Genomic DNA, 54653 nt, shown 5'->3' with positions numbered 1-54653 from the left:
GCACGGATCAGCTCGGCCGCCGAGCCCTGGGCGGAGGCGGCCGCCCGCTCCCAGTCCGCCGCGGAGCCGTCCTGCTTGGGCGGGGAGTTGACCAGCCGGGCCAGTCCGTCGGCGAGGCTCTCCTCGGCGAGCGCGTACCGTTCGAGACCGACCAGCACCCGGACCGGGCGCTCCCCGCCCGCCTCGCCTTCCTCGTCCCGCTCGCCCTCCGGGCGGGCGCCGGGCCCCTCCAGGGCGTCCTGGAAGGCGAGTGCCTCGCCCTCGGCGAGCGTGCTCTGCACGGCCGCGTCGGGGTCCGGAACGCCCCGCTGGGCCAGCGTGGCGGTGAGCCGCGGCAGCTCCAGCGCCGTGTGCCCGGCCAGTGCCGCCTGCTCCAGCAGCCACCCGGTGACCGCACGGCCGCGCCGCTCGTCGTCCGGGCCGCACTCCGCGCCGAGCAGGGCCCGGGCGAACCCGTCGGCCTGCTCCGGCCGCACTCCGCCGACCCGGAGCAGCTGCCAGGGGTCGGCGCGCAGGGCGTCCTCCGCGCCGTCACCGAGGAGCGCGGCGGTCTGCGGTGCGAGCGCTTCGGGAGCGCCGCCCTCGGCCAGCACGCGCGCCACCGACCGCACCGTCTCCGGCGCCGGAGCCGCGGGCCCGGCGGATGCGGCGGCCGGCTCGGCGGGCTCCGGCCGAGGCCGGCGTACCGGCTCCGGCGCGGGCCGGCGCGCGGGCTCGGGGGCGCCGAAGACCGTGGCCGCCGGCTTCTCACCGCTCTCCACGGCCCGCACCGCGGCGAGCAGGTCGGCCGCCGTGCCGCTCAGCTTTCCCCCGGCCTCGATCGGCCCCCGCTTCTCGGCCTTGCGCCGCTCGATCCGCTCCCGCTCGACCCGCTGCGCCGCCAGCTCCGCCTCGACCTCGGACACCTGCGGCGCCGCCTCGTCCCCGTCCCCGGCGGGCTCGCCCGGCCCCGGTTCGGAGCCGGACCCGGCATCGTCCGCGGCGTCCGGCTCGCGGGCTTCCGGAGCGGACGCCTCCGCCGTGCCCGGGGTCTCCGGCCCGGCGTCCACGGCGTCCGTGGTGTCCTCGGTGACGGGCTCGGGCTCCGTGCTCACAGCGTGCTCCAGTCGTGATCGGGATAGCGGTGCACGGGCGCCGACACGTCGTCGAGCGCCCGGCAGATCTCGTCAGGAAGACTAAGGCTCTCCACTGACAACGCCGCCGTGAGCTGCTGCGCGGTGCGCGGACCGATGATCGGCGCGACCACCCCGGGCCGGTCGCGGACCCAGGCCAGCGCCACCTGGAGCGGGGTCACCGCGAGCCCGTCCGCCGCCGTCGCCACCGCGTCCACGATGTGCCCGGCCGTGTCGTCGAGGTAGGGCTCGACGAACGGGGCCAGATGGTCCGAGGCACCCCGCGAGTCCGGGGGAGTGGCGTCCTTGCGGTACTTGCCCGTGAGCACCCCGCGGCCCAGCGGGGACGAGGGCAGCAGCCCGATCCCCAGGTCGAGCGCGGCCGGCAGCACCTCCCGCTCGACGCCCCGCTGGAGCAGCGAGTACTCCATCTGGGTGCTCGCCACCCGGTTGCGCACGCCGGGCGCCGCCAGCTGCCAGGTCGCCGCCTTGGCCAGCTGCCAGCCGCAGAAGTTGGAGACCCCCGCATAGCGCGCCCGGCCGCTGCTGACCGCCACGTCGAGGGCGTGCAGCGTCTCCTCCAGCGGGGTGTGCGGGTCGTAGGCGTGCAGGTGCCACACGTCGACGTGGTCCGTGCCCAGGCGGGCCAGCGAGGCGTCGAGCGCGGAGAGCAGGTGGGCGCGCGAACCGTCGAACCGGCGGTCGGGATCCGGAACGCTGCCGGCCTTCGTCGAGATCACCAGGTCCCGGCGCGGCACCAGGCCCTCCATGATCCGGCCGAGCAGATACTCCGACTCGCCGTCGCCGTATACGTCCGCGGTGTCGACGAGCGTCCCGCCCGCCTCCCAGAAGGTCTTCAAGAGGTCCGCGGCGTCATGCTCGTCCGTGTCCCGGCCCCAGGTCAGGGTGCCTAGACCGATGCGGGACACGCGAAGGCCGGTGCGGCCGAGATGCCTCTGCTCCATGAACGCCGACACTACTGGCCACGGCTTGCCCTGTGGGGGCCTGTGGACAACCGATTTCCGCGCGCTAAGGTCGGGGCACCAGCCACGTTACTGATCGGTAAGGGGAATCGGCCATGCAGCTCGGGATCAACCTCGGCTACTGGGGTGCCGGAATGGACGCGGACAACCTGGCCGTCGCCCAGGAGGCCGACCGGCTCGGATACGCCGTGTGCTGGGCCGCCGAGGCCTACGGCTCCGACGCGGCCACCGTGCTGACCTGGGTCGCCGCCCAGACCGAGCGCATCGACGTGGGCTCGGCCATCTTCCAGATCCCGGCCCGCCAGCCCGCCATGACCGCGATGACCGCCGCCACCCTGGACTCCCTCTCCCAGGGCCGCTTCCGCCTCGGCCTCGGCGTGTCGGGACCGCAGGTCTCCGAGGGCTGGTACGGCGTCAAGTTCGACAAGCCGCTCGCCCGCACCCGCGAGTACGTCGAGATCGTCCGCAAGGCGATGACCCGGGAACGGCTCTCCTACGAGGGACAGCACTGGACGCTGCCGCTGCCCGGCGGCCCCGGCAAGCCGATCAAGCTCACCGTGCACCCGCAGCGCGAGCACATCCCGCTGTACATCGCCGCGATCGGCCCGAAGAACCTGGAGCAGACCGGCGAGATCGCCGACGGCGCCCTGCTCATCTTCCCCTCCGCCGACCACCTGGAGGAGACCGCCGTCAGGCACCTGCGCGCCGGACGCGAGAAGGCCGGCCTGACCCTCGACGGCTTCGACGTCTGCCCGACCCTGCCGCTCGCCCTCGGCGACGACAAGGACGTCACCACCCTCGCCGACACCTTCCGCCCCTACACCGCCCTCTACGTCGGCGGCATGGGCAGCCGCAAGCAGAACTTCTACAACCAGCTCGCCCAGCGCATGGGCTACGAGCGGGAGGCCGCCGAGATCCAGGACAAGTACCTGTCCGGCGACAAGCAGGGCGCCGCCGCGGCCGTACCGCACGAGCTGATCGACCAGACCACCCTGCTCGGCTCCGTCGACCGCATCGCCGACCGGATGAAGGCCTACGCCGGGGCCGGCGTCACCACCCTCACCCTCGCGCCCGCGGGCTTCACCCTGGACGAGCGGCTCGCCGCCCTCCGCGTGGGCACCGAGGCACTGGAGCGCGCCGGACTGGCGTAGTGCCGCGGAGAAAGTTTCTGCGGCCGTGGTGGGGGCTCGGGGGGTCTTCCCCGCCACGGCCGTCACGGGGAACAACGCGCCCACGCGCGCGGGGTTACGCCCGGGCGCGTCCCCGGCCGTCCTTCTTTCGGCGGAGTTGTCCGCCGCACCTGTTGCCGTGCCCCCTCGCCCGCACTTGACTCGGTCACGCGGAGTGTGCGGAACCTGCGATCACGCAGCGGCAGAGAGGTGCCCACCGATGCTTTCGGCCAAGAGTCTTTTCCAGGAGATCCTCGACAACGACGAGTCGTTCCGTCTCTTCTGCTCCATCGCGGCCAGCGGCGAGTCCCAGGGCGGCTGGGAGAACGCGCGCATCGCGGCGCTGGTGCCGGAGAGCGAACGCGCCCTCGCCCCCAAGATCACCCGGCACGGCGCGGACGAGGACAAGCACGGCCGGATCTTCAACGCCCTGCTGAAGAAGCGCGGCCTCGAACCCGTCGAGGTACCGCCCGAGACCGACTACACGATGCTCCTGGAGCGGCACGGCATCGGCCTCGCCCACGAGAAGCTCAAGGCCGACCAGCCGCTCACGGTGCGGGACATCATCACCTACCTCGCCCACAGCAGGGTCACCGAGCAGCGCGCGGCCGAGCAGATGGCGATGCTCCTCAAGTACTTCGCGGACCACCCCGACCTGGGCCGCGCGGTCCGGATGATCTCGGCCGACGAGGACAACCACCTCGCCTACTCCCACGAGGAACTGCTCCGCTACGCCGCCGCCGGGCACGGCCCGTACATCCGGCGGACGCTGCGCGAGTGCGCACACGCCGAGATCCGCGTCCACCGCGACGTCAGCCTCGCCGTGATGGCCCGCATGGGACGCATCCTCGGCTGGTCCCGCGCCAGGTCGGCGCTGCTCGCGGCCGGCATCCACGCCATGTACGCCGCCGAGCGGCTGGCCGGCTGGCGCCGCATGGTGACGCTGCGGGCGCCCGAACGGCGCGACGCGCTCGGCGGACCCGCCGCCGCGGCCCCCGAGGTCGCCTGAGGCGGGCCCCGGCCCTACAGCCAGCCCCGGCGCTTGAACTGGCGGTACAGCAGCACCTCCAGGACGGCCATCAGCGCGATCACCGCCGGATAGCCCCACAGCCAGTGCAGTTCCGGCATGTGGTCGAAGTTCATGCCGTAGATCCCCGCGATCATCGTGGGGACCGCGGCCATGGCCGCCCACGCGGAGATCTTCCGCATGTCGTCGTTCTGCCGGACGCTCGTCTGCGCCAGGTGCGCCGACAGGATGTCCGACACCAGCCGGTCCAGGCTCTCCACCGACTCGTTCACGCGCGTGAGGTGGTCGCTCACGTCCCGGAAGAACGGCCGCGCCCGGTCGTTCACGAACGGCACGCCGCCGCCGTACGCCCCCGTGCCCGCCAGCCGGGCCAGCGGCGGCGCGAGCGGACCGGTCGCCCGGCGGAACTCCAGCACCTGCCGCTTGAAGGTGTAGATCCGCGACGCCGTGTGCCGGGAGCCGCCGCCGTCCGGCGAGAACACCTCCGCCTCCAGCTCCTCCAGGTCCGTCTGCAGCTCGACCGCCACGTCCAGGTAGTGGTCGACGGTGGCGTCCGCGATCGCGTACAGCACCGCGGTGGGGCCCTTGCCGAGCAGCTCCGGCTCGTGCTCCAGACGCCGCCGTACGGCCTTCAGCGGCGAGCCCTCGCCGTGCCGGACGACGACCGCGAAGGAGTCGCCCAGGAAGATCATCAGCTCGCCGGTGGAGACGGCGTCGCTGTCCGGCTCGTACACCACCGGCTTGAGGACGGCGAAGAGCGAGTCGTCGTACACCTCCAGCTTGGGCCGCTGATGCGCCTTGAGCGCGTCCTCCACCGCCAGCGGATGAAGCCCGAACTCCTGGCTGACCAGGTCGAACTCCTCCGCCGTCGGCTCGTGCAGCCCGATCCAGACGAAGCCGCCCGCGCCGCGCGCCGCACCGAGCGCGTCGGAGAAGTCCTCGGGCCCGTCCGTGCGGTGCCCGTCCCGGTAGATGGCGCAGTCGACGATCACCGAACCCATTCTCCCCTCGCCCCGGCGCCCCTGCGCCGCGCCGTACGCCTACCCTGGCCGCATGCCCACGCTGATCCTGGTTAGGCACGGACGTTCCACCGCCAACACCGAGGGGCTGCTCGCCGGCTGGACGCCCGGCGTCGCCCTCGACGAACGCGGCGCCGCGCAGGCCGCCGCGCTGCCCGGGCGGCTCGCCGGCCTGCCGCTCTCCGAGATCGTCACCAGCCCGCTGCAGCGCTGCCAGGAGACGATCCGGCCGCTGCTCGACGCCCGGCCCGGACTGCGGCCGCACACCGACGAACGGATCGGGGAGTGCCACTACGGCGACTGGTCCGGCCGCAAGCTCGCCGAACTCAAGGACGAACCCCTCATGGAGGTGGTGCAGGCCCACCCCTCCGCCGCGGCCTTCCCCGGCGGCGAGTCGATGCGCGCCATGCAGACCCGCGCCGCCGAGGCGGTACGCGAGTGGAACGCGCGCGTGGAGCGCGACCACGGCCCCGACGCCGTCTACCTCATGTGCTCCCACGGCGACATCATCAAGTCCCTCGTCGCCGAGGCGCTCGGCCTCCACCTCGATCTCTTCCAGCGGATCTCCGTCGAACCCTGCTCCGTGACCGCGATCCGCTACACCCGGCTGCGCCCCTTCCTGGTCCGCCTCGGCGACACCGGTGACTTCGCCTCCCTGGCCCCGCGCGAGGAGCCGTCCGGTGACGAGGCCCCGGTCGGGGGTGGTGCGGGCGCACCGTGATCGTCCGCCGCAGTAGGGTGAACCGGTCGCGGCAGTGACCGCGATTCCGATCTTCCCGATCTTCCGCTTTCCCGACTTCCATGGAGACAGGACGTGTCCCGTCAGGTGTTCCTCTACGACCAACCGGAACGTTTCGTGGCCGGTACGGTCGGGCTGCCCGGGCGCCGTACGTTCTTCCTCCAGGCCTCCGCCGGCTCCCGGGTGACCAGCGTGGCCCTGGAGAAGACCCAGGTCGCCGCCCTCGCCGAGCGCATGGACGAGCTTCTGGACGAAGTCGTACGGCGCAGCGGCGGCAGCACCGTCGTCCCCGCCACCGCGCCCGCCGGGCCCGCCGACACGGCACCGCTGGACACCCCCGTCGAGGAGGAATTCCGGGTCGGCACGATGGCGCTGGCCTGGGACGGCGAGGACCAGCGCATGATCGTCGAGGCTCAGGCCCTGGTGGAGCTGGACGCCGAGTCCGAGGAGGACCTGGCCGAGGCCGAGGAGCGGCTCCTCCAGGACGAGGAGAACGGCCCGCCGATGCTCCGGGTCCGCCTCACCGGCGCGCAGGCCAGGGCCTTCGCCAAGCGCGCCCTCGACGTCGTCAACGCCGGGCGGCCGCCGTGCCCGCTGTGCAGCCTCCCGCTCGACCCGGAAGGACACGTATGTCCGCGCCAGAACGGATACCGCCGCGGAGCGTGACCACCGACGCGGCGACGGCCGAACTGCTCGCCCTCGGCGAACTGACCGTGCGCGGACGCATCCGTGACGCGTCCAACGCGGCGCTGTACTGCACGGTGACGCACGAGGGACACGAGGCGGCCTGCGTCTACAAGCCGGTCGCCGGGGAGCGCCCGCTGTGGGACTTCCCCGACGGCACCCTCGCCCAGCGCGAGGTCGCCGCCTACGAGGTCTCCGAGGCCACCGGCTGGGGCCTGGTCCCGCCCACCGTGCTGCGCGACGGCCCGTACGGCGAGGGCATGGTGCAGCTGTGGATCGAGACCGTGCCGGGCACGGAGCTGCTCGCCCTCGTCGACGAGGAGGAACCCGGCCCCGGCTGGAAGGGGATCGCCCTCGCGGACGTCGGCGAGGGCCGCACCGCGCTGCTGGTCCACGCCGACGACGAGCGCCTGCGCCGGCTCGCCGTGCTCGACGCCGTGATCAACAACGCCGACCGCAAGGGCGGCCACCTGCTGCCCGCGGCGGACGAGCGGCTGTACGGCATCGACCACGGGGTCACCTTCCACGCCGAGAACAAGCTCCGCACCCTCCTGTGGGGCTGGGCGGGCGACCCGCTCACCGAGGAGGCCCTGGCGGCGCTCGACGCGCTCAGGCAGGCGCTGAAGGACGGCGGCACCCTCGCGATCCGGCTCGCCGCGCTCATCACCCCGGCCGAACTCGACGCCACGCGCGCGCGGGTCGACGCCCTGCTGGCCGCCGGGAAGCACCCCGAACCGGGCGGCGAGTGGCCGGCCATCCCCTGGCCGCCGGTGTAGGCACCCCGCCCGCACAGCGGCCGGTGTCGCGCAAGAGCGCCTTACCGGCCATCCGGCCCGGTCCGGTTCGTGTACGGAACATCCGTCCGGTTAGGCTCATGACATGCATGCCTGGCCCGCTTCCGAGGTCCCCGCCCTGCCTGGTCAGGGCCGCGACCTGAGGATCCACGACACCGCGACCGGCGGCCCCGTCACCCTCGACCCCGGTCCCGTCGCCCGTATCTACGTCTGCGGCATCACGCCGTACGACGCCACCCACATGGGGCACGCGGCGACCTACAACGCGTTCGACCTCGTGCAGCGCGTGTGGCTCGACACCAAGCGGCAGGTCCACTACGTCCAGAACGTCACCGACGTGGACGACCCGCTCCTGGAGCGGGCCGTGCGCGACGGGGTCGACTGGACCGCCCTCGCCGAGCAGGAGACCGCCCTCTTCCGCGAGGACATGACGGCGCTGCGGATGCTCCCGCCGCGGCACTACATAGGCGCCGTCGAGGCCATACCGGGCATCGTCCCGCTCGTCGAGCGGCTGCGTGACGCCGGCGCGGCCTACGAGCTGGAGGGCGACATCTACTTCTCCGTCGAGGCCGACCCGCACTTCGGCAGCGTCTCCCACCTCGACGCCGCCGCCATGCGGCTGCTCTCCGCCGAGCGGGGCGGCGACCCCGACCGGCCCGGCAAGAAGAACCCGCTCGACCCGATGCTGTGGATGACCGCCCGCGAGGGCGAACCCAGCTGGGACGGCGGCACGCTCGGCCGAGGCCGCCCCGGCTGGCACATCGAGTGCGTCGCCATCGCCCTCGACCACCTCGGCATGGGCTTCGACGTCCAGGGCGGCGGCTCCGACCTCGCCTTCCCGCACCACGAGATGGGCGCCTCGCACGCCCAGGCCCTGACCGGCGAGTTCCCGATGGCCAAGGCGTACGTGCACGCCGGCATGGTCGGGCTCGACGGCGAGAAGATGTCCAAGTCCAAGGGCAACCTGGTCTTCGTCTCGCAGCTGCGCCGCGAGGGCGTCGACCCGGCCGCGATCCGGCTCTCGCTGCTCGCCCACCACTACCGCTCCGACTGGGAGTGGACCGACCAGGTGCTGCAGGACGCCGTCGCCCGGCTGGAGCGCTGGCGCGCCGCCGTCTCCCGCCCCGACGGCCCGCCCGCCGAGGCCCTCGTCGAGCAGATCCGCGAGGCCCTCGCCGACGACCTGGACTCCCCGGCCGCCCTCGACGCGGTCGACCGCTGGGCCGCCCTCCAGCAGCAGTCCGGCGGCACGGACCCGGGCGCCCCGGGCGTGGTCTCCCGAGCGGTGGACGCGCTGCTGGGCGTGGCGCTGTAAACAGGCGTACGGACGAAAGAACCACAGACGAAAGAACCAGGGCCGCTTCTCCGGAAGCGGCCCTGGTTCCCTTACTCAGTCCTCCGAGGACTCCTCGTCGTCCCCGCTCGCCTTCGGCGGCTTCGGCGGCCGGGTCCGCCCACTCGGGTTGTCCCGCAGGAACGGCGCCCCGGACGGCCCGTCGCCGCCGTCCGCCGTGGCATGACCACCGGGGCTCCCAGGCCCCGGCCCGGCCCCGTCCCGCCGCCGCAGATACCGCTCGAACTCCCGCGCGATCGCCTCGCCCGACGCCTCCGGCAGCTCCGCCGTGTCCCGGGCCTCCTCCAGCGACTGCACGTACTCGGCGACCTCGCTGTCCTCGGCGGCCAGCTGGTCCACGCCCACCTGCCAGGCCCGCGCGTCCTCGGGCAGCTCGCCCAGCGGGACCCGCACGCCGATCAGGTCCTCCAGCCGGTTCAGCAGGGCCAGCGTGGCCTTCGGGTTGGGCGGCTGCGACACGTAGTGCGGCACCGCAGCCCACAGCGACACGGCCGGCACGCCCGCGTGGGTGCACGCCTCCTGGAGGATGCCGACGATGCCCGTGGGCCCCTCGTACTTGGTCTCCTCCAGGTCCATGCGCCGCGCCAGGTCGGCGTCCGACGTGGTCCCGCTGATCGGCACCGGACGGGTGTGCGGCGTGTCGCCCAGCAGGGCGCCCAGCACGACCACCAGCTCGACGCCCAGCTCATGGGCGAAACCGAGCAGCTCGTTGCAGAACGAACGCCAGCGCATGGACGGTTCGATGCCCCGGACGAGCACGAGGTCGCGCGGTTTGTCGCCGCCGACCCGGACCACCGAGAGCCTGGTCGTCGGCCAGGTGATCTTGCGGACGCCGTCCTCCATGAACACCGTGGGACGGTTGACCTGGAAGTCGTAGTAGTCCTCGGCGTCCAGCGCCGCGAAGACCTCGCCCTTCCACTCCCTGTCGAGATGCGCGACCGCGGTGGAGGCGGCGTCACCGGCATCGTTCCAGCCCTCGAACGCGGCCACCATGACCGGGTCGACCAGCTCGGGAACCCCCTCGAGCTCGATCACCCAGCGCCTCCTTCCGACGTGCCCTCGCGTACCCCCCAACCTTACGGCGTGTCGAGGGGCCGCCCGCAGCCCCCATGCACGGGGCAGTGAACGGATCACTGCCCCGTGCATGCGGTCCGGACACCCTCCGGCCGGCGCCGGAGGGCGGCCGCTACTTCTGGTCGAGCACCTGCTGGACCTGCGCGCGGACGTCGTCCGTCGCCAGGCCGCGGATGGTCAGCGTCGTACGGCGGCGCAGCACGTCGTCCGCCGTCTCGGCCCACTCGTTGTCCCGGGCCCACACGACCTGCGCCCAGATCTCGGGGGCGTCCGGGTGGACGCGCCGGCCCAGCTCGGGGCTCTCGTTGGCGAGCCGGGCGATGTCGAAGGCGAGCGAGCCGTAGTGCGTGGCCAGGTGCCTGGCCGTGTCCGCCGCCATGCGCGGGCCGGGCGCCGAGCCGTCCACCAGCAGCCGGTGGGCGACCGCGCGCGGGTTGGCGACACCGGGCAGCGGCAGCTTCTTCGGCAGCGACGCGATCGGCTCGAAGTCGTCGCCCAGCGGGTGGCCCGGCAGCGCCTCCAGCTTCTTCATCACCGTGCGGCCGATGTGGCGGAAGGTGGTCCACTTGCCGCCCGCCACGGACAGCATGCCGCCCCGGCCCTCGGTGACGACCGTCTCGCGCTTGGCCTTCGCGGTGTCGCCGGGACCGCCCGGCAGCACGCGCAGGCCCGCGAAGGAGTACGTGATGAGGTCCCGGTCGAGCTGCTGGTCCCGGATGGAGAACGCGGCCTCGTCGAGGATCTGGGCTATGTCCTTGTCGTTGACCGCGACGTCCGCGGGGTCGCCCTCGAACTCCTCGTCGGTGGTGCCGAGCAGCAGCATGTCCTCCCAGGGGAGGGCGAAGGTGATCCGGTACTTGTCGATCGGGGTGGCCAGCGCCGCCTTCCACGGCGCGGTGCGCTTGAGCACCAGGTGCGCGCCCTTGGACAGGCGGATGGACGGCGCCGCGTTCGGGTCCTCCATGCGGCGCAGGTGGTCGACCCAGGGGCCGGTGGCGTTGAGCACCAGGCGGGCGTTCACCCCGAACTCGTCGCCCGACAGCCGGTCCTTCAGCTCGGCGCCGGTCACCCGGCCGCCCGTGAAGCGCAGTCCGGTGACCTCGGCGTGATTGAGGACCACCGCGCCGGACTCGACCGCCGCGCGGACGGTCATCAGGGCCATGCGGGCGTCGTTCATCTGGTCGTCGCCGTAGACGGCCACGGCCTTCAGGTTGTCGGTGCGCAGCTCCGGCACGTCCTGCGCCGCCTTGGCCGGGGAGAGCAGGTGGCCGACGCCGTCGCCGAACGCGGACAGCGCCGAGTACGCGAAGACACCCGCGCCCAGCTTCGCCGCGCCGTGCGGCCCGCCCTTGTACACGGGGAGGTAGAAGGTGAGCGGGTTCGCCAGGTGGGGGGCCACCTGGCGGGAGACCGCACGGCGTTCGAAGTGGTTCTCCGCCACCAGCTTCACCGCGCCGGTCTGCAGGTAGCGCAGACCGCCGTGGAGCAGCTTGGAGGAGGCGGAGGAGGTGGCGCCGGCGAAGTCGCCGGCGTCGACCACGGCCACCCTGAGGCCGGACTGCGCGGCGTGCCAGGCGGTGGAGATGCCCAGGATGCCCCCGCCGATCACGAGAAGGTCGTACGACGCCTTGGAGAGCTGCTCCCGGGTCTCGGCCCGGCTCGGGTTCGAGCCGGAGGCCGGGTGCGTCCCCAGGGCAGGCACGGACTGCAGGGTGGACTGAGTGGTCATTGCGGTTCTTACTCCTCGTCCTCGAGCCAGCCCATGGTCCGCTTCACGGCCTTGAGCCAGCTCTTGTACTCACGGTCGCGGGTCTCCGCGTCCATGCGGGGGGTCCACTCGGCGGCCCGCCGCCAGTTGGCGCGCAGGTCGTCGGTGCTGTTCCAGAAGCCGACGGCGAGCCCGGCGGCGTAGGCGGCGCCGAGGCAGGTGGTCTCGGCGACCATCGGGCGCACCACGGGGGCGTCCACGAAGTCGGCGAGGGTCTGCATCAGCAGGTTGTTGGAGGTCATGCCGCCGTCGACCTTGAGGGCGGTCAGCTCCACGCCGGAGTCCTTCGTCATGGCGTCCGCGATCTCGCGGGTCTGCCAGGCGGTGGCCTCCAGCACGGCGCGCGCGAGGTGCGCCTTGGTCACGTACCGGGTGAGGCCGGCGATCACACCGCGGGCGTCGGAACGCCAGTACGGGGCGAACAGGCCGGAGAAGGCCGGTACGAAGTAGGCGCCGCCGTTGTCCTCGACCGTCAGGGCGAGGGTCTCGATCTCGGCGGCGGTGGAGATCAGGCCCATCTGGTCGCGCATCCACTGCACCAGCGAACCGGTGACGGCGATCGAGCCCTCCAGGGCGTAGACCGTGTCCTGGTCGCCGATCTTGTAGCCGACCGTGGTCAGCAGGCCCGAGTAGGAGTTGATGAGCTTGTCACCGGTGTTCATCACCATGAAGGTGCCGGTGCCGTACGTCGACTTGGTCTCGCCCTCGGAGAAACAGGTCTGGCCGAACAGGGCCGCCTGCTGGTCGCCGAGCGCGGAGGCCACCGGGATGCCGCCGAGCAGTTCGCCGAGGCGGCCGCCCTTGATCTCGCCGTACACCTCGGCGGAGGAGCGGATCTCCGGGAGCATCTGCATCGGCACGCCGATCGACTCGGCGATCTTCTCGTCCCACGCCATGGTGTGCAGGTTCATCAGCATGGTGCGGGAGGCGTTGGTGACGTCGGTGACGTGCCGGCCGCCGTTCACCCCGCCGGTGAGGTTCCAGATGACCCAGGTGTCCATGGTGCCGAAGAGCAGGTCGCCCGCCTCGGCGCGCTCGCGCAGGCCGTCGACGTTGTCGAGCAGCCAGCGGGCCTTGGGACCGGCGAAGTAGGAGGCGAGGGGGAGGCCGGTCTCGCGGCGGAAGCGGTCCTGGCCGACGTTGCGGCCGAGTTCCTTGCACAGGGCGTCGGTGCGGGTGTCCTGCCAGACGATGGCGTTGTGGACGGGCTCACCGGTGTTCTTGTCCCAGACGAGGGTGGTCTCGCGCTGGTTGGTGATGCCGATGGCCTTGATGTCGTCGCGAGTGATGCCGGCCTTCTCGACGGCTCCGGCGACGACCTCCTGGACGTTGGTCCAGATCTCGGCGGCGTCGTGCTCGACCCAGCCCGGCTTGGGGAAGATCTGCTCATGCTCCTTCTGGTCGACGGAGACGATGCGCCCGTCGCGGTCGAAGACGATGCAGCGCGAGGAGGTCGTGCCCTGATCGATCGCGGCGATGAAGGGTCCGGCGGTGTGGGCGTCGGTCACTGTGTGCTCCTGGGGTTCCGTGGTGGGTGGCCGGTGCGTACGGCGCGTGGTCTGCGGCTCGATGATCGCCGAGCGGGGGCCCGCTCAGGCGAACGCGACGTTGTAGACACCTCCGGCGATCGCACCGCCGATCAGCGGACCGACGACCGGGATCCAGGCGTAGGACCAGTCGGAGCCGCCCTTGTTGGGCAGCGGCAGCAGGGCGTGCACGATGCGCGGGCCGAGGTCGCGGACCGGGTTGATCGCGTATCCGGTCGGGCCGCCGAGCGACAGGCCGATGGACACCACCACGAAGCCGGTGATCAGGGCGCCCAGGATGCCGAGGCCGTTGCCCTCGTCGTTCAGGCCCTGGGTGAGGATGGCGAGGAGCAGGACGAAGGTGCCGATGATCTCGGTGGCGAGGTTCTGGACCGTGTGCCGGATCTCGGGGCCGGTGGAGAAGACGCCCAGGACCGGGCCGGCGCCCTTCTCCTGCGCCTCGACGGACTTGGCCTTCGTGTCCTGCGCGCCGGGACCGCCGACGATCTCCCGGTCGGTGAGGTGGGCCTGGAACTGGCCGTAGTAGGCGATCCAGACCAGGACCGCGCCGATCATGGCGCCGAGGATCTGGCCGGCGAAGTAGGTCGGCGTGTTGCTCCAGTCGCCGTCCTTGATCGCGATGCCGATGGTCACGGCCGGGTTCAGGTGGGCTCCGGAGAGCGGACCCGATATGTAGGCCGCCGTCATGACCGCGAAGCCCCACCCGAGGGCGATGGCGACCCAGCCGGCGTTGCGTGCCTTGGAGGCCTTGAGCGTCACGGCGGCACACACGCCGCCGCCGAGCAGGATGAGTATGGCGGTACCGATGGTCTCGCCGATGAAGATGTCGGAGCTGGACACCCGCGACTCCTTTGTCCTTCGTCCAGGGGAAGCCGAACCCCCGGGTCCCTCCGGGTGTTCAGGCGCCCTCGGTGTGAGAGCGATGGCGGCCCTTGGCACTGTCACACTCTAACGCGTATTGCCGGTAGGTGTTCGACAATGCCGACCGATGGACGCGAGTCTCGTTCGGCGTCACGCGCGCGTCAAGAGCTGTGTAATCGAAAGCACGATCGTTATTGATCGCCGGGCCCTATCGATCCGCGGCGCGGCCGGTGGCGCGAGAACGCGCGCGGGAACACGCGCGGGAACAACAAGGGCCGGAACACCCTCGGTGTCCCGGCCCGTACCCCGGCCCGTCCTGGCGTCCCGGCCCCTGGCGGGCGTGCGCCTAGAAGCGTCCGGCGCCCAGGTCCCGCGAGACCGCGCGGGCGCAGTCCCGTACCGCCGCGACCAGCTCGGGCCGCAGCTCGCCCTCCCGGCACAGCCGTTCCACGGCCCCGGTGATGCCGACCGCGCCGACCGGCATGCGCCTGCGGTCGTGGATGGGAGCGGCGATGGAGGCGATGCCCTCCCAGGTCTCCTCGACGTCGGCCGCGTACCCGCGCGCGCGGGTGATGTCCAGGATGTGCTCGAAGCCGTCCGGTTCGCACACGGTCCGGTCCGTGTACGCCTTGCGGTCGGCCTCCAGCGCCTCGCTGTGCGCCACCGGGTCGTACGCCGACAGCACCTTGCCCAGCGCCGTGGAGTGCAGCGGCTGCATGGCCCCGATCTCCAGGACCTGCCGGCTGTCGTCGGGCCGGAAGACGTGGTGCACGATCAGGACGCCCTGCTGGTGCAGGACCCCGAGGTGGACGCTCTCGCCGCTGGAGCGGGCCAGGTCGTCCGTCCACACCAGGGCACGCGCCCGCAACTCGTGCACGTCCAGGTACGTCGTGCCCAGGCGCAGCAGCTCGGCACCCAGCTGGTAGCGCCCGGAGGCGTCGTCCTGCTCGACGAAGCCCTCCTGCTGGAGGGTGCGCAGGATGCCGTGCGCGGTGCCCTTGGCCAGACCCAGCGACGAGGCGATGTCCGACAGGCCGAGCCGCCGCTCGCCGCCCGCGAGCAGGCGCAGCATCGCGGCCGCCCGTTCGAGCGACTGGATGTTCCGTGCCATCGACGTACTGCCTCCGTCCCCTTCGACTGCCGACCTCGGCGTCGCTGACGTCGTTCGGCAATGCCGAACACTACCGGTCCATGCCGACCTCCCGCTAATGGTCGGCGGGCAACTGTTGCACTTCGGCCATCTCCCGGCGGCCCCGGACGTCCGCACCGGCTCGACGTTCCGGGAGGGGAAGCTCATCCGTTCGGCGGCTCTTCGACCCGCCATCCTCGTCCGTCTCGTGGACGCCCTGACCACCGGCCCCCGGTCCCGGCTACCCTGGCGGCGTGCGTTCTCCCCGGGGACGTCCACGACGGACGGCACCGGGCAGAGGCAAAGCCGACAGCCGTCGCATCCTAGGGAGCCCTTTCATGGCCTCGTCGCCATCCACCCCGACCGCCGACACCCGCACCCGTGTGTCCGCCCTCCGAGAGGCCCTCGCCACCCGTGTGGTGGTCGCCGACGGCGCCATGGGCACCATGCTCCAGGCACAGAACCCCTCGCTGGACGACTTCCAGCAGCTGGAGGGGTGCAACGAGATCCTGAACCTCACCCGGCCCGACATCGTCCGCTCGGTGCACGAGGAGTACTTCGCGGCGGGCGTCGACTGCGTCGAGACCAACACCTTCGGCGCCAACCACTCCGCCCTGGGCGAGTACGACATCCCCGAGCGGGTCCACGAGCTGTCCGAGGCCGGCGCCCGCGTCGCCCGCGAGGTCGCCGACGACTTCGCCGCCCGGGACGGCCGGCAGCGCTGGGTGCTGGGCTCCATGGGCCCCGGCACCAAGCTCCCCACCCTCGGCCACGCCCCGTACACCGTCCTGCGCGACGCCTACCAGCGCAACGCCGAGGGCCTGGTCACCGGCGGCGCCGACGCACTGCTGGTGGAGACCACGCAGGACCTGCTCCAGACCAAGGCCTCCGTACTCGGCGCCCGGCGCGCCCTGGACGCCCTCGGCCTCGACCTGCCGGTCATCGTCTCCGTCACCGTCGAGACCACCGGCACCATGCTGCTCGGCTCGGAGATCGGCGCCGCGCTCACCGCGCTGGAGCCGCTCGGCATCGACATGATCGGCCTGAACTGCGCCACCGGCCCGGCCGAGATGAGCGAGCACCTGCGCTACCTCGCGCGGCACTCCCGCATCCCGCTGACCTGCATGCCCAACGCCGGTCTGCCCGTCCTGGGCAAGGACGGCGCCCACTACCCGCTGACCGCGCCCGAGCTGGCCGACGCGCACGAGACCTTCGTCCGCGAGTACGGCCTGTCCCTGATCGGCGGCTGCTGCGGCACCACCCCCGAGCACCTGCGGCAGGTCGTCGAGCGGGTCCGCGGCACCGCCCCCACCGCGCGCGATCCGCGGCCCGAGCCCGGCGCCGCCTCGCTGTACCAGACCGTGCCCTTCCGCCAGGACACCTCCTACCTGGCCATCGGCGAGCGCACCAACGCCAACGGCTCCAAGAAGTTCCGCGAGGCCATGCTGGAGGGCCGCTGGGACGACTGCGTCGAGATGGCCCGGGACCAGATCCGCGAGGGCGCGCACATGCTCGACCTCTGCGTGGACTACGTCGGCCGGGACGGCGTCGCCGACATGGAGGAGCTGGCCGGGCGGTTCGCCACCGCATCCACGCTGCCGATCGTGCTCGACTCCACCGAGGTCGACGTGATCCGGGCCGGTCTGGAGAAGCTCGGCGGCCGCGCGGTGATCAACTCGGTGAACTACGAGGACGGCGCCGGCCCCGAGTCCCGTTTCGCGCGGGTCACGACGCTGGCGCGGGAGCACGGCGCCGCGTTGATCGCGCTGACGATCGACGAGGAGGGGCAGGCCCGCACAGCCGAGAAGAAGGTCGAGATCGCCGAACGGCTGATCGACGACCTCACCGGCAACTGGGGCATCCACGAGTCCGACATCCTCGTCGACTGCCTGACCTTCACCATCTGCACCGGCCAGGAGGAGTCCCGCAAGGACGGACTCGCCACCATCGAGGGCATCCGGGAGCTGAAGCGGCGCCACCCGGACGTGCAGACCACGCTCGGCCTGTCGAACATCTCCTTCGGTCTCAACCCGGCCGCCCGCATCCTGCTCAACTCGGTCTTCCTGGACGAGTGCGTCAAGGCCGGACTGGACTCGGCGATCGTGCACGCGTCGAAGATCCTGCCGATCGCCCGGTTCGACGAGGAGCAGGTCACCACGGCCCTGGACCTGATCTACGACCGCCGCCGCGAGGGCTACGACCCGCTGCAGAAGCTGATGGAGCTGTTCGAGGGCGCCACGGCCAAGTCGCTGAAGGCGTCCAAGGCCGAGGAGCTGGCGGCGCTGCCGCTGGAGGAGCGGCTCAAGCGCCGCATCATCGACGGCGAGAAGAACGGCCTGGAGCAGGACCTGGACGAGGCCCTGACCGAGCGTCCGGCGCTGGACATCGTCAACGAGACGCTGCTGGACGGCATGAAGGTCGTCGGTGAGCTGTTCGGCTCCGGGCAGATGCAGCTGCCGTTCGTGCTGCAGTCCGCCGAGGTCATGAAGAGCGCGGTGGCCCACCTGGAACCGCACATGGAGAAGACCGACGACGAGGGCAAGGGCACCATCGTGCTGGCCACCGTCCGCGGCGACGTCCACGACATCGGCAAGAACCTCGTCGACATCATCCTGTCCAACAACGGCTACACCGTCGTCAACCTCGGCATCAAGCAGCCGGTCTCCGCGATCCTGGAAGCGGCCGACGAGCACCGCGCGGACGTCATCGGCATGTCCGGCCTGCTGGTCAAGTCCACGGTGATCATGAAGGAGAACCTGGAGGAGCTCAACCAGCGGGGCCTGGCCGCCGACTACCCCGTCATCCTCGGCGGCGCGGCCCTGACCAGGGCGTATGTCGAGCAGGACCTGCACGAGGTCTACGACGGCGAGGTCCGCTACGCCCGCGACGCCTTCGAGGGCCTGCGCCTGATGGACGCGCTGATCGGCATCAAGCGCGGGGTGCCGGGTGCCAAGCTGCCCGAGCTGAAGCAGCGCCGCGTGCGGGCCGCCACCGTCGAGATCGAGGACCGTCCGGAAGAGGGCAGCGTCCGTTCCGACGTCGCCACCGACAACCCCGTGCCCGAGCCCCCCTTCCGCGGCACCCGCGTCGTCAAGGGCATCCAGCTCAAGGAGTACGCGTCCTGGCTCGACGAGGGTGCCCTCTTCAAGGGCCAGTGGGGCCTCAAGCAGGCCCGCACCGGCGAGGGACCCTCCTACGAGGAGCTGGTCGAGTCCGAGGGCCGGCCCCGGCTGCGCGGACTGCTCGACCGGCTCCAGACGGAGAACCTGCTGGAGGCGGCCGTGGTCTACGGCTACTTCCCCTGCGTCTCCAAGGACGACGACCTGATCGTCCTCGACGACGACGGCAACGAGCGCACCCGGTTCACCTTCCCCCGCCAGCGCCGCGGCCGCCGGCTGTGCCTGGCCGACTTCTTCCGCCCGGAGGAGTCGGGCGAGATCGACGTGGTCGGCTTCCAGGTCGTCACTGTCGGCTCCCGCATCGGCGAGGAGACGGCCCGGATGTTCGAGGCCAACGCCTACCGCGACTACCTGGAGCTGCACGGCCTGTCCGTCCAGCTCGCCGAGGCCCTCGCCGAGTACTGGCACGCCCGCGTGCGCTCGGAACTCGGCTTCGGCGGGGAGGACCCGGCCGAGATGGAGGACATGTTCGCCCTGAAGTACCGGGGCGCCCGCTTCTCCCTCGGCTACGGCGCCTGCCCCGACCTGGAGGACCGCGCCAAGATCGCCGCCCTGCTGGAGCCGGAGCGCATCGGCGTCCACCTGTCCGAGGAGTTCCAGCTCCACCCGGAGCAGTCCACCGACGCCATCGTCATCCACCACCCGGAGGCCAAGTACTTCAACGCCCGCTGAGGCCCGTACCGCCTCCCGGGCCTCACCAGGCGTTCGCGCCCCGCACGACGTACACTGGTCGGTCCACTGCAGGCCGGCTCCCTTCGTGGGAGCCGGCCTGATCGTCCCTCAAGGAGGTACGTGGATGACCAGTACGGTCCCCGCGCTCGGAACCCGTACGGCCGAAGGCTCCGCCCTGCAGGCCGTGCTCCTCGACATGGACGGCACCCTGGTGGACACCGAGGGCTTCTGGTGGGACGTCGAGACGGAGGTCTTCGCCTCCCTCGGCCACACCCTCGACGACTCCTGGCGCCACGTCGTGGTCGGCGGCCCCATGACCCGCAGCGCCGGCTTCCTGATCGAGGCCACCGGCGCTGACATCACCCTCGCCGAACTCAGCGTCCTGCTCAACGACGGCTTCGAGCAGCGCATCGGCCGTGACCTGCCGCTCATGCCCGGCGCCGCCCGGCTGCTCGCGGAACTGACCGCGCACGAGATCCCCACCGCCCTGGTCTCCGCCTCGCACCGGCGCATCATCGACCGCGTCCTGAAGTCGCTCGGCCCCCAGCACTTCGCCCTCACCGTCGCCGGCGACGAGGTACCCCGCACCAAGCCCCACCCCGACCCGTACCTGGCGGCCGCGGCGGGCCTCGGCGTCGACCCGGCCCGCTGCGCCGTGGTCGAGGACACCGCGACCGGGGTCGCCGCGGCGGAGGCCGCCGGCTGCCGCGTCGTGGCCGTGCCCTCGGTCGCCCCCATCACCCCGGCCGCCCGGCGCACGGTGGTCGCCTCCCTGGAAGAGGTCGACCTGCCGTTTCTCCGCGGTCTCATGACCCACATGCGCTAGCCCCGGATGGCCGGATCCGGGCGCGGGCGGCCGAAGTCGGACTGTGATGTTCACCACGCTGCCAGGGGTCGACAGAAAAGCACAGGTGTGCTGCCACCGACGTGGCGAACGTTGTCGAGGAGCCCTTGTGTCCTGATTGGTGAAACCCTGCACGAATCCTTCCACTGTCGGGTTTTCGGTGCGTCCACACCCGGTTTCGCTCCGTGATGAGCCCTCAACTCCGGTGGCTGCGAGCGCCCGTGCGGGCGCGGACTAATCTCGTCGCGAGAACATCGGCCACTACCCCCGTGATCCGCCGCGACACCCCTGCATGCCGGATACACGGACCGACAGCTCTGGAGAAACTCGAGCATGAACCGCAAGACTTTGGTGCTGCCGGCCGTCGTCGGCCTGCTCGCGCCGGTGCTCGCCGCCTGCGGCGGATCGGACAGCGGCAGCGGCGACGGGGACGCGATCGTCGTCGGCACCACGGACGGGTTCAGCGTCTCGAAAGAGATAACCGCGCCCTTCGACCCGGCGTACGCCTACGACGTCGGCGCCTGGAACATCATGCGCCAGACCTCGCAGACGCTGATGGTGCTGCCCCGCGGCGACGGCGAACCCGTGCCCGAGGCCGCCCAGCAGTGCGGATTCACCGACACCGGCAACGAGCGCTACGCCTGCACCCTGCGCGACGGCCTGGAGTTCGCCAACGGCGACCCCGTCACCGCCGAGGACGTCAAGTACTCCATCGAGCGCGTCCGGAAGATCCACGCCGACACCGAGGTGGCGTCGCTGCTGTCCACCGTGGACACCGTGGAGACGAAGGGCGACCGCGAGGTCATCTTCCACCTCAACACCGCCGACGCCACCTTCCCGTTCAAGCTGTCGACGCCGGTCGCCGGCATCGTCAACCCGGACGACTACGAGAAGGACAAGCTGCGCGACGGCTTCGAGCTGACCGGCTCCGGCCCGTACACGATGAAGGCCGAGGTCAAGGGCGACGAGATGACCAAGGCGGTGTTCACCAAGAACCCCAAGTACAAGGGGAGTCTCAAGGTGAACAACGACAAGGTCGAGCTGGTCTCCTTCGCCGACGCGGAGGCGATGGGCGACGCCATCGACAAGGGCGACATCGACGTGATGACCCGCGCGATGACGCCGGAGCAGGTCCAGACCCTCGCCAAGGCCACGGACGGCGACGTCGACCTGGTCGAGGTGGCCGGTCTCGAAATCCGCTACCTCGCCTTCAACACGGACGCGTCGACGGTCAAGGACGCGGCCGTCCGCCAGGCCATGGCCCAGCTCATCAACCGCAGCGAACTCGTCTCCGCGGTCTACGGCTCCCAGGCCGAACCGCTGTACTCCATGGTTCCGGCCGGCATCACCGGCCACTCCAACTCGTTCTTCAACAAGTACGGCGACCCCAGCGTCTCCAAGGCCAAGACGCTGCTGGAGGACGCGGACGTCACCACGCCGGTCAAGCTGACGCTGCACTACACGACGGACCACTACGGCGCCGCGACCAAGCAGGAGTTCGAGCAGCTCCAGAAGCAGCTCAACGACAGCGGCCTGTTCGACGTCGACATCAAGGGCACGCCCTGGGAGAAGTTCCACCCGGCGGAGCGCAACCGCGAGTACGACGTCTTCGGCATGGGCTGGTTCCCCGACTTCCCGGACGCGGACAGCTTCATCGCGCCGTTCCTCGACAAGGGCAACACCCTCAACATGCCCTACGCCAACCCGGAGATCATCGACAACCTGATCCCCGCCTCCCGCGGCGAGGCCGACCGGCTCTCCGCGGTGGACAGCCTCACCGAGATCCAGGACATCACCGCCAAGGAGGTCCCGCTGATCCCGCTGTGGCAGGGCAAGCAGTACGTCGCCACCCGTGACGACGTGACCGGCACCGCCTACCTCCTCAACTCCTCCTCCTCGCTCCAGCTGTGGGAGCTGGGCCGGGGCGTGAGCGGCTGACGCCGGACCGGACCAGCGCGAAGGGCGCCCTCCTCCCGCTCGGAGGAGGGCGCCCTTCGCGTCGTGCACGGCACGCGCCGCGCGGGAGCGGGCTGCCCGCGGACACGGACACCAGCGGCTACTGGGCGCCGGGACGCACCAGACCGCTCTCGTACGCGTACACCGCGGCCTGCACGCGGTCCCGCAGACCCAGCTTGGTCAGCACATGTCCCACATGAGTCTTCACGGTGGTCTCGCTCACGAACAGGTCCGCGGCGATCTCCGCGTTGGACAGCCCGCGGGCCACCAGCTTCAGCACCTCCACCTCACGGTCGGTGAGCGTGTGCAGGGTGTCCGGCACCGGCTCGTCCCCGGAAGGCAGATGCGTGGCGTACTTGTCGAGCAGCCGCCGGGTGATGCTCGGGGCGAGCATCGCCTCGCCGTTCGCCACCACCCGGATCGCCTGCACCAGCTCGTTGGCCGGGGCGTCCTTGAGCAGGAAGCCGCTGGCGCCCGCCTTCAGCGCCTCGACCACGTACTCGTCGAGGTCGAAGGTGGTCAGCACCAGCACCTTCGCCGGGCCGTCCCGCTCCGGCCCGGTGATCTGCCGGGTCGCCTCCACGCCGTCCATCCGCGGCATGCGGATGTCCATCAGCACCACGTCGGGCTGCAACGCCCGCACCTGGTCGAGCGCCTGGAGGCCGTCTCCGGCCTCGCCGACGACCGCGAGGTCCTGCTCCGCCTCCAGAATCATCCGGAAGCCCGTGCGCAGCAGCGGCTGGTCGTCGACCAGTAGGACGCGGATGGCCACGTAAGTCTCCTTCTCGCTAGTCCGGCCCCATTCTGCCCTGCGCGGCGGCGCCGGAGTCGGCCGCCCTCACCGGCAGCGGGTAGGGCGGGGGAGTGCCGCCGAACTCCGGACAGTGCGCCTGGTGGTCGCACCAGCCGCACAGCTTGGTGGGACGCGGCCGCCAGTCACCCGTCTCGGTCGCCAGCCGGATCGCCTCCCACAGGGCCAGCAGCTTGCGCTCGACCCGCTCCAGGTCGGCCAGGACCGGGTCGTACGTGAGCACGTCACCGCTGCCGAGATAGACCAGCTGCAGCCGCCGCGGGACGACCTTCTTCAGCCGCCACACCACGAGCGCGTAGAACTTCATCTGGAACAGCGCGCCCTCCGCGTACTGCGGGCGGGGCGCCTTGCCCGTCTTGTAGTCGACGATCCGCACCTCGCCGGTGGGGGCCACGTCGACCCGGTCGATGATGCCGCGCAGCCGCAGCCCGGAGTCCAGCTCGGCCTCGACGAACAGCTCCCGCTCGGCGGGCTCCAGCCGACTCGGGTCCTCCAGGGTGAACCAGCGCTCGACGAGCCGCTCCGCCTCGGCCAGCCACTGCGCCAGCCGCTCGCCCTCCGGATCGTCCGCGAACAGCTCACCGACCTCCGGCCTGCTCTCCCGCAGCCGGTCCCACTGACCGGGGACCAGTGCCTTCGCCCTCGGCGCCGTGCGCTCGGCCGCCGGGGCGTCGAAGAGCCGCTCCAGCACCGCGTGCACCAGGGTGCCCCTGGTCGCCGCCTCGCTGGGCTTCTCCGGCAGCCGGTCGATGACCCGGAACCGGTACAGCAACGGGCACTGCATGAAGTCACCGGCCCGGGAGGGCGAGAGCGAGGCAGGCGGTATCGCCGCGGGCGCGGGCGGGGCGGTCGTGGCCGTCGTCACCGACGCCGAGGCGTCCGGCTCCACGGTGCCCGGCGCCCCGGCCGCCTCCGGCTGGTCCAGCACGGTCGCCGCCGGGCGGGCGGGTCCGCCGGTCTCCTCCGCGACATCCTCGGTACTCGTCTCCATGTCCACAGACCATACGGCCGGGCACTGACAGCGACCCAGCCCGCAGGCGTGACCCGTGTGACGGAGGGGAAGCAGAGGGGTGCCGGAGCGGAACGGGCGGCGACGGACGCATACCATCGACACGAGACCCTCCCGTCCGCAGGCGGGAGACGCTTCGAACGAGGGGACACCGTGGACGTGAGCGGCGGGAGCGGGCAGCCGCGGCCCGGCAACGACGAGTCGGCCGAGCCCCAGGCACAACCCACGGCCCCGGCCACCGGCCCCGCAGCCGCGCCGACCACGGGCCCCGGCCCGCGTGCCGGCGCGGACACACCCGGCTCCGAGTCGGGGGGTGCGGGGGCGCCGGGTTCCGGGGCGCGGGGTGCGGAGGTGTCCGGTTCCGGGGCGCGGGGTGCGGAGACGCCGGACTCCGGGGCACGGGGTGCCCAGATGCCTGGTTCCGGGGCACGGAGTGCCGAGATGTCGCCGTCGGACCGCGAACCCGACTCGGGACCCTCAGACCCCTCTAGCTCCTCCGGCGCCTCTGGCCCCACGGGCTCCTCTGGCCCCTCAGAACCCTCCGACCCCTCGGAACCACCCTCTAACCCCTCGGAACCCTCAAGCCCCTCCGGATCCTCCCGCCCCGCCGAGTCTCGTGAACCGGCCGGGGGCCCCCGGCGCGCCGGGGACCACGAGGGCGCCGGCGGCCCGCGTCACCGTGCCGAGGCGCACACCGACGGCGCGGGCGGGCCGGGACGGCCACCGCAGCGCCGGCCGGAGCCCGGGGGCGGGCTGCTGATGGGCCGCCCCTTCGGCGTACCGGTGTACGTCGCCCCCAGCTGGTTCCTGGTCGCCATCCTGATCACCTGGGTGTTCGGCGGCCAGCTCGACCGCGTCCTGCCCGAGCTGGGCGCCGCCCGCTACCTGGTCTCCCTCTTCTTCGCCGTCGCCTTCTACGCCTCCGTCCTCGTCCACGAGCTGGCCCACACCGTCGCCGCCCTCCGCTTCAAACTCCCCGTCCGCCGCATCCAGCTCCAGTTCTTCGGCGGCGTCTCCGAGATCGAGAAGGAGGCCGAGACCCCCGGCCGGGAATTCGTGCTGGCCTTCGTCGGCCCCCTGCTCTCCCTCGTCCTGTCCGGCGTCTTCTACGCCGCCCTGCTGCCCGTCGAACCCGACAGCGTCGCCGGCGTGCTGCTGGCCGGCCTGATGGTCTCCAACCTCATCGTGGCCGTCTTCAACCTGCTGCCCGGCCTCCCCCTGGACGGCGGCCGCATGCTCCGCGCCGTCGTCTGGAAGCTGACCGGCAAGCCGATGAGCGGAACGATCGCCGCCGCCTGGGTCGGCCGGGCCCTCGCCATCGCCGTACTGATCGGCCTGCCGCTGCTCACCCAGTCGCTCGGCAGCGACGCCGCGGACGACGTCGGCATGGACACCGTCATGGACGCCCTGCTCGCCGCCATCCTCGCCGCGATCATCTGGACCGGCGCCGGAAACAGCCTCCGCATGGCCCGCCTGCGCGAACACCTCCCCGAGCTGCGCGCCCGCGCCCTGACCCGGCGCGCCGTCCCCGTACCGGCCGACACGCCCCTCTCCGAGGCCCTGCGCCGCGCCAACGCCTCCGGGGCCCGCGCCCTGGTCGTCGTCGACGGCGAGGGCACCCCCGCCTCCCTGGTCCGCGAGGCCGCCATCGTCGGCGTACCCGAGCACCGCCGCCCCTGGGTGGCGGTGAGCACCCTCGCCCAGGACCTCACCGACGGCATGCGCGTCTCCGCGGAACTGTCCGGCGAGGAACTCCTGGACGCCCTGCGCGCCAGCCCCGCCACCGAGTACCTCGTCGTCGAGGAGACCGGCGAGATCTACGGCGTCCTGTCCGCCGCCGACGTGGAGCGCGCCTTCGTCAAGGCAATGGCACGGCCCAGCTGAACGCGACCCCCGCGCCGGTCAAGCCCCCGGCAGGAAACCGGTAGGCTGGTCACATGTCCGAACCGACCGGTGCCGCCCGCAGGCGCGGGCCCTTCAAGGTCGGGGACCAGGTTCAGCTGACCGACCCCAAGGGCCGCCACTACACGTTCACGCTCGAGGCCGGGAAGAACTTCCACACCCACAAGGGTTCCTTCCCCCACGACGAACTGATCGGTGCTCCCGAGGGCAGCGTTGTCCGCACCACCGGGAACGTCGCCTACCTCGCGCTGCGCCCCCTGCTCCCCGACTACGTCCTGTCCATGCCCCGCGGGGCAGCCGTCGTCTACCCGAAGGACGCGGGGCAGATCCTCGCCTTCGCCGACATCTTCCCCGGCGCACGCGTCGTGGAGGCCGGCGTGGGCTCCGGCTCCCTCAGCAGCTTCCTGCTGCGCGCCATCGGCGACCAGGGCATGCTGCACTCCTACGAGCGCCGCGAGGACTTCGCCGAGATCGCCCAGCAGAACGTCCAGCGCTACTTCGGCGGCCCGCACCCCGCCTGGCAGCTCACCGTCGGCGACCTCCAGGACAACCTGTCCGACGCCGACGTCGACCGTGTCATCCTCGACATGCTCGCCCCCTGGGAGTGCCTGGACGCCGTCTCCAAGGCACTCGTGCCCGGCGGCATCCTGTGCTGCTACGTCGCCACCACCACCCAGCTCGCCCGGACCGTCGAGTCCATCCGCGAGATCGGCTGCTTCAACGAGCCGACCTCCTGGGAGACGATGATCCGCAACTGGCACGTCGAGGGCCTCGCCGTCCGCCCCGACCACCGCATGATCGGCCACACCGGCTTCCTGCTCACCGCCCGTCGCCTCGCCGACGGCGTCGAGCCGCCCATGCGCCGCCGCCGCCCCGCCAAGGGCGCCTACGGCGAGGACTACGACGGCCCCAACGCCGGCGGAGGCTCCGGCCGCTGAGGCGGCCCCGTGCCGCGTACAACGTACAGACGCCGTGGTGGAGTTCCGGGACACTGCCGGAACTCCACCACGGCGTCGACGCGTTGAGGCGACCACCCGACGGCGACCACCGGCGGGACCACCCGCCCGTACAGAAATCGGAACGGGTACCCACCCCGCCGTTCCCCCGCACTGTGACGTGTGGCACGATGCTGGCCACCCCCACCGGCACAGCCCTCACAGGAGACACTCCTCGTGCAGCACCCCGCCGTTCCGGACCTCTCGCACACGCACACCCGGCCGATCCACTGGGTCGCCACCGCCACGGCCGTCGCCGCAGTGGTCGCCCTGTCCTCGGTACTCCAGCCCGACGCCGCGACGGCAGCCCAGAGTGCCGACAGAGCAGCAGCCCCGAAGAGCGCGCCCGCCCATGTCACGCCGCCCGACCCGGCCGACGTGGCCTTTCCCCTGGAATGCGGTCCCGTCAAGGCCGTGGTGCAGAAGAAGGCCTCCGGCGACCTCGACGGCGACGGCCGGCCCGAAACGGTGGCCGTCGTGCACTGCGACGCGCCCATGGGCACACCGCCCGACGGCGTGTACGTCGTCACACGGGGCCATGACGGCGGCAAGCCCCGCGTCGTGGCCACCCTCGTCGACCCCGGGGAACGCCGCACCGCCACCGAACTCTCGGTGCGCGCCGGTGCCGTCCGCGCCACCCTGCTCGGCTACTCGTCGCCCGACGTGCCCAGTTGCTGCCCCGACGTCACGGACGACGTGAAGTGGCGGTGGAAGAACGGCGCGTTCGTCAGCGACACGCCCTCACAAGCACGCACCGTGTGACCGGCACTCCCAGGACGAGCGGTGTGACACACCAGACAGCGGTCACGGAGCGTACCCGCCAAGTCACATTTTGGTCACTCTGAGTCCGGACCGTAGACCTCGGCCCTGTCCGAAACGCGACGCACGTGGATGCACTCGCCCGGACACTCCTTCACCGAGTCGACCACATCCGTGAGAAGCGTCAGCGGAACGGGCGTTGCCGCCCCCGGGGCCTGCAGCAGCTCGTCGTCCGCGCCCTTCACATAGGCCAGACCGTCGATGTCCAGCTCGAACACCTCGGGCGCGTACTGGGCGCAGATGCCGTCGCCGGTACACAGGTCCTGGTCGATCCAGACCTCCAGAGCCTCGCCGCCGACCCCGGCCTCCTGCTGCACGCTCATCTCTCCTGCCGTTTCCTGCGCCGAGCCGTTCGGGAATCCGGCCAGCTCTGACGGGTGTTGAACACTTCGACCCTACCCCCGCCTGGGTTCCTCTCACGTTCCGTGGGTATTCCCCTGGCGTGAGGGAGAGCGCAAGGGTGAAGATCGGACACACCCCGACAGTCTTTGTGATCTAGGGGTTTCAATCGACACCCACCCAGGTAGGGTCTGGAAGCGTCCAGCTCCCCTTGGAGGAGGTGAGGACCGTGGCAGCCCACGACGACGACATGAACCGCGGCATCCGCCCGGGACGCGGGTCCGAGGACCCGGCCGGGCAGGTGGCCTACCTTGAGCAGGAGATCGCCGTCCTGCGACGCAAGCTCGCCGAATCTCCGCGACACACGAGAATTCTCGAAGAGCGGATCGTCGAACTGCAGACCAACCTGGCCGGCGTGTCCGCCCAGAACGAGCGACTCGCCGGCACACTCCGCGAGGCCCGCGACCAGATCGTGGCCCTCAAGGAAGAGGTCGACCGGCTGGCCCAGCCGCCCGCCGGCTTCGGCGTCTTCCTGCAGGCCAACGAGGACGGCACCGCCGACATCTTCACCGGCGGCCGCAAACTCCGGGTGAACGTCAGCCCGAGCGTCGAGCTCGACGAGCTCCGGCGCGGCCAGGAAGTGATGCTCAACGAAGCACTCAACGTGGTCGAGGCCATGGAGTACGAGAGCGTCGGCGACATCGTCACCCTCAAGGAGATCCTCGAGGACGGCGAGCGCGCCCTGGTACTCGGCCACACCGACGAGGAACGGGTGGTACGGCTCGCCGAACCCCTGCGCGGGCTCACCATCCGACCCGGCGACGCCCTCCTGCTCGAACCCCGCTCCGGCTACGTCTACGAGGTCGTCCCCAAGAGCGAGGTCGAGGAACTCGTCCTCGAAGAGGTCCCCGACATCGGCTACGAGCAGATCGGCGGCCTCGGCGGACAGATCGAAGCCATCCGCGACGCGGTCGAGCTCCCCTACCTCTATCCCGACCTGTTCCGGGAGCACGAGCTGCGTCCGCCCAAGGGCGTCCTGCTCTACGGGCCCCCCGGATGCGGCAAGACGCTCATCGCCAAGGCCGTCGCCAACTCGCTGGCCAAGAAGGTCGCCGAGGTCACCGGCCAGGCCGCCGGCAAGAGCTTCTTCCTCAACATCAAGGGCCCCGAGCTGCTCAACAAATACGTCGGCGAGACCGAGCGGCAGATCCGCCTGGTCTTCCAGCGGGCCCGGGAGAAGGCCAGCGAGGGCACCCCCGTCATCGTCTTCTTCGACGAGATGGAATCCCTCTTCCGCACCCGCGGCTCCGGCGTCAGCTCGGACGTGGAGAACACCATCGTCCCGCAGCTGCTCGCCGAGATCGACGGCGTGGAAGGCCTGCAGAACGTGGTCGTCATCGGCGCCTCCAACCGCGAGGACATGATCGACCCCGCCATCCTGCGGCCCGGCCGGCTCGACGTGAAGATCAAGATCGAACGTCCGGACGCCGAAGCGGCCAAGGACATCTTCGGCAAGTACCTCACCGAACGCCTCCCCCTCCACTCCGACGACCTCGCGGAGCACGAGAAGGACAAGGCGGCCACCGTCCAGAGCATGATCCAGACCGCGGTGGAACAGATGTACGCCGAATCCGAGGAGAACCGCTTCCTGGAAGTCACCTACGCCAACGGCGACAAGGAAGTCCTCTATTTCAAGGACTTCAATTCCGGCGCCATGATCGAGAACATCGTGGGCCGCGCCAAGAAGATGGCGATCAAGGACTTCCTCGACAAGAACCAGAAGGGCCTCCGCGTCTCCCACCTCCTCCAGGCCTGCGTGGACGAGTTCAAGGAGAACGAAGACCTGCCCAACACCACCAACCCCGACGACTGGGCCCGCATCTCCGGAAAGAAGGGCGAACGGATCGTGTACATCCGTACGCTCGTCACCGGAAAGCAGGGCGCGGACACCGGACGCTCCATCGACACGGTGGCAAACACCGGTCAGTACCTGTAAAAGGCGGGGCGGCTGCGGGTCCCCACAGTGGGTACCCGCAGCCGACTGTTTTCCGGAGCCCCGGCTGGAGCAAGGCAATGACGCAAATGATCTCCCCGCCAGCGCAAAGGCGTTCTAGGCTCTTCCATACCGCCGAGTCGCGCAGTGCGGGGACGGGCACCGCACACGCATCGGAGCGCCAGCGGTACTTGAGCGGCGCCCACTACGGGCGCTGCCGGGCAAGGAGGGCCGCATGACCGTACGGCGAGTAATGGGCATCGAGACGGAGTACGGAATCTCCGTCCCCGGCCACCCGAACGCCAATGCCATGCTCACCTCGTCCCAGATCGTCAACGCCTACGCGGCGGCGATGCACCGGGCCCGCCGGGCCCGCTGGGACTTCGAGGAGGAGAACCCGCTGCGGGACGCGCGAGGCTTCGACCTCGCCCGCGAGGCCGCCGACTCCAGCCAGCTCACCGACGAGGACATCGGCCTCGCCAACGTCATCCTCACCAACGGAGCACGGCTCTACGTCGACCACGCCCACCCCGAATACAGCGCTCCGGAAGTCACCAACCCGCGCGACGCGGTCCTCTGGGACAAGGCCGGCGAACGCATCATGGCCGAGGCCGCCGAACGCGCCGCCCAGCTGCCCGGCGCCCAGCCCATCCACCTCTACAAGAACAACACCGACAACAAGGGCGCCTCCTACGGCACACACGAGAACTACCTGATGAAGCGGGAGACCGCCTTCTCGGACATCGTGCGCCACCTGACGCCCTTCTTCGTCTCCCGCCAGGTCTTCACCGGCGCCGGCCGCGTCGGCATCGGCCAGGACGGCCACGAACACGGCTTCCAGCTCAGCCAGCGCGCCGACTACTTCGAGGTCGAGGTCGGGCTGGAGACGACACTCAAGCGGCCCATCATCAACACCCGCGACGAACCGCACGCGGACGCCGAGAAGTACCGGCGCCTCCACGTGATCATCGGCGACGCCAACCTGTCCGAGATCTCGACGTACCTGAAACTCGGCACCACGGCCCTGGTCCTGTCCATGATCGAAGACGGCTTCATCGCCGTCGACCTCGCCGTCGACCAGCCCGTACGCACCCTCCACCAGGTCTCCCACGACCCCACGCTCAAGCACCTCGTCACGCTGCGCAGCGGCCGCACACTGACCGCCGTACAGCTCCAGATGGAGTACTACGAGCTGGCCCGCAAATACGTGGAGGAGCGGTACGGGGCGGACGCCGACGACCAGACCAAGGACGTCCTGGGCCGCTGGGAGGACACCCTCAACCGGCTCGAGAACGACCCGATGAGCCTGGCCGGCGAGCTGGACTGGGTCGCCAAGCGGGAACTCATGGAGGGCTACCGCCGCCGCGACAACCTCGACTGGGACGCCGCCCGGCTGCACCTCGTCGACCTCCAGTACGCCGACGTACGGCCCGACAAGGGCCTCTACAACCGCCTGGTGGACCGCGGCCGCATCAAGCGCCTGCTGGACGAGAACGAGGTCGAGCGGGCCCGCACGAAGCCGCCGGAGGACACCAGGGCCTATTTCCGCGGCCGCTGCCTGGAGCAGTACGCGGACGATGTCGCGGCGGCCTCCTGGGACTCGGTGATCTTCGATCTGCCGGGCCGGGACTCGCTCCAGCGGGTCCCAACCCTGGAACCGCTTCGCGGAACGCGTAATCACGTCAAGGAGCTCCTGGACCGCTGCCGCACCGCGGACGACCTGGTCAGGGTCCTGTCCGGCGGGTGAGCGGACGAGCGGGCACCGGGGAGTAGACAGCCGGACAGGGTGGAATACCCCAGGTCCGGGAACCATGGAGATGGTCCCCGTACGTTGGAGAGAGTGCGGGGCCGATGTCGGACCAGACTTGTAGGGTCTGATCTTGACCGAGCAACTGTGTCGGGCGAACCGAGCGGGGTGAGGGTTATGGCGACCAAGGACACCGGCGGCGGGCAGCAGAAGGCCACGCGGTCCACCGAGGAGGTCGAGGAGCAGGCGCAGGACGCGCAGGCATCGGAGGACCTCAAGGAACGCCAGGAGAAGCTGAACGACGACGTGGACTCCGTCCTGGATGAAATTGACGACGTCCTGGAGGAGAATGCCGAGGATTTCGTGCGCTCCTTCGTGCAAAAGGGCGGTCAGTAGGCCACTTTCGCCTTCGAAGTGAAGGTCGACTTTGGGGGTTAGTGAGTGCGGGAGGGGCCGATGAAGAAGCGCTGCTCGCGGTGCGGGGAGACCAAGCCGCGGGCGGCCTTCGCCGCCAACCGAGCCGCTCGTGACGGGCTGCAGGGTTACTGCCGTCCATGCGTGGCGGAGTACCACCAGGCCCGCCAGCTGGCCAAGGGCAGGAACGTGCGACCCAGGGTGGAGACTCCCGAAGGGCACAAGTACTGCCGGAGCTGTGGTGAGACGAAGCCTCACAGCGAGTGGCACCGAAATGCGAGTGCCTCTGACGGCCTCTCGACGAGTTGCAAGGCGTGCCGGGCGGTGAAGAGCCGGGCGGGCCACCTGAAGCGGCACTACGGCCTCACCGAGGCCGAGCGCGATCAGTTGATCGCCGGCCAAGGCGGCGTCTGCTGCATATGTCTTGCCGCTCCCGCCGCACATGTGGATCACTGCCACGAGACGGGTAGGGTCCGTGGCGTACTGTGCTTCAGCTGCAACGCTGCGCTGGGGCAGTTCAAGGACCGGCCCGATGCCATAAGGCGGGCTGCCGCTTACGTGGAAGGAATCGCGTGGAAGCCAACACTCGTAGCACCGGGCGTCTACCAGCTGCCTTCCTGACGCCTGGCTCGTCCTCCTTCATGGACTTCCTCGGTGAGCACCAGCCGGAGATGCTCCCGGGCAACCGGCAGCTGCCGCCGGTGCAGGGCGTCATCGAGGCACCGCACGGCACCACGATCGTGGCGGTCACGTTCCCCGGGGGTGTCGTCCTCGCCGGTGACCGGCGGGCCACCATGGGCAACATGATCGCGCAGCGGGACGTCGAGAAGGTCTTCCCGGCCGACGAGTACTCGGCGGTGGGCATCGCCGGTACGGCGGGTCTGGCCGTGGAGATGGTGAAGCTGTTCCAGCTGGAGCTGGAGCACTTCGAGAAGGTCGAGGGCGCCCAGCTGTCCCTGGAGGGCAAGGCGAACCGCCTGTCGACGATGATCCGGTCCAACCTGGGCATGGCGATGCAGGGGCTGGCCGTGGTGCCGCTGTTCGCGGGGTACGACGTGGACCGGGGCAAGGGCCGCATCTTCTCGTACGACGTGACGGGCGGGCGCTCCGAGGAGCTGAACTTCGCGACCACGGGCTCGGGGTCGATCTTCGCCCGGGGCGCGATGAAGAAGCTGTTCCACGACGAGCTGACCGAGGAGCAGGCCACGACGCTCGTGGTCCAGGCGTTGTACGACGCGGCTGACGACGACTCGGCGACCGGTGGTCCCGATGTCGCCCGCCGGATCTATCCGATCATCACTGTGATCACCGAGGACGGTTTCCGCCGGCTCGGCGAGGACGAGTGCTCGGCGCTCGCCCGTTCGGTGCTGGAGCGCCGGCTGGAGCAGCCGGACGGTCCGCGGGCCGCGCTGCTGTAGCGGGAGCGGGGCTTCGTGTTGTCAGGTGGTCCAGTGTTTTTGACAGGAAGGGACGGATAACCGGTGTCGACGCCGTTCTATGTATCTCCTCAGCAGGCGATGGCGGACCGGGCGGAGTACGCCCGCAAGGGCATCGCGCGTGGCCGCAGCCTGGTGGTGCTGCAGTATGCCGACGGCATCGTGTTCGTCGGTGAGAATCCGTCCCGTGCGCTGCACAAGTTCAGTGAGATCTACGACCGGATCGGCTTCGCGGCCGCCGGCAAGTACAACGAGTACGAGAACCTGCGGATCGGCGGCGTGCGCTATGCCGACCTGCGGGGTTACACCTACGACCGTGACGATGTGACGGCGCGCGGCCTGGCCAATGTGTACGCCCAGACGCTGGGCACGATCTTCTCCAGCCAGGCCGAGAAGCCGTACGAGGTGGAGCTGGTCGTCGCGGAGGTCGGTGACAGCCCGGAGAACGATCAGATCTACCGGTTGCCGCACGACGGTTCGATCGTCGACGAGCACGGCTCGGTGGCGGTCGGGGGGAACGCGGAGCAGATCAGCGGGTATCTGGACCAGCGGCACCGGGACGGCATGACGCTGGCCGAGGCGCTGAAGCTGGCGGTGCAGGCGCTGTCCCGTGACACCAACGGGTCCGAGCGGGAGATTCCGGCGGAGCGGCTGGAGGTCGCGGTGCTGGACCGGACGCGTCCGCAGCAGCGCAAGTTCAAGCGCATCGTGGGCGGCCAGTTGTCGCGGTTGCTGGATTCCGGTGCGGGTGCGGGTGAAGCGTCGGCGGCGAGTGAGACCGAGTCCGAGACCGACTCCGGGTCGGACGAGGAGTAGGCGCCACCTGCGCCCGCCTCACTGCGGCGGGGCCGTGGACCCCCGTACCACCAGGCTGACCGGCAGGTCCCCCTTCTCGGGGGGCCTGCCTTCCAGTACCGCCAGCAGTGCGTGCATGCCCCGTTCGCCGAAGGCCTCCGCGTCGAGGCGGACGGTGGTGAGTTCGGGGTCGATGGCGGTGGCGAGGCCGAGGTCGTCGAGGCCGGTGACGGAGAGGTCGTCGGGGACGCGGAGTCCGGCGCGGCGGATCGCCTTGTAGGCGCCGGCCGCGAGCTTGTCGTCGTCGCAGACCAGTGCCGTGGGCCGGGGACCGGGTGCGGCGAGGGCGGCCTCCGTGGCCCGCAGGGCGCCCTCAATGGAGATGGGTGCCCCGATGGTGCGCAGCTCGGTGCCGGGGACGTCGGCGAGCCGGGAGGCCAGTTCGCGGGCGCGTACCTCGAAGGTCCAGGAGGGGATGTCGGCGGCGAGGTGCAGGAAGCTGCGGTGGCCCAGCGCCAGCAGGTGGTCGGCGACCTGGTGGATGCCGTCGGCGATGTCGAGGTTGACGGTGGCGGCGCCCAGGCTGCCTTCCGGGTCGCTGTCGAGCATGACGAGGGGGAGTTGGTCGCCGCGGATGGCGGAGAGGGCGTCGGCGGCCATGGAGGAGGCGATGACGCCGTCGAGGGCGGCCTGGGCGGAGGCGAAGGGGTCGCGGGCGGGGCCGACTCCTTCGGGTGAGGGGTAGAGGACGACGCCGAAGCCGTGTGCGGCGGCGACGCGTGCGGCGCCGGTGTACACCTCGGCGAAGAACTCCGTGGTGAGGGCGGGGACGACCAGCAGGACGGTGCGGGTGCGGCCGAGGCGCAGGTTGCGGGCGGCGAGGTTGGGGCGGTAGCCCAGTTCGAGTGCGGCGTCGCGGACGCGCTGGGCGGTGGGTTCGGAGACGCGGCCGCGCCATTTGTCGCCGAGGACCAGGGAGACGGCCGCCTGGGAGACGCCGGCGGCCTGGGCGACGTCCCGGCTCGTGGGGCGGGTGCTGCCTCGTGCCACCGTTCGCCTGCGCTTTCGTCTGGACTGCTGAACTGGCGACATGGTACGTATGGCGACAGGAGTTATACGTAACACTTGCTGGAGTGGGAACGGGGAGGTGGGTCGTGGTCGCCGGGTATCTGGACATTCTCCGGGCGCGGCATGCCGTGCGGCTGCTCGTCGGCACGCTGGTCGGGCGGTTGCCGAACGCGACCGCGGCGATCGCGATCGTGCTGTTCGTGCGGGCCGAGGGCGGTTCGTACAGCCTCGCGGGGGCGCTGGCGGCGGTGTACGGCGTCGCGAACGCGGTGGGGCAGCCGGTGCTGGGGCGGCTGGTGGACCTGCACGGGCAGCCGCGGGTGCAGTTGCCGGCCGCGGTGCTGTCGGCGCTGGCGATGGCCGTGTTCGCGTTCGCGGGCACCGGGACGGCCGTGCTGGCGTACGTGGCCGTGGGGGCGGCGGGGCTGTTCACCCCGCCGCTGGAGGGCGGTCTGCGGGCGCTGTGGCCCAGTGTGCTGGGCGAGGAGGACCAGGTGCACACGGCGTACGCGATGGACGCCGTGGCGCAGGAGGTCATGTTCACCGTCGGGCCGCTGCTGGTGACGGTGTGCGTGTCGCTGTGGTCGCCGCAGGCGGCGCTGCTCGTGCTGAACGGTGTCGGGGTGCTGGGCGCGCTGTCGGTGGTCGTGTCGCCGCCTTCGCGGGCGTGGCGCTCGGCGCCCCGGGAGGCGCACTGGCTGGGTGCGCTGCGTTCGGGCGGGCTGCTGGCGCTGCTGGGGGCCTTCCTGTTCATCGGGATGGCGCTCGGGTCGATCACGGTGGCCTCGGTGCCGTACGCCGACGATCACGGCGGTGACGCGGTGTACGGGTGGCTGATGGCCGCGCTGGGGCTGGGTGCGCTGGTCGGGGGAGCGGTCTACGGGGCGCGGCGGTGGGCCGGTGAGCCGGCGCGGCGGCTGCGGCTGCTGGTGGCCCTGCTGGCGGTCTGCTACCTGCCGTTGATGCTGATGCCGGGCGCGGTTTCCATGGTGCTGCTGACGGTCCTCGCGGGTGTGTTCCTCGCGCCGTGCATCGCGTGCGCGTTCGTCCTCGTCGACGTGCACGCGCCGCGGGGGACGGTGACGGAGGCGTTCTCGTGGCTCGTGACGACGTTCACCGTGGGCGCCTCGGTGGGGACGGGGCTGGCGGGGCCCGTCGTGGAGCACGGTGGGGCGCTGTGGGGCTTCGCGGTGCCGGGGGCGGCGGGTTTCGTCTCGCTGCTCGTACTGGCGTGCACGGGGCGGGTCCTCGCAGCTCCCGCGCGGGGGGCGGTGGTTGCGGCTTCATCGGAAAATGATCCAAACCGTGCCGTCGAACCCCGTTTCAGTTCGGGTCATCAGGCGTAATGTTCAGTCATGGACCGCCGCATTTTCGGGCTGGAGAACGAGTACGGCGTCACGTGCACGTTCAGGGGACAGCGCCGCCTGTCGCCTGACGAGGTGGCGCGGTACCTCTTCCGCCGTGTCGTGTCATGGGGCCGCAGCAGCAATGTCTTTCTGCGCAACGGCGCCCGCCTTTATCTCGACGTGGGATCGCATCCGGAGTACGCGACACCGGAATGTGACAACGTGATCGAGCTCGTCACCCACGACAAGGCGGGCGAGCGCATTCTCGAAGGACTCCTGGTGGACGCCGAACGACGCCTGCACGAGGAGGGAATCGCGGGCGACGTCTACCTCTTCAAGAACAACACCGACTCCGCCGGCAACTCCTACGGCTGCCACGAGAATTACCTCGTGGCCCGGCACGGGGAGTTCTCGCGGCTCGCGGACATCCTGATTCCGTTCCTGGTGACGAGGCAGTTGCTGTGCGGTGCGGGCAAGGTGCTGCAGACGCCGCGCGGTGCCGTGTACTGCGTCAGCCAGCGGGCGGAGCACATCTGGGAGGGCGTCTCCTCGGCGACGACCCGGTCCCGGCCCATCATCAACACGCGCGACGAGCCGCACGCCGACGCGGAGCGCTACCGTCGCCTGCACGTCATCGTGGGCGACTCGAACATGTCCGAGACGACTATGCTGCTCAAGGTCGGCGCCACCGACCTGGTGCTGCGCATGATCGAGGCGGGCACGGTGATGCGGGACCTCACCCTGGAGAACCCGATCCGGGCGATCCGCGAGGTCAGCCACGACATCACCGGGCGCCGGAAGGTGCGTCTGGCCAGTGGCCGGGAGGCGTCGGCGCTGGAGGTGCAGCGGGAGTACTACGAGAAGGCCGTGGACTTCTGCGAGCGCCGCGGGATCCGCACGGGCACCGTCGAGCGGGTGCTGGAGCTGTGGGGCCGCACGCTGGACGCGATCGAGGCCGAGGACCTGGACCGCATCGACACCGAGATCGACTGGGTCATGAAGTACAAGCTGCTGGAGCGGTACCGGGCCAGGCACAACATGACCATGTCGCACCCGCGGGTCGCGCAGATAGACCTCGCCTACCACGACATCCACCGGCGTCGTGGTCTGTACTACCTGCTGGAGAAGAAGGGCCAGGCCGCCCGGGTCGCCAACGACTTGAAGATCTTCGAGGGCAAGTCCGTTCCGCCGCAGACCACTCGGGCCCGGCTGCGCGGCGACTTCATCCGGCGGGCCCAGGAGCAGCGCCGGGACTTCACCGTCGACTGGGTCCACCTCAAGCTCAACGACCAGGCGCAGCGCACGGTGTTGTGCAAGGACCCGTTCCGTTCGGTGGACGACCGGGTGGAGAAGCTGATCGCCGGGATGTGACCCGGAAGGGGTGAGAGTCGCGCTTTCCGCGCGAAAGGGCGGAACGCCACACGGGCACCGTACGTTAGCCGTGCGGTGCCCTTCTCACGCCGTAGAGTTGCGCGCACGCCAGCCGACAGGACCGACCCGATACCGATAGAGGCCCCCACCGTGCGCCGACGCTCACTTCTCATCGCCGTCCCCGCGGGACTGGTCACGCTCGCCGCCTGCGGTGACAGCGACGACTCCGGCTCATCGAGCAACGCGAGCGACAGCGCGTCGCCCGAAGCGTCGGCCACCTCGGCCGCACCGCCTCCGAAGATCGTCGACGGCCCGCTGCCGGCGATCACCGCGGGGACGAAGTTCGACCAGAAGCCGACCGTCGCCAAGGGCAGCGGCGAGCCCTCCAAGGACCTCGCGGTCAAGACGGTCATCGCGGGCGGCGGCAAGGCCGTCGCGGAGAACGACTTCATCTCGGCGAACTACCTCGGCCAGATCTGGCAGAGCGCGAAGGTCTTCGACAACTCCTACGACCGCAAGACGCCGCTGGTCATCCAGCTCGCCCAGGGCAGCATCATCGACGGCTGGCGGTACGCGCTCACCGGCAAGAAAACCGGCAGCCGCGTCCAGTTCTCGGTGCCGCCGACCTGGGGGTACGGGGAGCAGGGCAATGAGCAGGCGGGGATCAAGGGCGACGACACGCTGGTGTTCGTGGTCGACGTCCAGGACACCTTCAACGCGAAGAGCAGTGCCGACGGCAAGAAGGCCGCGCAGGACGACGCCGCCCTGCCGAAGGTCGGCACCAACACCGACGGCACGGCGCCCTCCATCGAGGTGCCGAAGACCGACGCGCCGAAGAAGCTCGCCGCCGAGTACGTCCTGGAGGGCGACGGCGCCGAGGTCGGCGCGCAGGACAGCGTGCTGGTGCAGTACAAGGGTGTGCTGTGGGACGGCGGCAAGGAGTTCGACTCGACGTACGCCAGGAAGCAGCTGACGTCGTTCTCGCTGCAGCAGGTCGTCAAGGGCTGGGCGCAGGGTCTGACCGGCAAGAAGGTCGGCAGCCGGGTCCTCATCGTGATCCCGCCGGACCTGGGGTACGGCGACAGCCCGCCGGAGGGCAGCGGCATCGAGAAGGACTCCACGCTGGTCTTCTCGGTGGACATCCTCGCGAAGATGTGAGGCCGCGGGGATGTAAGACTTGGGCCGTTGCCTTTCCGCAGACAAGCAGGAGCTGAACACGTGAGCATCGACAAGCCCGAGGTCGACTTCCCGGGCGGCGAGCCCCCGGCGGACCTCGAGATCAAGGACATCTGGGAGGGCGACGGCCCGGTTGCCGAGGCCGGTCAGACCGTGACCGTCCACTACGTGGGCGTGACCTTCAGCACGGGCGAGGAGTTCGACGCCAGCTGGAACCGCGGTACGCCGTTCCGCTTCCCGCTCGGCGGCGGCCGCGTCATCAAGGGCTGGGACCAGGGCGTGCAGGGCATGAAGGTCGGCGGCCGCCGCCAGCTGACCATCCCGGCGCACCTCGCGTACGGCGACCAGAGCCCGACCCCGGCGATCCCGCCCGGCTCGACGCTGATCTTCGTGGTCGATCTGCTCGGAGTCTGAGCGAAGTCCGAGCGGCCGGCGATCGGAGCCGGTCACCTGGGGTCCATGCCTGTCCGGGCATGGGCCCTCGGCTTTTGCCGCGCCACCGCGGGGCGGTACGGTCATCCGTCGTAAGCACCATAGGGAGAAGGGCGTCGATGGCCATTGCCAAGGCCGAGCGGCTGATGAACCTGGCGCTGTGTCTGCTCGGGACACGGCGGCCACTCAGCAAGCGCGAGCTGCGCGAGTCCGTGGAGGCCTACCTCGAGGCGGGCTCCGACGACTCCTTCAACCGCATGTTCGAGCGCGACAAGGACGACCTGCGCGAACTCGGACTGGTCATCGAGACCGTGGAGAGCCTCGACGGCGAGATCGGCTATCTGGCCCGCCGGGACAGCAACCGGCTGCCGCCCATCACCCTGGACGCCGAGGAGGCCGCCGCGCTGGGGCTGGCCGCGAAGGTGTGGCAGCAGGCCCGGCTGGCCGGCGCCGCCAGCGGTGCGCTGCAGAAGCTGCGGGCGGCCGGGCTGCCCGAGGACGTCGACCCGTACGAGGCGCACAGCGCGCTGGAGCCCCGCATCCCGGTGCACGAGGCGGCGTTCGAGCCGCTGATGCTGGCCTGCCGCGACCGCAGGCCGGTCGTCTTCGAGTACCGCAAGGCGAATGCCGCCCAGCCCGAGCCCCGGCACGTGGAGCCGTGGGCGCTGGAGTGCTGGCGCGGCCACTGGTACCTGGCGGGCTTCGACCGCGACCGGGGTGCCGAGCGGGTGTTCCGGCTGTCGCGGATCACGGGGAAGGTGCGCTCGCGCGGCTCGCGCTTCACCGCACCGGTGCCGGACGTCGTCACGGTCCGGGAGACGGTCGCGAGCTGGGCGGGGGAGACCGCCGACCGCTCGGCGCTGATCCGGCTGCGCACGGGCGCGGGTTACCCCCTTCGGGCGAAGGCCACCGGGGTGCGGGAACTCGGTGACGGCTGGGACGAGTTGGAGATTCCGTACGGGCACGGCCTGGACGCCTGGCTGGTGGAGTTCGGGCCGGACGTGGTGGTGCTGGAGCCCGCGGAGCTGCGTGCGGACGTGGTGGACCGGCTGCGTGCCGTGGCCAAGGGCTGAGGGGGAGCGGACAACACTGTGGCAGGCAAACCGGTCAGGCCCGTGAACGCCATCGACCAGACCCGGCGGATGCTGTCCCTGGTGACGTATCTGCGCGAGCGCCCCGGGGCCCGGGTCGAGGACGTCGCGCGTGCCTTCGGCATCACCGAGGACGAGCTGGTCTCCGACCTCGACGTGCTCCCGATGTGCGGGACCAGCTTCCGCGGCGGGGATCTGCTGGACATCGACACCGACGGCGAGCGCATCTGGTGGCACAACCCGGCCGCGCTGGGCGCGGACGCGGCCGAGCCGCTGCGGCTGGCCGCCGACGAGGCGACCGCGCTGCTGGTCGCCGCCCGGGCCGTGGCGACGCTGCCGGGGCTGCGCGAGAGCGACCGGCAGGCGCTGCTGCGGGCGACCGCGAAGGTGGAGACCTCGGCCGGCGAGGCCGCCGGTGCCAGTTCGCGGCTGTCCGTCACCTTCGAGTCCGAGGGCGGTGTCTTCGCCGACGTCGACCGGGCCATCTCGGAGCGCCGCCGGCTGTGGATCCGCTACTACTCACCGGCCCGGGACGAGGTCACCGAGCGGGAGATCGACCCCATCAGACTGGTCAGCGTCGGGCACACGTACGTGGAGGCGTGGTGCCGCCGCTCGGAGGCGCGGCGCACCTTCCGGCTCGACCGGGTCGCCGAGATCCGGATCCTGGACGAGCCCTCCGCCCCGCCCGAGGTCGAGCTGCGGGACCTGTCGGAGGGGCTGGTGCAGCCCGCCGCGGAGGATCCGGAGGTCGTCGTCGAGGTCGGCCCGGGCGGCCGCTGGGTCGCCGAGTACTACCCGCACGACAGCGCGGACGAACTTCCCGACGGCGGTCTGCGCATCACCCTGCGCACCCCGGACCCGGCCTCCCTGCGGCGCCTGGCGCTGCGGCTGGGGCGCGACGGCCGGATCGTCTCGCCCGCCGCGCTCGCCGACAGCGCCCGGCAGGCCGCCCGCGAGGCGCTGGCCGCGTACGACGGGATCGAGGCGGCCGGGGCACGGGACGGTGCGGAGTCCGTCTCCGGGGCCGGGGCGCGCCCGGGCACGGGGGCGGCCGACGGGCAGCACGACAGGCAGGAGCGAGCACTGTGAGCGACCCCCTGGGGCCGACGGGAGCGACCGGAGCGGGCGCGTCGTCCGGGCCGGGCATGACGGCGGCGATCGCGTTCGCCGGCATGAGACGTGTGTCACCGGTCGTGTTCAAGGCGGGCTGCCCGGACTGCCGGGGCCGTTTCGAACTCGCCGCGAGCGCCCTGCGTCTGGCCATCGGCGCCACCAGCCGGACGACCTTCTACTCGTTCACCTGCCCCGAGTGCGGGTCGGCCGTGCGCAAGCCGGCCGGGGAGCGGGTCGTGGAGCTGCTCACCGGCGGCGGGGTCAGGACTCTGCGGCTGCACTCGACGGTCTAGTCTCGACGTCATGTTCTGGCCGATGTTCGCGGTTGCCGTGGGTTTCCTGGGTCTCGCCGTCCTCGCGGTGTTCGCCGTGAAGGTGTTCGTGGAGGCGCAGCGCCTCGGCCGGCAGGTGACGGACTCGGCCCGCCGGATCAGCCGGGCCGCGGAGGACCTGGAACGCGCGACCGAGAGCGCCGCCCGAGCTGTGGACGCCTTGTGAACGGCTGAATCCGGCCGCGCAGCGGCGTCGGTGCCCCGACGGGCCGGTGTGAGTTACGTTTTGGGACACTTCGCCCTGTCACGTCATGGGTTCCGGACGGTACGCTGCTGGTCGCGGCCAGGAAAACGAGGCCCGGCCGCGGACGGGAGTACGCACGGGGATTGCCTCACGTTCACCCCTGAGCGTTACGATCGCTGCACAAGACGATCGATCGGACGCATGTCCGGCCGGTCGGACAGCACCCCCACCCAGCCGCCTCGGTGAGAAGGTAAAGACTTATGTTCGGAAGGCTCGGCGCCCCCGAGATCATTCTCATCCTCGTCGTCATCATCCTGCTGTTCGGCGCGAAGAAGCTTCCGGACATGGCGCGGTCGCTCGGCAAGTCGGCGCGCATCCTCAAGAGCGAGGCCAAGGCCATGAAGAGCGAGGCCAAGTCCGACGAGACCGCCCCGGCCGACCCGCCCACCCCCGAGCAGTCCGCGGCGCAGCGCACCATCCAGGCCGCCCCCGGCGACGTGACCAGCTCCCGGCCGGTCACCGAGCCGACGGACACGACCAAGCGCTGACGCAGGGCCGGTGACCTCCGGCCCGCCGCACGAGATGGGAACGTGGGTTGCTGAAGTCTGCCCGCAACAAGGAGAAGGATCCCGAGGGGCGGATGCCGCTCGCGGAGCACCTTCGTGAGCTCCGCAACCGGCTCGCGAAGGCGCTGCTGGCCATCGTCGTCGTCACGGTGGTCGCCGCCTTCTTCTATCAGGAGATCATCAACTTCCTCACCGAGCCGATCCTCAAGTCGGTCGGCTGTGAGAAGTCGTTCGGCGAGCTGGCCCGGGCGAAGGCCGGCTCGGAGCCGTGCGCGCAGATCACCATCAACGGTCTGCTCGGCCCCTTCACCCTGGCGCTGAAGGTGTCCCTGACCGCCGGTGTCGTGCTGGCCTCGCCGGTCTGGCTGTACCAGCTGTGGGCGTTCGTCGCCCCGGGCCTGCACAAGAACGAGAAGAAGTACGCCTACGCGTTCGTCGCCACCGGCGCCCCGCTGTTCCTTATCGGCGCCTACTTCGCCTACGCGGTGCTGCCCACCTCCGCGAAGGTGCTGATCGAGTTCACCCCGAGCGACGTCGACAACCTGTTGCCGCTGGACGAGCTGCTCGACCTCGTCACGCGCATGGTGCTCGTCTTCGGCCTCTCCTTCGAGCTGCCCCTGCTGCTGGTGATGCTCAACTTCACCGGGGTGCTGAGCGGCAGGCGGATGCTCGGCTGGTGGCGCGCGATGATCATGGGGATCACGCTGTTCGCGGCCATCGCCACGCCCAGCACGGACCCGCTGACCATGCTCATGCTGGCCGGGCCGATCTGGGTCCTGTACTTCGGCGCGGTCGTCGTCGCCCTGCTGAACGACCGCCGCAAGGCCCGCCGCGAGGCCCTGGAACCCGACGACGACGAGGCGTCCGACCTGGACCTCACCCCCGAGGACATCGGCGAGGTCGAGCCCGTGACCACCGCCCGCGCCCTGCCCGAGCAGGCCACGAAGGACCGGGTCAACGGCTACGACGACGTGACCTGAGGACCGCCGGGGCGGTGACGGCAGGCGTCGCCGCCCCCACGGAACCCCCACACGGCCGATCCCGATAATGATCGTCCGGTTGTCAGTGCGGGCCGGTACGCTCGAAAGCACGATGACAGAGGATCTCTCACCGGCCGAGCGGTACGCGGCAGCCCGTCAGCGAGCTGTCGAGCAGGCCACCGCGCTCGCCTCCTTCCGCGAGATGTACGACTTCGGCCTCGACCCCTTCCAGATCGAGGCCTGTCAGGCGCTCGAGGCGGGCAAGGGGGTGCTGGTGGCCGCGCCCACCGGCTCCGGCAAGACGATCGTCGGCGAGTTCGCCGTCCACCTCGCCCTCCAGCAGGGCCGGAAGTGCTTCTACACGACGCCCATCAAGGCCCTGTCGAACCAGAAGTACGCCGACCTGTGCCGCCGCTACGGCACCGACCGGGTGGGCCTGCTCACCGGCGACAACAGCGTGAACTCCGAGGCACCGGTGGTCGTGATGACCACCGAGGTCCTGCGGAACATGCTGTACGCGGGCTCGCAGACCCTCCTCGGCCTGGGATACGTGGTCATGGACGAGGTCCACTACCTCTCCGACCGCTTCCGCGGCGCCGTCTGGGAGGAAGTGATCATCCACCTCCCCGAATCCGTGACCCTGGTGTCACTGTCGGCGACCGTGTCGAACGCGGAGGAGTTCGGCGACTGGCTCGACACCGTGCGCGGCGACACCCAGGTGATCGTCTCCGAGCACCGGCCCGTGCCGCTGTTCCAGCACGTGCTGGCCGGACGCCGGATGTACGACCTGTTCGAGGAGGCCGAGGGCCACAAGAAGGCCGTCAACCCCGACCTGACGCGCATGGCGCGCCTGGAGGCGAGCCGCCCGTCCTACCAGGACCGCAGACGCGGCCGCGCCATGAAGGAGGCCGACCGGGAGCGGGAGCGCAGACAGCGCTCGCGGGTGTGGACGCCGAGCCGGCCCGAGGTCATCGAGCGGCTGGACTCCGAGGGGCTGCTGCCCGCGATCACCTTCATCTTCAGCCGGGCCGGCTGCGAGACCGCCGTCCAGCAGTGCCTGTTCGCCGGTCTCAGGCTCAACGACGAGGACGCCCGGGAGCAGGTGCGGTCCCTCGTCGAGGAGCGCACCGCCTCGATCCCCCGCGAGGACCTGCACGTCCTGGGCTACTACGAGTGGCTGGAGGGGCTGGAGCGCGGCATCGCCGCCCACCACGCGGGCATGCTGCCCACCTTCAAGGAGGTCGTCGAGGAGCTGTTCGTCCGCGGACTGGTGAAGGCCGTCTTCGCCACCGAGACCCTCGCCCTCGGCATCAACATGCCCGCCCGCTCGGTCGTCCTGGAGAAGCTCGTCAAGTGGAACGGCGAGCAGCACGCCGACATCACCCCCGGCGAGTTCACCCAGCTCACCGGCCGGGCCGGCCGGCGCGGCATCGATGTCGAGGGGCACGCCGTGGTGCTGTGGCAGCGCGGCATGAACCCCGAGCACCTCGCGGGACTGGCCGGCACCCGCACGTATCCGCTGCGCTCCAGCTTCAAGCCGTCGTACAACATGGCGGTCAACCTGGTCGAGCAGTTCGGCCGGCACCGGTCGCGGGAGCTGCTGGAGACGTCCTTCGCGCAGTTCCAGGCGGACAAGTCGGTGGTCGGGATCTCCCGTCAGGTGCAGCGCAACGAGGAGGGGCTGGAGGGCTACAAGGCCTCCATGACCTGCCACCTCGGCGACTTCGACGAGTACGCCCGGCTGCGCCGCGAGCTGAAGGACCGCGAGCAGGAGCTGGCCCGGCAGGGCGCCAACCAGCGCCGTGCGGAGGCCGCCGTGGCGCTGGAGAAGCTGAAGCCGGGCGACGTCATCCACGTGCCCACCGGCAAGTACGCGGGCCTCGCCCTCGTCCTCGACCCGGGGCTGCCCGCCGGGCGGTCCAACGGACACCGCGGCTTCGACCACCACGACGGGCCCCGCCCGCTGGTGCTGACGGCCGAGCGGCAGGTCAAGCGGCTGGCGTCGATCGACTTCCCGGTGCCCGTCGAGGCCCTGGACCGGATGCGCATCCCCAAGTCCTTCAACCCGCGCTCGCCGCAGTCCCGCCGCGACCTGGCCTCCGCGCTGCGCACCAAGGCCGGGCACATCCCGCCGGAGCGGGCCCGCAAGAAGCGCTCCCAGGCCGCCGACGACCGGGAGATCGCCCGGCTGCGCAAGGCGATCCGCGCCCACCCCTGCCACGGCTGCGACGACCGCGAGGACCACGCCCGCTGGGCCGAGCGCTACCACCGGCTGCTGCGCGACACCTCGCAGCTGGAGCGCCGGATCGAGGGCCGCACCAACACCATCGCGCGCACCTTCGACCGGATCGTCGCGCTGCTGACCGAGCTGGACTACCTGCGCGGCGACGAGGTCACCGAGCACGGCAAGCGCCTGGCCAGGCTCTACGGCGAACTGGACCTGCTCGCCAGCGAATGCCTGCGCGAAGGCGTGTGGGAGGGCCTGTCACCGGCCGAGCTGGCCGCCTGCGTCTCGGCGCTGGTCTTCGAGTCCCGGGCCGCCGACGACGCGCTGGCGCCGAAGGTGCCCTCGGGCCGGGCGAAGGCCGCGCTCGGTGAGACGGTCCGCATCTGGGGCCGCCTGGACGCCCTGGAGGAGGACTTCCGGATCAGCCAGACCGAGGGGGTCGGCCAGCGCGAGCCCGACCTCGGCTTCGCCTGGGCGGCGTACATGTGGGCCTCCGGCAAGGGCCTCGACGAGGTGCTGCGCGAGGTGGAGATGCCGGCCGGCGACTTCGTGCGCTGGTGCAAGCAGGTCATCGACGTCCTCGGCCAGATCTCGGCCGCCGCGCCAGGCAGCGGCTCCACCGTTCCGAAGAACGCGCGCAAGGCGGTCGACGAGCTGCTGCGCGGGGTGGTCGCCTACTCCTCCGTGGGCTGACCCCACTCCGGCAAGGCCCGGCGGGAATCCCGCCGGGCCTTCGTGCGTTCCGCGGCCCCGGCGCCGCTTTCCCTCATCACGGTGAGTGATTTTCGAGCACCCTTCGGGCATTACCCCACGTGTTCGAATGACTCCCCGGCGTGCAAATGGGCCCGACCATACTCCAGTCCCCGGGCCCGTTTCAGGTGCTTGCCGAATATGACACGGCGATGATCCCCCCGGACTAAGCTCGCCCGCAGCGCACCGAGTTGAGGGGTATTCGCGCGCTTGTTCCCAATGCGGCGAAGATCCCGACAACTCCCAGTACTACCCCGCCGCAAGCTTCCCCATCCCCGCCGATTCGTTTCAGAGGGCCTACATGGTGAGTGTTGATTCCCCTCCAGGTCGCCGCGAACTTCCCTACGCGCGCACACTGCTGCTGCCGGCCATACTGATGGCCGCGGCCACCGGGGCCGCCGTCGCCCTCGTGACGGAACCGGCCCGGCTCGCCGTCGGCCTGTGCGGTGCCGTCGCCACCGTCCTGGTGATCGCCGCGGGCGCCGAAGCGGTGCGCCGCGGCCGCGCGCTGCGGGCCGTGCGCGCCGAGCACGCCCGTCACACCGCGTATCTGGAACAGCGGGCCGCGAGCCACCACGAGGAGATGGTCCGCCTCGGCGCCGAGGTCATCCCGAACGTCCTGCGGGTCATGCGCCGGGGCGCCACACCCCGCGAGATGATGAACCGCCTGGGCGAGGTGGACCCCTCCTACGCCGAACTCGGCGAGCCCCAGCGCGAGCTGGTCCGCATGGTCTGCGAGATCGTCGACCACGAGGACGCCATGCGCGAGTCCGCCGAGCGCTCCTTCGTCGACATCGCCCGCCGGGTCCAGGCGATCGTCCACCAGCAGCAGAAGGAACTCCGCGAGATGGAGGAGGACCACGGGCGCAACCCCGAGGTCTTCGACGACCTGCTGCGCATCGACCACGGCACCTCGCTGATCGGCCGTCTCGCCGACTCCATCTCCGTGATCGGCGGCGGCCGTCCCGGACGCCAGTGGCCCGAACCGGTCGCCCTGTACAGCGTGCTGCGCGGCGCCATGTCCCGGATCCTGGAGTACCGCCGGATCAACCTGGCCTCCATCGCCAAGGTCAACATCAAGGGCACCGCCGTCGAACCGGTCATCCACGCCGCGGCGGAACTCCTCGACAACGCCACCCGCTACTCGCCGCCCGCCGCCAAGGTGCACGTCACCGCGACCGAGGTGCAGAGCGGTGTGTGCATCGAGATCGAGGACGCCGGCGTCAGCCTCAGCGAGGAGTCCCGCGCCCGCATCGAGGGCCTGCTGGAGCAGGCCAAGCGCGGCACCGACGTGCAGGACCTCGCCCACCACCCGCGCCTGGGCCTGTCCGTGGTGGGCCGGCTTTGCACCCAGTTCGACATGGACGTCTCGCTGCGGGCCTCCGCGTACGGCGGCGTCCGCGCCATCCTCATCGTGCCCAGCAAGATGATGACCACCGAGCCCGGCGTCGGCCTCGCCCACGGCATCGGCGCCACCTCGATCCCCACCCCCGGCCCCGACGCCCTGCCCGGACCGCAGCGCAAGCCCAAGAAGCGCCGGCCCACCAGCCCCCGGATCCCGGCCACGGTCTCCCTGGAGGACGACGTTCCCGAGGTGACCGAGTGGACGGCGGGCGGACTCCCGCAGCGCCGCAGCCGGGTCAAGATGCCGCTCAGCCAGCGCCTCGCCGAGCAGGCGGCGTGGGAGCGGGAGGACGCCGAACGCGAGGCCCGCCTGGCCGCCGAGCGCGCCCGCAACGGCATCCCGGAGCCCGCCGCGCCGGAGCCCGGCCCGGACAAGGACCAGGGCGGCCTCCCGCCGGGCCACTTCATCGGCGCCTTCTGGGAGGGGCTCAAGCAGCACCCGGGCAACGCCCACCAGCAGTCCAGCAGCAACGAGCCGGCCCACGCCCCGGCAGACGACGAGGGGAACCTCAAGTGATCGAGCAGCAAGGCAAGTTCGACTGGATGCTCCGGGACCTCTACGACGGCGTCCCGGGCATCGAGATGATCGTGGTGCTCTCCGCCGACGGCCTGCGCATCGCCCGCTACTCCGGGGACCCGGACGCCGCCGACCGGGTCGCCGCCGCCTGCGCGGGCCTGCAGAGCCTGGCGAGCGCCGTCAGCCAGGAGATCCCCACCAGCGACGGCGACATGAAGATGGTGCTCATCGAGATGAACGGCGGCTACTTCTACCTGATGGCCGCCGGTCCCAACGCCTATCTCGCCGTGCTCTCCGACGTCCGCTGCGAACCCGGCCGGATGGGCCTGAGCATGGCCGACCTGGTCGCCCGGATCGGCCCCCATCTGACCAGTCCCGCACGGCGCAACGGGCAGACCGTATGACTCCTCCCAGGCGCCAGAGGCGATCCCCCGGGCCCGGCAGGCCCGCCGCGCCCGCCCCCGACGACGCGCCCACCCCCGACGGCGCGCCCGCCAAGGAGGGCGAGGTCCGCAACCCCGAGCGGCTCTTCGTCATCGGCGGCGAGGGAGGCGGCGAACGCGCCGACATCGACCTCGTCACCCTGATCGTGGCCCGCGCCGACCCTCCGGTGTCCGCCACCCCGGAGCAGGCCGCCCTGCTGCGGCTGTGCGCCGCACCCCTGTCCGTGGCCGAGCTGTCGGCCTATCTGAGCCTGCCGTTCAGTGTGGTGACCGTGCTGCTCACCGACCTGCTGGCGGCGGAACTGGTGCAGGCCCGCGCCCCGATCGTCCGCCAGAAGGTCGCCGACCGAAACCTCCTCGAAGCGGTGATGCATGGACTTCAAAAGCTCTGACACGATCCCGGGCCCGCGCACCGAGGACCGGCTGCCGCACACGGCCGAGGCCGCCGTGAAAATCGTCATCGTGGGCGGCTTCGGGGTCGGCAAGACCACCATGGTCGGCTCGGTCAGCGAGATCAGACCGCTGACCACCGAGGAGACCATGACCCAGGCCGGCATCGGCATCGACGACAACTACGGCTCCGCCTCCAAGACGGCCACCACCGTCGCGATGGACTTCGGCCGCATCAGCATCACCGACGAACTGGTGCTGTACCTCTTCGGCACGCCCGGCCAGGAGCGCTTCTGGTTCCTGTGGAACGGCCTGTTCGAGGGCGCCCTCGGCGCGGTCGTCCTGGTCGACACCCGCCGCCTGGAGGTCAGCTTCGACGTCATGGGGCGCCTGGAGGAGCGCGGGGTGCCCTTCGTCGTCGCCGTCAACACCTTCCCCGACGCGCCCCGTTACCCCATGGCCGAGCTGCGCACCGCGCTCGACCTGCCCGAGGAGATCCCCATCCTCGACTGCGACGTGCGGCGCCGGGCCTCCAGCCGGGACGTCCTGATGACCCTGATGCGCTTCCTGCACTCCCTCGCGCTGAAGGGCGCGCTCACCTGACCCGCGCGCCCACCGGCACCCCCTTGACGTGACCCAACCCCCTGTTCTGCGGAGCGAGACTGTGACGCCTGAAAGCCACTCCCCGACCAAGACGGGCGAACCCCTGCTCGAACCACCGCCCGGCTGCCCCGCGCACGGCCTCGGGCCGGGCGGACTGCACCGGCTGCACGAGGCGGACGACCTGGAGGAGCTGTACGAGCAGCTGCGCGAGCGGCACGGGCCGGTGGCGCCCGCGCTGCTCCACGACGACGTACCCGTGTGGGTGGTCCTCGGACACGCCGAGAACCTGCACATGGTGAGCACCCCCTCCCAGTTCTGCCGCGACAGCCGGATCTGGACCCCGCTCAACGAGGGCATGGTCAAACCCGACCACCCCCTGATGCCGCACATCGCCTGGCAGCCCATCTGCTCGCACGCCGAGGGCGACGAACACAAGCGGCTGCGCGGCGCGGTCACCAGCGCCATGTCCGACCTCGACTACCGGGAGCTGCGCCGGCACATCAAGCGCTACACCCAGCGCATCGTCAACCGCTTCTGCGAGCAGGGCCGCGCCGACCTGGTGAGCCAGTTCGCCGAGCACCTGCCGATGGGCGTGATGTGCCACCTGCTCGGCATGCCCGAGGAGTACAACGACCGGCTGGTGGAGGCGGCCCGCGACACCCTCAAGGGCACCGAGACGGCGATCGCCAGCCACGCCTACGTCATGGAGGCCCTGGGACGGCTGACCGCCGCCCGCCGGGCCGCCCCGGCCGACGACATCGCCGGCCGTCTCGTCACCCACCCGGCCGGGCTCACCGAGGACGAGGTCCGCGAGCACCTGCGGGTGGTCCTGCTGGCCGCCTACGAGGCGACCGTCAACCTGATCGCCAACGTGCTGCGCGTGGTGCTCACCGACCCGGGCTTCCGCGCCCAGCTCAGCGGCGGCCAGATGACGGTGCCCCAGGCGGTCGAGCAGTCCCTGTGGGACGAGCCGCCGTTCAGCACCGTCTTCGCCTACTTCGCCAAGCAGGAGACGGAACTCGGCGGCCAGCGCATCCGCGCCGGTGACGGCCTGCTGTTCGGCATCGCGCCGGGCAACATCGACCCGCGCATCCGGCCCGACCTGGACGCCAGCATGATGGGCAACCGCGCCCACCTCGCCTTCGGCGGCGGCCCGCACGAATGCCCCGGGCAGGACATCGGGCGGGCCATCGCCGACGCCGGCATCGACGCGCTGCTGATGCGGCTGCCCGACCTCCAGCTCGACTGCGACGAGGACGACCTGCGCTGGCGGTCGTCGATCGCCTCGCGGCACCTGGTGGAACTGCCGGTCCGGTTCGAGCCCAGGGCACAGCAGGACGTCATGCAGCAGCCGAGCCACACCCCGGTCCCGGAACGGCACGCACCCTGGCACGTCGGCATCCCCAAGCAGGAGGAACGCACGCAGCCCCCGCTGCCCTCCCAGCCGCCGCGGCCCGCGCCGGGGCCGGCCGCCGCGCCCCCGCAGCCGCCGGCCCCGGAGCGTCCCCGCGGTGCCTGGCAGCGCTTCCTGCTCTGGTGGCGCGGCTACTGACGGGCCGGTCGCGCCCGGCCGGTCCCGCCTACGCCGCCCAGTCCTCGTACGCCGTCCAGGCGCCCAGGGACCGGCCGCTGCGGAAGCGGTGCGCGCGCCCCGTGACCGGATCGGTGAACGCCAGCTCCCGCGCGAGCAGTTGCAGCGGGCGCCGGAAGTCACCGGCCGGCCCGGGGGCGGCCACGTCGGGGTAGAGGGGGTCGCCGAGGATCGGCACGCCGAGCGCGTTCATGTGCACGCGCAGCTGGTGCGTCTGGCCGGTGCCGGGCACCAGCCGGTAATGGCCGAGCCCGCGGTCCGGCCGGTGGGCGAGCAGCTCGATGCGGGTCACGGCGTTGGGCTCGCCGTCCACCTCGCGGGCGGCGAGCACCCCGCGCTCCTTGAGGATCCGGCTGCGCACCGTCCGGGGCAGGGCCAGCTCCGCGTCGTACGGGGCGACGGCCTCGTACTCCTTGCGCACCCGGCGGGCGGCGAACAGGCCCTGGTACGCGCCGCGTTCCTGCGGGCGGACGGTGAACAGGACCAGCCCCGCCGTGAGCCGGTCCAGGCGGTGCGCGGCGCCCAGCTCCGGGATGCCCAGCTCCCGGCGCAGCCGGGCCAGCGCGGTCTGCGTGACGTGGGCGCCGCGCGGGGTGGTGGCCAGGAAGTGCGGCTTGTCCACGACGACGATGTGCTCGTCGCGGTACACGACCTCCAGCGGGAAGGGCACCGGCACCTCCGCGGGCAGCTCGCGGTGGAACCACACGAACATGCCCGCCCGGTACGGCGCGTCGCCCGCCACGGGGCGCCCGTCCGCGCCCACGAACAGCCCGGCGTCGAACATGCCGTCGACCACCCCGGGGCCCGCGCCCGACAGCCGCTCCGCGAGGTGCTCCCGCACCGTGGCCCACGGCCCGTCCGCGGGCAGCCGGACCCGCACCGCGTCGATGCCGTCGCGCTGCGGCAGGGGCGAGGGCGGGGGAGGGGTACGGCGTCTCATCACCTGCCAGCGTACGAGGCGGTCACCCGCGGCGCCGGGCCGAGTCGGGCGGGCCGCCCCGGAAAACCGCTGGGCCGCCGCACGGCCGCCTTGGCAGGATGCCGCCCATGCCCTACCTCACCCGCCCGGTCCTCGCCGCCGGCACCCTCTCCCGGACCCCGCAACCCGTGCTCCCCACCGGCGACGGGCTGGTGCTGCGGCCCTGGCGCCCCGAGGACGCACCGGCCGTGCACGCCGTCTTCCAGGACCCCGTGATGCACCAGTGGCACGTCCGCGCCGCCGACTCCGAGGAGGAGGTGCGGGGCTGGATCACCGAGTGGCAGCGCGCCTGGGAGCAGGAGCGCGGTGTGCAGTGGGCGGTCGCGGACGCGGCGGACGACCGACTGCTCGGCCGGGTCGCGCTGCGTGAGTGGGTGCTCGGTGACGGGGTGGCCGAGGTCGCCTACTGGACGGCCGCGGGCGCCCGCGGCCGGGGTGTGGCCGCGCGGGCCACGCGGACCCTCGCGCACTGGGCCCTGGACGAGATCGGCTTCCAGCGCCTGGAGCTCCTGCACGCGGTGGCCAACGAGGCCTCGTGCCGGGTCGCCCAGAAGACCGGCTTCGCCCTGGAGGGCACCAAGCGCCGCGCCGTGCTCCACCAGGACGGCTGGCACGACATGCACCTCCACGCCCGCGTACGCGGCGACTGACGGCCACCCGGCCCGCGCACCGGCGGGCCGCGGCGCCCTCGCGCGGGGCGCCTGCTCCCTGCCCCCGTCCCGTCGGCACGTCGCCCACCCGCACTCGCACCCGCGCAAGCGGGACTTCGCCGCCGGCCGCCTGCCACGGCTGGCCTGGCGCCTGTGGGTGCCGGGGCGTGGTGGCGCAGGCGGTGCGGGTTTCGTTGCGGTGGGGGTGGCGAGGGGGTGTGGCGCCCCTCCGTATGCGGGGCCTGGCCGACGACCGTCTGCCGTGGGGCGGAGTGAATCCCGTGGGCGCCGGGGCGTGGTGGCGCCGGCGGTGCGAGCCCTGGGCGGGGTTCGTCGCGGTGGAGCGGCGAGGGGGTGTGGCGCCCGGCAGCACGCGGGCCGTTGGCGCGTAGCGCGCCTGCGCGTGTGCGGCGGCGGGGCTGGCCGAGGCGTGCGGGCAGTGGGCCGGGCCGGAGCCCCGTGGGCGCCAGACGGGCGTGGCGGCGCAGGTGGGCCGTTTCCCAGGGTGGGGCCGCCCTGAGGGGCGCGGGACGGGGCCCCGGCCCGTTGCGCACAGGCGGGTGGCCCCGGCCGACAGGGGACGTGGGGCGGGGCGGCGGAGACGTTACGCCGCTGTCGCGCCCTCCTGTTCGGCCTCGATGCGGGCGTTCCACTCGCGCTTCGAGGCCTGCCAGCCGTCCTCGTTGTGGCCGAGCCGCCAGTACCCGGAGATGGACAGGTCCTCGCGGGGGACCTCGCGCTCCAGGCGCAGGTAGCGGCGCAGTTCCTTCACGCAGGCCGCCTCGCCGTGGACGAAGGCGTGCACCCGCCCCTCGGGGAACTCCAGTGCGCGGACCGCCTCGACCAGGGCCTGGCCGACCGGGCGTCCCGCGCGGTGCAGCCAGACCACCTCCACGTCGGAGTCGATCTTCTGCTCCTCCTCGGCCCCGTCGACCTCGACGAAGGCGAACGCGCGGGCGCCGTCGGGCAGCGCCTCCAGGGAGCGGGCGATCGCGGGCAGCGCGCTCTCGTCACCGGCGAGCAGGTGCCAGTCGGCGGCGGGGTCGGGGGTGTAGGCGCCGCCGGGCCCCATGAAGTGGATGGTCTCGCCCGGCCGGACCCGCTTGGCCCAGGGCCCGGCCAGTCCCTCGTCGCCGTGGATGACGAAGTCCAGCGTCATCTCGCGGTGCTCGGCGTCCCAGTGCCGGACGGTGTACGTCCGGGTCACCGGCCACTGCTCGCGCGGGAACTCCTCGCGGATGCGCTCCATGTCGAAGGGCTCCGGGTAGG

Annotated in this window: 49 protein-coding genes (1 of these 49 only partly in view); 35 read left to right on the top strand and 14 right to left on the bottom strand. The window is 71.4% G+C overall.

Annotated features, from left to right (window positions below):
* Together K7854_RS10905 and K7854_RS10900 are read right to left on the bottom strand one after the other, a co-directional pair.
* Positions 1-1094 (bottom strand): helix-hairpin-helix domain-containing protein (locus K7854_RS10905; protein ID WP_308112533.1); only part of this gene is annotated, 1094 nt, incomplete at its 3' end.
* Entirely contained in the window at positions 1091-2077 is a 987-nt protein-coding gene (locus K7854_RS10900) for an aldo/keto reductase (protein WP_226026189.1), read from the bottom strand. The genes K7854_RS10905 and K7854_RS10900, both read right to left, overlap by 4 nt.
* 113 nt (positions 2078-2190) lie before the next feature.
* Here K7854_RS10900 and K7854_RS10895 point away from each other — a divergent pair, with 113 nt between their 5' ends.
* Together K7854_RS10895 and K7854_RS10890 are read left to right on the top strand one after the other, a co-directional pair.
* Entirely contained in the window at positions 2191-3246 is a 1056-nt protein-coding gene (locus K7854_RS10895; protein ID WP_226026188.1) for an LLM class F420-dependent oxidoreductase, read from the top strand.
* Positions 3247-3484: 238 nt separating this feature from the next.
* Complete coding sequence (locus tag K7854_RS10890; RefSeq protein ID WP_226026187.1) at positions 3485-4273, top strand: ferritin-like domain-containing protein; 789 nt, start codon at positions 3485-3487, stop codon at positions 4271-4273.
* Positions 4274-4287: 14 nt separating this feature from the next.
* Here the strand turns inward: K7854_RS10890 and corA are convergent, their stop codons facing one another.
* A complete protein-coding gene (corA, locus tag K7854_RS10885) occupies positions 4288-5283 on the bottom strand; it encodes a magnesium/cobalt transporter CorA (protein ID WP_226026186.1) in 996 nt (331 codons plus the stop codon).
* Between the two features lie 61 nt (positions 5284-5344).
* On the opposite strand from corA, the gene K7854_RS10880 reads away from it, so the two are divergent.
* From K7854_RS10880 to mshC, 4 genes are all read left to right on the top strand, one after another.
* A complete protein-coding gene (locus tag K7854_RS10880; RefSeq protein WP_226026185.1) occupies positions 5345-6031 on the top strand; it encodes a histidine phosphatase family protein in 687 nt (228 codons plus the stop codon).
* 93 nt (positions 6032-6124) lie between these two features.
* Positions 6125-6715: a DUF3090 domain-containing protein gene (locus K7854_RS10875; RefSeq protein WP_226026184.1), complete on the top strand. Its 591-nt coding sequence runs from the start codon at positions 6125-6127 to the stop codon at positions 6713-6715.
* Entirely contained in the window at positions 6679-7509 is an 831-nt protein-coding gene (locus K7854_RS10870; protein WP_226026183.1) for an SCO1664 family protein, read from the top strand. Before K7854_RS10875 ends, K7854_RS10870 begins: the two co-directional genes overlap by 37 nt.
* A gap of 103 nt (positions 7510-7612) precedes the next feature.
* Positions 7613-8842, top strand: a complete 1230-nt coding sequence (gene mshC, locus K7854_RS10865) for a cysteine--1-D-myo-inosityl 2-amino-2-deoxy-alpha-D-glucopyranoside ligase (protein WP_226026182.1) — start codon at positions 7613-7615, stop codon at positions 8840-8842.
* 75 nt (positions 8843-8917) lie between these two features.
* Here the strand turns inward: mshC and parJ are convergent, their stop codons facing one another.
* From parJ to K7854_RS10840, 5 genes are all read right to left on the bottom strand, one after another.
* Positions 8918-9916, bottom strand: coding sequence for a filament polymerization regulator ParJ (gene parJ, locus K7854_RS10860; protein ID WP_226026181.1), 999 nt, complete (start codon positions 9914-9916; stop codon positions 8918-8920).
* 151 nt (positions 9917-10067) lie between these two features.
* Positions 10068-11684, bottom strand: coding sequence for a glycerol-3-phosphate dehydrogenase/oxidase (locus K7854_RS10855; RefSeq protein WP_226026180.1), 1617 nt, complete (start codon positions 11682-11684; stop codon positions 10068-10070).
* Between the two features lie 8 nt (positions 11685-11692).
* Positions 11693-13231, bottom strand: a complete 1539-nt coding sequence (gene glpK / locus K7854_RS10850; protein WP_226026179.1) for a glycerol kinase GlpK — start codon at positions 13229-13231, stop codon at positions 11693-11695.
* Between the two features lie 84 nt (positions 13232-13315).
* Positions 13316-14110: an MIP/aquaporin family protein gene (locus K7854_RS10845; protein ID WP_226026178.1), complete on the bottom strand. Its 795-nt coding sequence runs from the start codon at positions 14108-14110 to the stop codon at positions 13316-13318.
* Positions 14111-14477: 367 nt separating this feature from the next.
* Positions 14478-15242: an IclR family transcriptional regulator gene (locus tag K7854_RS10840; protein WP_087810222.1), complete on the bottom strand. Its 765-nt coding sequence runs from the start codon at positions 15240-15242 to the stop codon at positions 14478-14480.
* A 356-nt stretch (positions 15243-15598) separates the two neighbouring features.
* Here K7854_RS10840 and metH point away from each other — a divergent pair, with 356 nt between their 5' ends.
* The 3 genes from metH to K7854_RS10825 all read left to right on the top strand — a co-directional run bounded on the left by metH (position 15599) and on the right by K7854_RS10825 (position 21893).
* A complete protein-coding gene (metH, locus tag K7854_RS10835; protein ID WP_226026177.1) occupies positions 15599-19111 on the top strand; it encodes a methionine synthase in 3513 nt (1170 codons plus the stop codon).
* 124 nt (positions 19112-19235) lie between these two features.
* Entirely contained in the window at positions 19236-19937 is a 702-nt protein-coding gene (locus tag K7854_RS10830; RefSeq protein ID WP_226026176.1) for an HAD family hydrolase, read from the top strand.
* A 351-nt stretch (positions 19938-20288) separates the two neighbouring features.
* Positions 20289-21893: an ABC transporter substrate-binding protein gene (locus K7854_RS10825; RefSeq protein WP_226026175.1), complete on the top strand. Its 1605-nt coding sequence runs from the start codon at positions 20289-20291 to the stop codon at positions 21891-21893.
* Positions 21894-22011: 118 nt separating this feature from the next.
* Here K7854_RS10825 and K7854_RS10820 read toward each other — a convergent pair whose 3' ends face one another.
* Positions 22012-22683, bottom strand: coding sequence for a response regulator (locus K7854_RS10820; protein ID WP_003977171.1), 672 nt, complete (start codon positions 22681-22683; stop codon positions 22012-22014).
* Between the two features lie 16 nt (positions 22684-22699).
* On the bottom strand, positions 22700-23713 hold the full coding sequence (locus K7854_RS10815) for a RecB family exonuclease (RefSeq protein ID WP_226026174.1): 1014 nt from the start codon (positions 23711-23713) through the stop codon (positions 22700-22702).
* A gap of 171 nt (positions 23714-23884) precedes the next feature.
* On the opposite strand from K7854_RS10815, the gene K7854_RS10810 reads away from it, so the two are divergent.
* The 3 genes from K7854_RS10810 to K7854_RS10800 all read left to right on the top strand — a co-directional run bounded on the left by K7854_RS10810 (position 23885) and on the right by K7854_RS10800 (position 27390).
* Positions 23885-25615 carry a site-2 protease family protein gene (locus tag K7854_RS10810; protein ID WP_226026173.1) on the top strand — a complete coding sequence of 577 codons (1731 nt, stop codon included), beginning with the start codon at positions 23885-23887 and terminating at the stop codon, positions 25613-25615.
* Positions 25616-25668: 53 nt separating this feature from the next.
* Positions 25669-26571, top strand: a complete 903-nt coding sequence (locus K7854_RS10805; protein WP_226026172.1) for a tRNA (adenine-N1)-methyltransferase — start codon at positions 25669-25671, stop codon at positions 26569-26571.
* A gap of 234 nt (positions 26572-26805) precedes the next feature.
* The gene (locus tag K7854_RS10800) at positions 26806-27390 is read left to right on the top strand and encodes a hypothetical protein (protein WP_226026171.1); all 585 of its coding nucleotides are present in this window, start codon (positions 26806-26808) and stop codon (positions 27388-27390) included.
* 74 nt (positions 27391-27464) lie between these two features.
* On the opposite strand, the gene K7854_RS10795 is transcribed toward K7854_RS10800, so the two are convergent.
* Positions 27465-27770: a ferredoxin gene (locus tag K7854_RS10795; RefSeq protein WP_189746635.1), complete on the bottom strand. Its 306-nt coding sequence runs from the start codon at positions 27768-27770 to the stop codon at positions 27465-27467.
* 245 nt (positions 27771-28015) lie between these two features.
* Between K7854_RS10795 and arc the strand changes: the two genes are divergently transcribed.
* The 6 genes from arc to prcA all read left to right on the top strand — a co-directional run bounded on the left by arc (position 28016) and on the right by prcA (position 34192).
* The gene (gene arc, locus K7854_RS10790) at positions 28016-29782 is read left to right on the top strand and encodes a proteasome ATPase (protein WP_030190765.1); all 1767 of its coding nucleotides are present in this window, start codon (positions 28016-28018) and stop codon (positions 29780-29782) included.
* A gap of 232 nt (positions 29783-30014) precedes the next feature.
* Complete coding sequence (gene dop, locus K7854_RS10785; RefSeq protein WP_345605245.1) at positions 30015-31526, top strand: depupylase/deamidase Dop; 1512 nt, start codon at positions 30015-30017, stop codon at positions 31524-31526.
* 177 nt (positions 31527-31703) lie between these two features.
* Positions 31704-31922 carry a ubiquitin-like protein Pup gene (locus K7854_RS10780; RefSeq protein ID WP_053128307.1) on the top strand — a complete coding sequence of 73 codons (219 nt, stop codon included), beginning with the start codon at positions 31704-31706 and terminating at the stop codon, positions 31920-31922.
* 60 nt (positions 31923-31982) lie between these two features.
* Entirely contained in the window at positions 31983-32561 is a 579-nt protein-coding gene (locus tag K7854_RS10775; RefSeq protein ID WP_226026170.1) for an endonuclease VII domain-containing protein, read from the top strand.
* On the top strand, positions 32513-33358 hold the full coding sequence (gene prcB, locus K7854_RS10770) for a proteasome subunit beta (protein ID WP_226026169.1): 846 nt from the start codon (positions 32513-32515) through the stop codon (positions 33356-33358). The genes K7854_RS10775 and prcB overlap by 49 nt, the downstream gene beginning before the upstream one ends.
* A 63-nt stretch (positions 33359-33421) precedes the next feature.
* Complete coding sequence (prcA, locus tag K7854_RS10765; protein ID WP_226026168.1) at positions 33422-34192, top strand: proteasome subunit alpha; 771 nt, start codon at positions 33422-33424, stop codon at positions 34190-34192.
* 18 nt (positions 34193-34210) lie between these two features.
* On the opposite strand, the gene K7854_RS10760 is transcribed toward prcA, so the two are convergent.
* Positions 34211-35221 carry a LacI family DNA-binding transcriptional regulator gene (locus K7854_RS10760; RefSeq protein WP_226026167.1) on the bottom strand — a complete coding sequence of 337 codons (1011 nt, stop codon included), beginning with the start codon at positions 35219-35221 and terminating at the stop codon, positions 34211-34213.
* A gap of 104 nt (positions 35222-35325) precedes the next feature.
* On the opposite strand from K7854_RS10760, the gene K7854_RS10755 reads away from it, so the two are divergent.
* From K7854_RS10755 to K7854_RS10680, 16 genes are all read left to right on the top strand, one after another.
* Positions 35326-36585 (top strand): MFS transporter, encoded by a 1260-nt coding sequence (locus K7854_RS10755; RefSeq protein ID WP_226026200.1) that lies wholly within the window; start codon positions 35326-35328, stop codon positions 36583-36585.
* A 9-nt stretch (positions 36586-36594) separates the two neighbouring features.
* The gene (pafA, locus tag K7854_RS10750) at positions 36595-37956 is read left to right on the top strand and encodes a Pup--protein ligase (protein WP_226026166.1); all 1362 of its coding nucleotides are present in this window, start codon (positions 36595-36597) and stop codon (positions 37954-37956) included.
* A 150-nt stretch (positions 37957-38106) separates the two neighbouring features.
* On the top strand, positions 38107-39114 hold the full coding sequence (locus tag K7854_RS10745) for an FKBP-type peptidyl-prolyl cis-trans isomerase (RefSeq protein WP_226026165.1): 1008 nt from the start codon (positions 38107-38109) through the stop codon (positions 39112-39114).
* Between the two features lie 60 nt (positions 39115-39174).
* Positions 39175-39546, top strand: a complete 372-nt coding sequence (locus K7854_RS10740) for an FKBP-type peptidyl-prolyl cis-trans isomerase (RefSeq protein WP_061445642.1) — start codon at positions 39175-39177, stop codon at positions 39544-39546.
* 137 nt (positions 39547-39683) lie between these two features.
* Positions 39684-40637 (top strand): helix-turn-helix transcriptional regulator, encoded by a 954-nt coding sequence (locus K7854_RS10735; protein WP_226026164.1) that lies wholly within the window; start codon positions 39684-39686, stop codon positions 40635-40637.
* A gap of 18 nt (positions 40638-40655) precedes the next feature.
* A complete protein-coding gene (locus tag K7854_RS10730) occupies positions 40656-41744 on the top strand; it encodes a helix-turn-helix transcriptional regulator (RefSeq protein ID WP_226026163.1) in 1089 nt (362 codons plus the stop codon).
* Between the two features lie 56 nt (positions 41745-41800).
* Positions 41801-42061, top strand: a complete 261-nt coding sequence (locus K7854_RS10725; RefSeq protein ID WP_216883243.1) for a phage terminase large subunit family protein — start codon at positions 41801-41803, stop codon at positions 42059-42061.
* 10 nt (positions 42062-42071) lie between these two features.
* Positions 42072-42266 (top strand): membrane protein, encoded by a 195-nt coding sequence (locus K7854_RS10720; protein ID WP_003977192.1) that lies wholly within the window; start codon positions 42072-42074, stop codon positions 42264-42266.
* A gap of 278 nt (positions 42267-42544) precedes the next feature.
* Positions 42545-42832 carry a Sec-independent protein translocase subunit TatA gene (gene tatA, locus K7854_RS10715; RefSeq protein ID WP_226026161.1) on the top strand — a complete coding sequence of 96 codons (288 nt, stop codon included), beginning with the start codon at positions 42545-42547 and terminating at the stop codon, positions 42830-42832.
* Between the two features lie 47 nt (positions 42833-42879).
* Positions 42880-43830, top strand: a complete 951-nt coding sequence (gene tatC, locus K7854_RS10710) for a twin-arginine translocase subunit TatC (RefSeq protein WP_226026160.1) — start codon at positions 42880-42882, stop codon at positions 43828-43830.
* A 67-nt stretch (positions 43831-43897) separates the two neighbouring features.
* A complete protein-coding gene (locus K7854_RS10705) occupies positions 43898-46750 on the top strand; it encodes a DEAD/DEAH box helicase (RefSeq protein WP_226026159.1) in 2853 nt (950 codons plus the stop codon).
* Positions 46751-47108: 358 nt separating this feature from the next.
* Positions 47109-48728: a sensor histidine kinase gene (locus K7854_RS10700; protein WP_226026158.1), complete on the top strand. Its 1620-nt coding sequence runs from the start codon at positions 47109-47111 to the stop codon at positions 48726-48728.
* Positions 48729-48754: 26 nt separating this feature from the next.
* Complete coding sequence (locus tag K7854_RS10695) at positions 48755-49132, top strand: roadblock/LC7 domain-containing protein (protein ID WP_167308645.1); 378 nt, start codon at positions 48755-48757, stop codon at positions 49130-49132.
* Positions 49129-49563, top strand: coding sequence for a DUF742 domain-containing protein (locus K7854_RS10690; RefSeq protein ID WP_226026157.1), 435 nt, complete (start codon positions 49129-49131; stop codon positions 49561-49563). Before K7854_RS10695 ends, K7854_RS10690 begins: the two co-directional genes overlap by 4 nt.
* A complete protein-coding gene (locus K7854_RS10685) occupies positions 49544-50164 on the top strand; it encodes a GTP-binding protein (protein ID WP_226026156.1) in 621 nt (206 codons plus the stop codon). The genes K7854_RS10690 and K7854_RS10685 overlap by 20 nt, the downstream gene beginning before the upstream one ends.
* A gap of 61 nt (positions 50165-50225) precedes the next feature.
* Positions 50226-51716 carry a cytochrome P450 gene (locus K7854_RS10680; protein WP_226026155.1) on the top strand — a complete coding sequence of 497 codons (1491 nt, stop codon included), beginning with the start codon at positions 50226-50228 and terminating at the stop codon, positions 51714-51716.
* Positions 51717-51744: 28 nt separating this feature from the next.
* Here K7854_RS10680 and K7854_RS10675 read toward each other — a convergent pair whose 3' ends face one another.
* Positions 51745-52695: an RluA family pseudouridine synthase gene (locus tag K7854_RS10675; RefSeq protein ID WP_226026154.1), complete on the bottom strand. Its 951-nt coding sequence runs from the start codon at positions 52693-52695 to the stop codon at positions 51745-51747.
* A gap of 107 nt (positions 52696-52802) precedes the next feature.
* Here K7854_RS10675 and K7854_RS10670 point away from each other — a divergent pair, with 107 nt between their 5' ends.
* On the top strand, positions 52803-53384 hold the full coding sequence (locus tag K7854_RS10670; RefSeq protein WP_226026153.1) for a GNAT family N-acetyltransferase: 582 nt from the start codon (positions 52803-52805) through the stop codon (positions 53382-53384).
* 604 nt (positions 53385-53988) lie between these two features.
* On the opposite strand, the gene K7854_RS10665 is transcribed toward K7854_RS10670, so the two are convergent.
* Positions 53989-54653 carry the 3' portion of a siderophore-interacting protein gene (locus K7854_RS10665; RefSeq protein WP_226026152.1) on the bottom strand. The gene runs 178 nt beyond the window's last position, so 665 of the gene's 843 nt are visible here — the last part of the coding sequence; its start codon lies off the right edge, out of view; the stop codon is at positions 53989-53991.

The sequence above is a fragment of the Streptomyces hyderabadensis genome, assembly GCF_020404845.1.
Lineage (GTDB): Bacteria > Actinomycetota > Actinomycetes > Streptomycetales > Streptomycetaceae > Streptomyces > Streptomyces hyderabadensis.
This window is presented reverse-complemented; position numbering and strand designations above follow the sequence as displayed.

What these genes read in the sequence shown, in the direction of transcription:
- mshC (WP_226026182.1), top strand. Translation starts at nt 7,613, where the DNA reads ATGCATGCCTGGCCCGCTTCCGAGGTCCCCGCCCTGCCTGGTCAGGGC.
- K7854_RS10890 (WP_226026187.1), top strand. Translation starts at nt 3,485, where the DNA reads ATGCTTTCGGCCAAGAGTCTTTTCCAGGAGATCCTCGACAACGACGAG.
- K7854_RS10670 (WP_226026153.1), top strand. Translation starts at nt 52,803, where the DNA reads ATGCCCTACCTCACCCGCCCGGTCCTCGCCGCCGGCACCCTCTCCCGG.
- dop (WP_345605245.1), top strand. Translation starts at nt 30,015, where the DNA reads ATGACCGTACGGCGAGTAATGGGCATCGAGACGGAGTACGGAATCTCC.
- metH (WP_226026177.1), top strand. Translation starts at nt 15,599, where the DNA reads ATGGCCTCGTCGCCATCCACCCCGACCGCCGACACCCGCACCCGTGTG.
- K7854_RS10690 (WP_226026157.1), top strand. Translation starts at nt 49,129, where the DNA reads ATGACTCCTCCCAGGCGCCAGAGGCGATCCCCCGGGCCCGGCAGGCCC.
- pafA (WP_226026166.1), top strand. Translation starts at nt 36,595, where the DNA reads ATGGACCGCCGCATTTTCGGGCTGGAGAACGAGTACGGCGTCACGTGC.
- K7854_RS10855 (WP_226026180.1), bottom strand. Translation starts at nt 11,684, where the DNA reads ATGACCACTCAGTCCACCCTGCAGTCCGTGCCTGCCCTGGGGACGCAC.
- K7854_RS10695 (WP_167308645.1), top strand. Translation starts at nt 48,755, where the DNA reads ATGCTCCGGGACCTCTACGACGGCGTCCCGGGCATCGAGATGATCGTG.
- K7854_RS10900 (WP_226026189.1), bottom strand. Translation starts at nt 2,077, where the DNA reads ATGGAGCAGAGGCATCTCGGCCGCACCGGCCTTCGCGTGTCCCGCATC.
- K7854_RS10720 (WP_003977192.1), top strand. Translation starts at nt 42,072, where the DNA reads ATGTTCTGGCCGATGTTCGCGGTTGCCGTGGGTTTCCTGGGTCTCGCC.
- K7854_RS10870 (WP_226026183.1), top strand. Translation starts at nt 6,679, where the DNA reads ATGTCCGCGCCAGAACGGATACCGCCGCGGAGCGTGACCACCGACGCG.
- K7854_RS10780 (WP_053128307.1), top strand. Translation starts at nt 31,704, where the DNA reads ATGGCGACCAAGGACACCGGCGGCGGGCAGCAGAAGGCCACGCGGTCC.
- K7854_RS10815 (WP_226026174.1), bottom strand. Translation starts at nt 23,713, where the DNA reads ATGGAGACGAGTACCGAGGATGTCGCGGAGGAGACCGGCGGACCCGCC.
- K7854_RS10825 (WP_226026175.1), top strand. Translation starts at nt 20,289, where the DNA reads ATGAACCGCAAGACTTTGGTGCTGCCGGCCGTCGTCGGCCTGCTCGCG.
- K7854_RS10840 (WP_087810222.1), bottom strand. Translation starts at nt 15,242, where the DNA reads ATGGCACGGAACATCCAGTCGCTCGAACGGGCGGCCGCGATGCTGCGC.
- tatA (WP_226026161.1), top strand. Translation starts at nt 42,545, where the DNA reads ATGTTCGGAAGGCTCGGCGCCCCCGAGATCATTCTCATCCTCGTCGTC.
- K7854_RS10705 (WP_226026159.1), top strand. Translation starts at nt 43,898, where the DNA reads ATGATCGTCCGGTTGTCAGTGCGGGCCGGTACGCTCGAAAGCACGATG.
- K7854_RS10895 (WP_226026188.1), top strand. Translation starts at nt 2,191, where the DNA reads ATGCAGCTCGGGATCAACCTCGGCTACTGGGGTGCCGGAATGGACGCG.
- K7854_RS10685 (WP_226026156.1), top strand. Translation starts at nt 49,544, where the DNA reads ATGGACTTCAAAAGCTCTGACACGATCCCGGGCCCGCGCACCGAGGAC.
- K7854_RS10880 (WP_226026185.1), top strand. Translation starts at nt 5,345, where the DNA reads ATGCCCACGCTGATCCTGGTTAGGCACGGACGTTCCACCGCCAACACC.
- K7854_RS10830 (WP_226026176.1), top strand. Translation starts at nt 19,236, where the DNA reads ATGACCAGTACGGTCCCCGCGCTCGGAACCCGTACGGCCGAAGGCTCC.
- K7854_RS10675 (WP_226026154.1), bottom strand. Translation starts at nt 52,695, where the DNA reads ATGAGACGCCGTACCCCTCCCCCGCCCTCGCCCCTGCCGCAGCGCGAC.
- K7854_RS10725 (WP_216883243.1), top strand. Translation starts at nt 41,801, where the DNA reads ATGACGGCGGCGATCGCGTTCGCCGGCATGAGACGTGTGTCACCGGTC.
- K7854_RS10700 (WP_226026158.1), top strand. Translation starts at nt 47,109, where the DNA reads ATGGTGAGTGTTGATTCCCCTCCAGGTCGCCGCGAACTTCCCTACGCG.
- K7854_RS10805 (WP_226026172.1), top strand. Translation starts at nt 25,669, where the DNA reads ATGTCCGAACCGACCGGTGCCGCCCGCAGGCGCGGGCCCTTCAAGGTC.
- K7854_RS10795 (WP_189746635.1), bottom strand. Translation starts at nt 27,770, where the DNA reads ATGAGCGTGCAGCAGGAGGCCGGGGTCGGCGGCGAGGCTCTGGAGGTC.
- K7854_RS10775 (WP_226026170.1), top strand. Translation starts at nt 31,983, where the DNA reads ATGAAGAAGCGCTGCTCGCGGTGCGGGGAGACCAAGCCGCGGGCGGCC.
- K7854_RS10735 (WP_226026164.1), top strand. Translation starts at nt 39,684, where the DNA reads ATGGCCATTGCCAAGGCCGAGCGGCTGATGAACCTGGCGCTGTGTCTG.